Genomic DNA, 57671 nt, shown 5'->3' with positions numbered 1-57671 from the left:
GTCGGCTATACCGAGGATGGCGCGGTTAAGCCGCTTCTCGCCACGTCCGTCAGCATGTCCGATGACGAGCTGACATACACTTTCACGCTGCGCGACGACGTCACCTTCCACAATGGCGACAAGATGACCGCCGACGACGTGGTCTGGTCCATGAACCGCTACATGGACGCCGACAGCAAGTGGCGCTGCCTGCCGGATTTCGACGGCAGCCGCGTGGTCAAGCTGACCGGCGTCGAGAAGGTCGATGATGCGACCGTGACGATGACGATTGCCGAGCCCTCGGCGGTCTTCCTCGGCCTGATGGCCCGCCCGGAATGCGGCTTCACCGGCATCATCTCGCCGAAATCCGTAGGCGAGGACGGCAGCTTCGTCGCCCCGATCGGCACGGGCCCGTTCAAGTGGGACGAGTGGAAGAAGGGCGAATATGTCCATCTCGTCAAGAATGACGCCTATGTTTCCCCGCCAAACGACGGCGCGCCGGACGGCACGGTCGGGGCCAAGGATCCGCTCGCCGATGGCGTCAAGTTCATGGTGGTTCCGGATGCCTCGACGGTGAAGGCCGGCATCCAGTCCGGCGCGCTCGATCTCGCCGAAGTCTCGCCCGACCTGATGCCGGAATTCGAGGATCGCGATGACAGCAAGCTGATCGTCGCCGTCAACAACGGCAAGAACCTGTTCTACATGCAGACCCGCGACCCGGTGCTCGCCAATCCGGGCGTTCGCCGCGCCATGGCCATGGCGCTCGATCTGCCGCAGCTTGTCGCCGCCGCCTCCAACGGAACCGGCACCCCCAACTGCTCGATGATCGCGACCAACTCGATCTATTACAGCGAGACCCAGCAAGAGTGCCTGCCCTACGATATCGAGGCGGCGAAGAAGGAGTTGAAGGACGCCGGCTACAACGGTGAACCGATCTCGATCATCGCCAACCGTCGCGGCAATGTGCCGAGCTATCCGGCGGCGATCATCGCCCAGGCGATGATGCAGCAGGCCGGCCTCAACGTGCAGATCGAGGTGCTCGACTATGCCACCCAGGTGGAACGCCGCCGCTCGGGCAATTACCAGGTGATCTCGCAGTCGGTCTCGCCGCGTCTCGATCCGGCGCTGATGATGAGCTTCTATGTCGGCGACAAGGACGACAACACATCGCTGATGTGGGAAAATCCGGAGGCCATCGAACTGCTCGACGCCGCCTATCGCGAAACCGATCAGGAAAAGCGCCAGCAGATCTTCGACGATTTCCACACGCTGATGCTCGAGGATATGCCGGGCCTGTTCATGTACGACATGGTCGACATCTGGGCCGCGACCGCGAGCCTCGAGGGCTCCCCCGTATGGCAGGGCAATCCCCGCGTATGGGAAGTCTCGGTCGACTGACCGGCTCGTCGCCGCGCTGCTTCTGCGGCGCGGCGTTTCTCCTCAAACACCCTTATCCCGCGGCCCGTCGACATGGGCCGCGCGACCTTTCATGACCCCATACCCGCTGCCCCGGCAGCAAACAGGACCTCCCCATGACGCAGCAGGCGATCGAACAACTCGCGAATGAAATCGAGGCATTGAAGCCGGAATTCATCGAACTCTCCGACCGGATATGGGAGCTTGCCGAACTGAAATTCGAGGAATTCGAATCGGCGAAGCTCCAGGCGGCGCTTCTGGAGAAATACGGGTTTTCCGTCACGCGCGGCGTTGCCGGCATTGAGACCGCCTTTTGCGGGGAATATGACCACGGAAAGCCGGTGATCGCGATCCTCGGCGAATTCGACGCGCTGGCCGGCATGAACCAGGTCGCCGGCATTGCCGAGGAGAAGTCCGACAAGCCGGGCGCGAGCGGCCATGGCTGCGGTCATAACCTGCTCGGCGCGGGTTCGCTGCTTGCAGCCGTGGGCCTTGCCCGTCATCTTGACAAGAACGGCATTGCGGCCACTGTGCGCTATTATGGCTGCCCGGCGGAGGAAGGCGGCGGCGCCAAGACGATCATGGCCGAGGCCGGCGTGTTCGACGATGTCGACCTCGCGCTCACCTGGCATCCCGCGCCCTTCAACGGCGTGCGCTCCACCAACAATCTCGCCGTGATCGAATACGATATCCGCTTCAAGGGCACGGCCGCGCATGCCTCCAACGCCGCCCATCTCGGCCGTTCCGCGCTCGACGCGCTGGAGCTGACCAATATCGGCATCAACTTCCTGCGCGAGCACATGCCGTCCGATTGCCGGGTCCATTACGCCATCACCGAGACCGGCGGCGTCGCGGCCAATGTCGTGCAGGCCCGCGCGGCCGGCCGCTACATGATCAGGGCTCCGGAAATCGTCGGTGCGCGGTCGCTTGCCGAACGGGTGAAAAAGATCGCCGAAGGCGCTGCCATGATGACGGAGACCAGCGTTGAGCTGGAACTCGGCAAGGCAACCAACAGCCTGCTGCCCAACATCACGCTCGAAACGGCGATGCATGAGCAGATGACGGCGCTCGGCCCCGTGCCTTTCGACGAGGCCGACGAGGCTTTCGCGAAGGACATTCAGGCGACCTTCTCGCAGGAGGCGATCGATAGCAGTATCCGGCTCTATCAGGTCAGGGATGACGCGCTTTCCAACAGCCGCGTCGACGGGTCTCAGCCTCTCCACCGGGGCTTGAGGGCGTTCGAAGGCAAGTCGCATTTCCGCGCGGGCTCGACCGATGTCGGCGACGTCAGCTGGGTTATTCCCACGGCACAGTGCTGGACGCCGGCCTGGGCGATCGGCACCAATCCCCACACCTGGCAGGTGGTTGCCCAGGGCAAGAGCCCGGCCGCCCACAAGGCCTTCGTCCACGCCGCCAAAACCATCGCCGCCACCGGCCTCAAAGCCGCCGCCGATCCGGAACTCATCGACAAAACATGGGCCGAATGGAGCGAAAAGACCGGGCGGAAGCGGCCTGGCGAAAGGCGTTAGCGGCGTAATACGCCCTGTCGCCGCGTGACGCCAAGGTCGAACGACCCAGGAACGTCGCGCCCATAACTCGCGATTTCTGCGTGGTGGGCTCCCAGGGCGAAATGGCCCGCGTCAATAAGATGGATTTCCGCGTCCGGGCGATCGCGGGTGAAGGTCTCGGCGGCCGGCGGTATGAAGGCCAGATCGTGCTTGGTCCAGACAGCCAGAAACGGCGGGCTGCTGGTTTCTGAAACACGGCTGAAAGGCGAGATAGAGAGCCAAATTGCAGAAAATTTCCAGAGCCAGGAAGCGAAGCTGCGATTTTCGATACAGGTTTTACACCTTGCTCGGGATAATATCACGCCTGCCGAACCGCCGGTTCATATCCCTTCAAGACCTTGATGCCGTCCGAGCCTCCGGAAGGTGTGACTTCAAGAATTGATTGAAGGTTCAAAGGAGAGCTTTGCGCCTCCATTTCGGTCGTCAATGGCAACGATCTTTGTATAGCCGGGCGCGGAGGCGAATTCCTTTAGCGCATCGGCTCGAAAATCGGAATCGATTTTCGAAAAGAACGATGCGTAGATTCAATAAGTTAGAGCGTCCTTTGTGCGTCCTAAAGGACGCACGGCGCTCTAGGGTTTCGGTTCTTCTGGCCGTTGGGATATCGTCATGCACGCATTTGCAGTCCGCACATCTATTGGTCAATGCCGCGCCCAGAAATGTCTCCAAACCTGACGATAGGCTTTATCGTTCTGCCGGACCTGCTGTCATCCAACGCCTCTGCAAGCTGATCCATCTCGTAGAACCGGCACAACTTGTCGAAGGGGAAGCGGCCATCCATGTAAAGGTCGATCAGCCGGGAGATAAAGGCCTGGGCGTCGTGGCTTTCGCCTTCGATGATGCCTTTCACGCTGCGGCCGGCCAGCAGGAAGGTCGGGTTTACCGGCACTTCCAGCGCAGGATCGACCCCGGCGAGCCAGCCGCAGACGCCACGGGGCGCGGTCGCCGCCAGCGCCTGTTGCATGACGGTCGGGACGCCGCTTGTGTCGAGCGAACGCAATACGCCGCCGTCGGTCACGCTGCGGATGAAGGCGACGGGGTCGCCGTTCTTGCTGTTGAAGACATGCGTGGCCCCAAGTGCGCGCGCCATCTCAAGACGATCGTCTGAAATGTCCACGGCGATGATGATGGGCGCGCCGGCCACATGGGCAGCCATCACGGCGCTCAGCCCGACGGCGCCTGCGCCGAAGACGGCGAAATCGGTGTTCGCGTTGACATCGAGCGCATTGAGCACCGCCCCGGCGCCGGTCTGGATGCCGCAGGCGAGCGGACCGAGAAGCGCCAGCGGTGCGTCCTTGCGGACCTTGACCACATTGCGGTCGTAGCAAAGCGCATAGGTGGCAAGGGAGGACTGGCCGAAGAAACTCCCGTGCACGACTTTACGCTCCGCATCATGGAGGGTGGCGCTTCCGTCGGGACGGTCTCCGAGAAAACAGCGTTCCACGGCGTGGTGGCAATAGGTGTGATCGTGGTCGTCGCAGGCGCGGCAATCGCCGCAATAATCGTAGGTCATCACCACATGATCGCCAGGTACGACCTTCGTTACGCCAGCCCCGACGGCTTCGACGACGCCTGCTCCCTCATGTCCGGGAACCATCGGCAGGCGTGCCGGCAAAAGCTGGCCGATCGCCGACAAATCGGTATGGCAGATCCCGGTCGCGACGACGCGCACGAGAATTTCGTTGTCGCGCGGGCTGTCGAGATCGAGGGTTTCATAGACGAGTGTTCCGGGCTCACGGGCGACGGCGGCCTGAATTCTCATGGGAGGTCTCCTGTCCTGGGATCATGGGTGAGCGGAACGAGGTCGCGTCCGAGCTTGCGCCGGGCCAGACCCCAGAGACCCTTGGGCGCGAAGAGCACGATCACGATCGACATGGCCCCGAGCGTAATCAGATAGAGCGTGCCGTAATCCTGCAGCAGTTCGCGCAGCAGAAAGAACACGAGCGTCCCGATGATCGGTCCCTCAAGGCTGCCGAGGCCGCCGATGACGACGATGAACAGGACATAGATGGTCCAGTCGAGCATCGAGAAGGAGGCGACCGGCGAGATACGCCCTTTTTGCAGTGTCACGAGCACGCCGACCAGCCCGACGATCGGGGCGGCGAGGATGAAGCAGGCGGCCCGCACCAGCCGGGTGTTGACCCCGGCCACGGCGGCGCCTTCCTCGCTGTCGCGCAGGGCGGCAAGGCCAAGACCGATGCGCGAGCGCATCAGCATCCAGATCAGGGCGAATGTCAGTACGGTCACCACGAGGACCAGGATATAGATCGTCGAGAGCCGTTCGGGCGCCCGGGCGCCAAGGGTGCGCAGCAGGCTTGCCGGCAGGCTCGCGCCCGATCCGCCGCCGAAGCCGGGTAGACGGCTGGCGACAAGCATCAGCGTCTCGGCGACCACCCAGCTTCCGACCGCCAGATATGCGGTGCGCAACCGGTACAGCATGGCGTAGACAACAATGCCGAAAACCAGAGTGACTGTCATGGCCGCGGGCAGCGCCACCGCCATATGCCAACCCGCAAGCATCGCAAATCCGTAAAACGCATAGGCGCCGATGCCGACGAAGGCATGCTGGCCGATCACCATCACATTGCCGTAACCGGCAACGAGATTCCAAAGCATGGCGAGAGAGAGCATGGTCAAGGCCTGTGTTAGCAGCACCAGCCTTGCCGGGGAGAAGGCGAAAGGCGCGATGCAGAGGCATAACAGGCCGATGATCAGCGCCAGCCGTCCGAGAAGAACCAAACCGGATGTCATGATGTCACCTCACGCTTTCGGAAACAGGCCCTGGGGACGGGCAAGAAAGAGAATGAGAAAGACGACGTGCCCGGCGAGCATCTGGTAGGCGCTGTCGATCATGCCGCCAAAGGTCTGCGCGAGCGCAATGATGATGCCGCCCACCAGAACGCCCCAGAAACTGCCAAGCCCCGCAAGCACGACCACCTCGAAGGCAATCAGCAGGCGGCTGGAGCCGGAGGAGGGGTCGAAATTGGTCCAGATCGACATCAGCCCGCCCGAGAAGGCCTCGGTGATGCCGACGAGCGCCATGGCTGTGGCCATGAGCCCTGCGACCTTGAGCCCGACAAGGTGCGCGGCTTCGGGCGCGTCCGCGATGGCGCGGATCTTCACGCCCAGCGATGTGCGATACAGGAGTTGCTCCAGCGCCCAGATCAGCAGGCAGGCCGTTGCGAAGATGATCAGCGGCAGAACCCCGATGTTGATATTGCCGAAGAGATGGATCGAGGCCAGTTCGATGCCGCCGGCGGTTACCTTGCGGGTATCGGCGCCGTAGATGGTGAGCAGACCATTCTGCAGGATGACCGAAAGACCGAATGTGATCAGGATGATCTGCAGCTCGTTCTGGCTCGCCGCGCGTTGCAGCAATCCGAATTGCAGCAGCCAGCCAATGCCGGCGCCGATCGGAATCAGCGCCGCAAGCGCGATAGGTGCGGGCAGGCCCAGGCTCTCTGTCAGCGTCAGCATCAGAAAAGACATGGCGACGATGAGATCGCCATGGGCGACGTTGATGAATTTCAACACGCCCACGGAAATCGCCAGGCCGAGGGCGAAGATGGCATAGAGACCGCCGAGAAGGCTGGCCTGAACAATCTGGTCGAGAAGGCCGGTCATGTCATTCTCCGAAATAGCTGGCGGCAATCTGGTCGCGCGGGACTTCGCCGGTGCGGCCAGCCAGCGAGACGCGACCTTCGAGCATGCATACGAAGTGATCCGCCATAGCGAGCGCGCGGGTGATATCCTGCTCGACAAGGATCATGCTGACCCCGTGGTCGCGAATCCGCGGCAGGACCTCGTAAATGTCCGCGATGATCCGGGGCGACAGTCCGAGACTGATTTCGTCGCAGAGCAGGAGACGGGGGTTCATCATCAGCGCGCGGCCGATCGCGACCATCTGCTGCTGACCGCCGGACAGTTGACGCGCGCGTTGCTTGCGGCGCTCGGACAGAACCGGGAAAATCTCGTAGACCTGCGGCAGGCCGATCCCTCCCGGCCGTCCCGTATATCCGCCGATCCTGAGGTTCTCCTCGATCGTCAGGTTGGGGAAAAGCTGCCGACCCTCCGGCACCAGGGCGATGCCCGAGGCAATCCGATCGGGGGTCGAGCGTCCGGAAATGTCCTCGCCGGCAAAGCGCATCACGCCAGTCGCGCGCGGCACCTGGCCTATGATGGCGCGCAGCGTCGAACTCTTGCCCGCCCCGTTCGCGCCGATGAGCGACAGGATCTCGCCTTCCCGGCAAATGATGTCGACACCGTGCACCGAATGAAACGCACCGTAAAAGACGTTGAGGCCGCGAATTTCCAGCAGCGTGCTCACTATTCTACCCCCAGATAGAGATTGCGCACCTTCGGATCGGCCATGACCTGCTCAGGCGTGCCACTGGTGATCAGGCTGCCCTCGGCCAGAACGACGAGCCGTGTCGCCACCCGGATCAGGGCGTGAACGATATGTTCGATCCAGACGATGGTGACGCCTTCGGCTTTGATCGTTTCCAGGATGTCCAGAAGCGCGCCGCATTCGCTGTTGGTCAGCCCGCCGGCGATTTCATCGAGCAGCAGAAGCTGCGGGGAAGTGCCGAGCGCCTTGGCCAGTTCAAGCCGTTTGAGGTCAAGCAATGGGAGCTCGCCCGCCGGGGTTCGTGCCCGATGCGATAGCTTGCAAAGATCGAGTATCCGGTTGACCTCCGGCCGGGCGACGGCGATGCCGCGGCCCTTGGCCTGGGTCGCGCTGACCAGCACGTTTTCGAAGACGGACAGATGGACAAACGGATGCGGGATCTGAAATGTGCGTCCGATTCCGCCGCGGACCCGCGTCCACGGGTTGGCCCTGGTAATGTCCTTCCCGTCCAGGCGTATGCTTCCCTCGGTCGGGCGAAGGTTGCCGGAAATCAGGTTGAACAATGTGCTTTTCCCGGCCCCGTTGGGGCCGAGAATACCGAGAGCCTCCCCGCGCGCCACCGACAGGTCGATCCCGTCGATGACCTTGAGCGCGCCGAAGTGCTTTTTGAGTTGTAAAACCTCAAGCATGGTCAAGCCGGCGGCTCAGTCGTAAGGGATCGGGAAGGGGGCACGCGAGACCGGCACGCTTGGATGGAAGCTGTTTTCGACCACCGCCATGTCATAGGGGAACGGATAGTCTTCGCTCGCCTTCACCCACTGCACGGAAACCAGCCCGAGTTTCGCCGAGTTCGGAACGGGACCGGTCGAAAAATCGATGGTGCCGCAGATCGTTTCCAGCCGGGTCGCCCCCAGGGCGGCGCTGACGCTGTCCGGGTCATCGAGATCATCGGTGCGCCGCAGCGTATCGATGAGCACCTCGAGCATGGCGTAGCGTGAGCCGACGCCTGCCGTCCATTGGCGCCCGGTCTCCGCCTCGTAGGCGCGGGCGATCTGAAAGGCCGAGGCGCCGTCAAGGGAGGAGACATAGGGGAATTCCGGTGTCCACCAGATCGGCACTGAAACCCCGACGGCCTTGTCGCCCAAAGGCTGGACGGAGGCCGGATACTCGGAGGATTTGCCCGCGATCATGGCTTTCGGCTGAAAACCCTGCTGGGCGCACTGGGTCCAGAACAGAGTGAAGTCCGGCGGCGGCATGATGCCCTGGACGATGTTCACGCCGCTGTCGCGGAATTTCGCGATCTGGGTCGAGAAGCTTGAGGCCGGCAGGTCGAAGCGACCCGGGTCGACGATGGTGTATCCGGCGGCGCCGAAGCCATCGGTAAAGGCCTGGGACAGAACCACGCCGTCGGCATCATTCGGCCAGAGGCCGCCGACCGTGCCGCCGGGCGCGATCTTGTCCATGAAGGCGAGCATGGCGCCGGCATAGGTCGTGACATCGAAAAAGGCGCAATAGGTGTAGTCAAAGCCCTGCTTTGGATCGCCATTGCGGCCGAAGAACCATGGCTCGATCGGCACATCGGAGGCCAGGCACGGCACCCCGTTCAGCTCGCACTGGTCTGAGGCGGGGTTGGTGTTTTCCGGGCCGCCGTAACACAGGACCACATCGACGCCTTCGGACAGTATGAGGTCCTGCGTCACCTCCGCCGCGCGGTTGGGGTTCGACTGGGTGTCGCGTTCGACTATTTCAAGCGGATAGCGCACGCCGGCGTTTTCGATGACGCCGCCGGTCGCTTCCAGAATACGCGCGACGACGAACTCGGTCGGTTCCGCGAAGGCGGCCATGGGGCCGGTCTTGGGGGAGACGATCCCGATCTTGAGCGTGCGCCCGGCGGCAAACGCCGGACGGATGGAACGGCCGATGAGGGTTCCGGCAATCGCGTATGCGCCGCCGAGCAGCAGCGCTTCGCGCCGCGTGGGTTTAAATGACATTGCTATCCTCCCGAAACGACCCTCGCACGATCACATAAAACGAAAGGGTCTCTACGATAGAATTCGCAAAAATCAATTTAATAGTCAAACTAAAATCTTATAATTATCGAAATTAGGTAAAATCGACATTATATGAATTCAATTTTATTGCTATTCAGCGCTAGCTCACCTCCTTAGCGTCGGCAGCGCGTTCGGCCATGAAGCCTTCGATCATCCGCGCGGTCGAGGAGAGGGCAGCATAGAGTTGCGGTCGTATTTCCTCGGTGAGCGTCCGCTCCTCGATGATGGCCGAGAGCGATGCGTTGATGCCGAGTTCGGTGCTTCGCAGCGGGGCCGCGATCCCGACAAGGCCGGTATCGATCTCCCCATGGGTTTCGCTGATCCCGATTTTCCGGATGCTTGTGAACTCGGTGTAAAGTGCCTCGGCGTCTTCTTTCGCACCGCTGGCGCCTTGCGCTATGAGCGACATGATCTGCCGTTTTGGCAGCGTTGAGAGCACGGCTTTCGATGTGGCGCCGCGCAACAGGGGCATGGGGCGGCCGAGTTCATAGCTTGTGACGAAGGTGGCAACGCTTGAGCGCTCTTCGGCGACGCACATGACCGTTCTGCCGTAAAGCCGGGCAAGAATGGTTGTGCAGGGGCAGGGTATCTGGCTCAGCAGCGGGCGAAGAAATTTCGAGCCGGACAGGACCAGGGGATCGGTCAGTTTCAGGCGGCGATAATATTCCACGAAGAGCGGCCCGAGCCGGTAGCGCGATTCCACGGTGCTCTCCAGCAGATCTGCGGCGACCATTTCCCGGATCAGCCGGTAGAGCGTGCTGGCAGAGGTGTCGAGAGCTGCCGAAATCTCGGCGACGGTCCAAGTCGGATGCGTCTCATCAAACAACGCAAGGATCCGTGTGTAGCGCGTAATTCCCGTCGTCGTCATGGCTCTCTCTCATGCTTTCTTCTGGACATCATTTTTATCTTTTATCGGTAAAAACCGAAAATCAACAGCGGTTTGGTTCCGGATAACAGGATTTCATAGGCCTTTCCTCAGTCTGTTTCTGGAAGGCATTTTTTGCGCCGGGCAAACTTGATGCATGATGGTCATCTGGGATTCATGGGATATGAAAATTACCTAAAAGAGATAATTATTAAATTTAACACTTGTTAATTTGCCATATATAGATAATTATCTCGAAAATCTTAGTGGGAGGACATAATGTCGCACAATGCTGTTCAGGCGGGGGCATATCTGCATCACGTCGCCTTCGAGAGTTCCGATCCGGAGCGGCTCGCCAATTTCTACGCCGCCAATATGGACATGGAGGTCGAAAGGGTTTCCGATACCGAATATCGGTGCCTGGGCCCGATGCGCCGGTTTGTGGCGGTGAAGGGCGAGGACAGAAAACTGGCTTATGCCGGGCTGGCCTACCGGAATGCGGATGTGCTTGCAGCACAGCGCGCGCAGGCGGTTTCCAATGGCGTCGAGATCCTTGAAAGCGTCTCGCCCTATTTCGAGGATGGCGCTTTTGCCGTTCGCGACAATGACGGGCACCTGATCTGCTTCGGAGTCGCCAGGCAGCGCACCACCGCCTATCTGCCCGAGCGCGAAGGGCTTCACGGCCCCACCCAGCACCTGACCTTTGCCACGCAGGACCTTGCCGGCTTCAAGGAATTCTATGTCGACAAGCTTGGCTTCTTCCTCTCGGATCGGGTGCTGCACGAGAGCGGTCAGCCAGCGACGGTGTTCACCACGACCAATCACGAGCACCACACCATCGCCTGTTTCCTGTCCGATCGCACCGGCGTCGATCACCATTCCTACGAAGCGGGCAGCTTTGAAAACATCAAGAAGTTCTGCGACCGGTTCGCCGCCAACAACGTTCTTCTGACCTGGGGGCCGGGACGTCACGGGCCGGGCAACAATTTGTTCGTGTTCTACACAGACCCGGACGGCAACTGGATCGAAATCTCCGGCGAACTGGAGACGATCTACGATCGCGCGGTCATCGACTGGCCGCAGGATCCACGCACGCTCAACAAATGGGGACGCGCCATTCTGCGCTCGTGACAGGAGGACACCCATGAAATTCATCAGCTTCATCCGCCTTGGCAAGACCGGCATGGGCGCTCTGGTCGATGGCGGAATCGTTGATCTGACCGGGCGGATCCGCCCGGAGATCGACAGCCTCAAGGCTTTGATCGCCGCCGATCTGCTCACCGAGGCCGCCGATTATGCTAAGGCGCGCGCGCCGGAACTGACGCCCGGCGATGTCACCTTGCTGCCGGTGATCCCGGATGCGGGCAAGATACTCTGCGTGGGGCTCAACTACGAGACTCACCGCGCCGAGACCAAGCGTCCCGACGCGAAATATCCGACGATGTTCACCCGCTACGCCGACAGCCAGATCGCGCATGGCGCGCCGATGATCCGCCCGGCCGTCTCCGACCGACTGGATTACGAGGGAGAGATGGCCGTCATCATCGGGCGCGGCGGGCGCAACATCGCGGAGGAGAACGCGCTGTCGCATGTGGCGGGCTTTGCCTGTTACAATGACGGCACAATCCGCGACTGGCAGCGCCACACCCACCAGTTCAGCCCCGGCAAGACCTTTCCGGGCACCGGTGCTTTCGGGCCCTTCATGGTCAGCGCCGACGCGGTTGGCGACTACAGGCAACTGCCGATCCGCACGCGCCTCAATGGCGATGTGGTGCAGGATGCAACGCTGGCCGACCTGATCTTCCCGGTCCCGCGATTGATCGCCTATATCTCGACCTATACGCCGCTTTCGGCGGGCGATGTTATTGTCACCGGAACGCCCGGCGGCGTTGGCGATCGCCGCGATCCGCCGGTTTACCTCAAGCCCGGCGATGTGGTCGAGGTCGAGATCGGCCTGCTTGGCACGCTCGTCAATCCGGTCATGGACGAGAGTGGGCTCTGACATGCGGGCCACATCTCTGGATGCAGATATCCTTGTCGTCGGGGCGGGGCCGACCGGTCTTTTGCTGACCAATCTTCTCGGTTCGATGGGGATAGGCACCATCCTCATCGAGCGCAACGAAACCACGGTTGGGGAGCCGCGGGCGGTGTCCATTGATGATGAATCAATGCGCGCGCTGCAGGCAGCCGGATTGTCTTCGGAAATTTCCGCGATCACGGCCAAGGGATACGGATCGCTCTACAAGGGCCCATCGGGGCGCGTCTTTGCCGAAGTCAAACCCTTCGTCAAGGAATACGGTTTCGACAAGCGCAATGCATTCGAGCAGCCCGAATTCGAGGCCACGCTCCGCCGCGCGCTCGCACGCCATGCCATGGTCGACGCCCGTTTCGGGTTAGCCCTGACGGACTTTGAACAGACCGGGGATCACGTTGTTGCGCAGGTGCTGGAAAACGGCAAGGCGCATCAAGTGCGTGCCCGCTACATGGTGGCCGCCGATGGCGGACGCTCGATGGTGCGCAAGGCCCTCGGCATCGAGATGGAGGGGTCTACGTTCGAGGAGCCCTGGCTGATCGTGGATCTTGAAACCACAAGGAACCGCTGCTTCCACACCGAGGTTTTTTGCGATCCGAAGCGCTCCGCGATCACCTTGCCCGGTCCGGGCGGCATTCGCCGCTACGAGTTCAAGCTCAATCCCGGTGAAACCGTCGAGGAAGCCGAGCGCGAGGCTTTCGCGCGACGCCTTCTCGCAGAGGTAGGGCCGGATGGCGATGAGCCGATCCGGCGGCAGAAGGTCTACACCTTTCATGCCCGCATCGCCTCGCGCTGGCGCGAAGGGCGCGTGTTCCTGGCCGGCGATGCCGCGCATCTGACGCCGCCTTTCGCGGGGCAGGGCATGAACAGCGGCCTGCGCGATGCGCATAATCTGGCCTGGAAACTGGCCGAGGCGCTTGCCATGGCCGATCCCGAGGACTTGCTCGACAGCTACCAGACGGAACGCAAGCCGCATGCCTGGTCGATGATCGAACTGGCGCTCAGGATGGGTAAGGTGATGATGCCTGATTCAGCCTTGCGCGGAATGGCGATCCGAACGGGTTTCCGGCTCCTGGGGCTATACGGGCCGGCGCGCGATTACGTCGCGCAGATGAAATACAAGCCAAAGCCGAAATTCCACGCGGGCATGATCCAGCCGTCTGCGGCACGCGCAGGCGCGGCTGCCGTCGGGCGCATGATACCCCAGCCGCTGGTGACCCGGCCCGGCCGGGAGGAATGCCTGCTCGACGATTGCTTGCCGGATCGTCCGGTGGTGCTGGTCTTCGACGAGATGCCCGATCGTTTTGTCAGCGCCGAACTCAATGCGCGGTTCGCGGCGGCAGGCGCTGCCGTTGTCGGCCTGACGCCCGAGTGGATTAACCCGGTCGCCGCGTCGTTTCCGATACTGCACGACCGGAGCCGGTTCTTCTCGAACCAGCCGTTCCGGGGCTGTCTCGCGCACGGGCTGTTGCTGCGCCGGGACCGGTATGTGGCAGCGATCGAACCTGTCGCAACGCTCGAGAAATTACTGCCCATGATCGAACGCCTCGCGGCGCCGGTCACCGTGGCAAAACACGGAACTTTCGCGTCGGAAGAGGAGCCCGCGCGAAAGCGATCTTGAAACCATGAGGGAGGAGACCCGTATGAAACGTTTGACAGCAGGGCTTTTGACCAGCCTGACACTCTGCCTTTGGCTCGGCGCAGGCATGGCGGCACACTCAAGGGAGTTGAAGTTTTCGACGCCCACGCCCGAACCGCATATCATGACCAAATCAGCGCACCATCTCGCCGATGCTTTTGCGCAGGCGGGGATGGGCGATACGATCGCGGTCTTCCCCGTCAACAAGCTTGGCGATGTTCCGACCGTTCTATCATTGCTGCAAAGCGGCGCGGTTGAACTCGCCGTCGTGCCGGTGGGCGATCTCGCCAATCGCGATCCGTCGTTCCTGGCGTGGTTTCTGCCCTATCAGTTCGATACGCTGGCGGAGGCGGGCGCGGCCGCCGACAGCGGACCGGCGCGGGAGATGCTCGCCCGGCTCGATTCTCAAGGCATCAAGGGGCTCGGCTATGTTTTCCCCGGTCAGCGCCATCTGCTTTCGAAACAGCCAATCACGTCAGCCGAAGAGATCTCCGGCCTGAAGGTTCGTGCCTTTCCCAATGATATCTTCAACAGCTGGTGGCGCGAGCTGGGGGCAGCGCCCACGGCCCTGCCTCTGCCGGAAATCATGCCCTCGCTCGTGACGGGCGTGATCGACGCGGTCGACGTGGATATCGACATCGTCTCCGGCCTGCAGATGCAAAAACAGGCGCCCTACCTGATCTTGACCAACCACATGGCCTTTCCCGCCGCGATACTGGCCTCGGCGCGCTGGTGGAACAGCTTGACGCCCGAGGAACAGTCCGGCTTCGAGGAGATGGTGGCCGAGACGCAGGATTGGGCGATCATGACCCAGACGGAAGGCGAGGCGGCATTGCTCGATCAACTCGCCGCCGATGGCGCGCAGATCGGCACGATCGATGATCCGGCGCTTCCCGCGGCGGGCGAGACGGTCCGAAACGCTTTTCTTGACCGTGATCCGCTGATCCGCCGCTTCTATGAAGCCAACCAGAACTGAGCGCTTTGCCGCTGGCACACGCCGTGCCGGCGGCAGATCCCTGTGCGGGAGATATCCATGAAACATGTCAGAATGCTCGACCGGTCCCTGTTTCGCCTGGAGCTTTGCATCGCCGTGCTTGCGATGACGGGGCTTGTGGCGATCCTGATCGCGCAGGTGATCTGCCGTTACCTGCTGCAATCGCCGCTGTTCTTTGCCGAGGAACTGGCGCTCGTGCTCATGATTGTCGCGACCTTCGCCGGTTTCAGCCTGATGGTGGCGGAAGGGCGGCTGATCACGATCGACCTTTTCGGTGGACGGGTCGGCGCTCGCGTCCATGCCGTCATCGGCTGGGCGATGCGGCTGACGGTGCTTGCCCTGGCGGCGGCACTGACAGCCTTTTCCATCCGCTATCTGATGGTGCCCTGGGTCTGGGCGGAACACTCCGCCACGCTTGGCCTGCCGCGCGCGCTTCTCTATGCGATCGTGACCGCGGAACTGTGTTTTCTGGTGTTCCATCAGCTTGTGCAGCTTGTTGATACCTGGCCTTTCCGCAGCGGCCGGCAACATGTTGAGGGCGCGACATGATCACACTGGCCGCCTTCTTTCTCTTCCTGTGTCTCGGCCTGCCGATCGTCTTTCTTTTGCTGATGGCGGCGATTGTGTTCGCATGGACCAATGACGCCTCGGTCCTGTTCGACAGTTTTCTCGTGCAATCGGTGAAAGGCATCGAAGCCAACGGGTTTCTGGCCATCCCGCTCTATATGCTGGTGGGCGAGATCATGAACCGGGGCGGCATTACCGAGCGGCTGATCCGCACATCGATGCGGATCGTCGGCCGGATGCGCGGCGGATTGGCCTTCGTCAACGTGCTGACAAACGCATTCGCCGCCGCCATTCTCGGTTCGGCGACCGCGCAGATCGCGATCATGTCGCGCTCCATCGTGCCGGAAATGGAGCGGCAGGGCTACAATCGTCAGTTTGCCACCGGCCTGACTGTCGCCACCGGGCTTCTGGGGCCGATCATTCCGCCCTCGATGCTGATGATCATCTATGGCGTTCTGGCCTATCAGTCGGTGGCGGCGCTGTTCATTGCCGGGCTCATTCCCGGCCTGTTGCTCATGGCAGCCTTCTTTGTGACGGTCTGGCTGTCGAAGTCGCATCTGCCGGAGGTGGACGAGAGCCGGCTTCCGGGCGGAACCTGGCGCGACATCGCGGCGGATGCGCTGCCGGGGCTCATTCCGCTGACGATCATCTGGGGCGTCGTCTCTGGCGCCATGACGCCGACGGAAGCCGGAGCGCTGGCGGCGGTGGTCGCGCTCGTGCTGTCGACGGTGGTCTATCGCCGGCTCGGGCTTCGCGATTTCGTACCGATCATGCACAATGTCGTGCTGTCCTCCGCTTCGATCATCATGTTGATCGGCTTTGCCACGCTTCTCGGCTGGACGCTGGCCTATGAGGCCGTGCCGGATATGCTCGCGCGCGGGATCGCCTCCGTCGCGATTGGACAGGTAAGCTTTCTCGTTCTTGTCTGTGCCGCAGTGTTCGTCCTGGGGATGTTTCTCGACGGGATCGGCGTGCTGATCGTGACCGTCCCGGTGCTGTTGCCGATCGCCGGCCAATTCGGCGTCGATCCGGTGCATTTCGGCGTGGTGCTGGCGATCGCCACGCTGACCGGGTTGGTATCGCCGCCCGTTGGGCCGGGGCTCTATCTCGCCATGGATGCCACGGGGTTGAAGATGATGCAGGTGTTTCGCGGCGCGTTGCCGTTTCTCGCGGCCTTCCTGGTGGTTCTGGCGATCATCATCCTGCTGCCTGCCCTTTCTGTCTGGTTGCCCTCGGTCGCCGGATTGTAATTAACCTGATGTATTTCAGGAGCGTATGGAGGAAACCATGAAAGCGCAGACATCATCGCCGGCCTATGAGGGCTTCACGGGGCAATATATCAACGGGCAGTGGTGCGCCGGTTCGGCGATGCGCGAGCTCGAGGATATCAACCCCTACGACGACAGCTTGCTGACCCGGATCGCCATGGCGGGGCGGGACGATCTCGACAGGGCCTATGAGGCCGCGCGCGCGGCGCAGAAAGCCTGGGCGCTCGCCCTTCCGAAGGAACGGGCGGCGATCTTCCAGAACGCGGTCGGCATTCTCGACAGCCGGCGCGCCGAAATCATCGGCTGGGTTATCCGCGAATCCGGTTCCACGCGGATGAAAGCCACGGCCGAGTTCGAGGCGGTTCGCGCCGGCATGGCCGAAGCCGCCAGCATGCCCTACCTGATGCATGGCATGATCATGCCGGTCGATCACCCGGGAAAGGAGGCGCGCGTCTACCGCAAGCCTGTGGGGGTGATCGGGGTCATCAGCCCGTGGAATTTTCCGCTGCATCTCTCCAACCGTTCGGTCGCGCCGGCCATTGCGCTCGGCAATGCGGTGGTGCTCAAGCCCGCGAGCGACACGCCGGTGACCGGCGGTCTTCTTCTGGCGAAGATCTACGAGGAAGCAGGCCTGCCCGCCGGCGTTCTCAATGTGGTGATCGGCGCAGGGTCGGAGATTGGCGATGCCTTCTGCGCCCATCCGATCCCGCGGATCATCAGCTTTACCGGCTCGACCGAGGTCGGCCAGCGAATCGCGCGGGTCGCCGCCGGTTCAAGCCGGTTGAAAAAGCTTGGTCTGGAGCTTGGCGGCAATGCGCCGCTCGTCATTCTCGATGACGCCGACATTGCCACGGCCGTCAATGCCGCGCTTGTCGGACGTTTCCTGCATTGCGGGCAGATCTGCATGAGCACCAATCGCATCATTGTCGATAAAGCGCTCTATGACGATTTCCTGGATGCCTATTGCGCAGCGGTGTCGGGCATCAAATGTGGTGACCCGAATGCCGAGGATACGATGATCGGACCTCTGTGCAATGATGCGCAGGTCCAGTCCGTCACCGGACTGATCGAGTCCGGTCGCCAGCAGGGTTTCGATCTGCGCGTCTCCGGCGCGGTGGAGGGGCGGATCGTGCCGCCGCACGTCTTTGCCGACGTCGCCCATCACTCGCGCCTGGCGCAGACGGAGATATTCGGGCCCGTCGCCCCGGTGATCCGCGCCGCCGACGAAGGCGAAGCGCTCGCTTTCGCCAACGATACCGAATACGGGCTCTCAAGCGCGGTGATCACCGGAGACGAGCAGCGCGGAATGCGTTTCGCTCAGAGCGTGGAAGCGGGAATGACCCACATTAACGACATCACGATCCATGATTTTCCACACGTGATGTTCGGCGGCGAAAAAAACTCCGGCCTTGGCCGCTTCAACGGTCACTGGATCATCGAGGAGTTCACCACGGACCATCTTGTGACCGTGCAACGATGAAAGACGCTTGTTTACCGAAAAAGGCAATGAAACAGGACAAGCCGTTTACGTTGATGGGTGGAAAAGGGCAGTGCTCCGGTCGAACGGAACAGGAGCTATCACCGCGAACCCACATGAATATCTGGCGGCTGGTCCCAGACTTTCGGGCAATAGCCTCGTTATTCGGGCAGGGCTTCGGCATCGCGCTGGTTCACAACAAGAACGTGCCGATGTTCCTGCGTGCTGAGCCGTTCCGATAACGCCTCGCCAGTCCCGATCCCTTCAAGACCTGATGCTTTCTCCTCTCCTCTGCGGCCTTGTTTTGCGGCAAGATCAATGGGGCTCAGAAGTGTCGTATCAAGGCCGGGCTATGCAGCCCTGATTGAAAAAACGGGATCAAATCTCGAAGACAATTCCCCCAACTCCCGTCAGATCTCGGCGCCAATCAATGTCCCGGTTTCGAAACGAATCGACATGGGGAGGTGTGGCCTATAATTTAGGCATAGAATTCCACTGCATAAAAATTGACATGTCTCCAATAATTCTCTAGTTGGAAAAAAGTTTTCCTTATCGAGATATTGAAGGACCTCCCGCATGCCGCTTTCCAAGTCTTTTCTCCGGGCAAGCGCCGTTGCCGCGCTTCTCGCCCTTCCCGCCGTTTCGGCTCATGCCGAGGAAACCTTCGTCGTTTCCAACTGGGGCTATTCCAACGATTTCTACGAGCCCTTCATCTTCGAGCCCTTCGAAAAGGCGCATGATGTCAAGATCGTCGTGGAAACCGGCGGTGCGCCGGAGCGTCTCAACAAGGCCCGCATTCGCGGCGGCGTCGACGTCATCCTGCTGACCGACAAGTTCTCCCAGATCGGCATCAATCAGGGCGCATTCGAGACGATCGACTCCTCCAAGCTCTCCAATTTCGATGAGCTCTACGATGCCGCCAAGAACCCGCAGGGCGATTATGGTCCGGCCTACACCTTCGGCCGCTATGGCATCGTCTATGACAAGACCCGCACCGACACGCCGATCACCTCGTGGTGCGATCTGTGGCGTGACGATTTTGCCGGCGCCGTCGCCATGCCGGCCTTCAACACGACCGGCGGTCCGCTGACGGTGATGATGGCCGGCAAATGCGCCGGCTCGGATGCCTTCGAAGACCCCGATACCGCCTTTGCGAAGATGGCCGAGCTGAAGCCGAACATCGTCAAGACATTTTCCTCGGGCTCGGAGCTCACCAATCTGCTTTCGACCGGCGAGGCCTTCATCGGTCTGGCGCAGGACTATGCCTTTCCGGCCATCCAGGCCGCCAATCCGAATATCGGCTGGGCCGAGCTTTCCGAAGGCGATTTCCGGATGATGAACACCTACAACATCCCGAAGAACGCCAAGAACAAGGAGCTGGCGCTCGCCTTCATCGATTTCTCGATTTCGATGCAGGCACAGAAGGATGCGGCGATCGAACTGGTCAGCGGTTCCGGCCCGGTCAACAAGACCGTGGAACTGACGCCTGAACAGGCATCCCAACTCGTCTATGGCGAAAAGGCCGTACTCAGCATGCAACCGACGCCCTACGACAAACTTCTCGACGTCAATGACGACTGGGAACGCCGCTGGAACGAAGTCTTCGGGCGCTGACGGAATCCAAATTGTCGTCCCGCGTCTCCATCGTTCAGCGCATCGGCGCGCTTGGCCCGTGGTTGCTGGTTCTGCCGGCAACCGCGGTGCTGCTTTTCATCCTGGTCATTCCGGTGGCGGGCACGCTTGCCGAAAGCTTCTCCAATCCGGCCGGGCTTTTCGCCAACTACCGCGATTTCTTCGCCGACAGCTATAACCGAACGGTGATGATCCGTTCGTTCCGCATCGCCTTCCTGTCGACGCTGACGGCGCTTATTCTCGGTTTCGGCGGCGCCTATATGATCGCCAATGCGTCGCAAGGGGTGAAGCGCGTCCTGCTGATCCTGTCGGTCTTCCCGCTGCTGACGAGTGTGGTTGTGCGTTCCTTTTCCTTCATGGCGATCCTCGGTCGCAACGGCGTGGTCAATACCGCGCTGATGAAGCTCGGCATCATCAGCGAACCCTTGGAAATGCTCTTTACGCAAGGCGCCGTTATTGCGGGCCTTGCCTATCTGTTCACGCCGCTGATGATCCTGTCGCTGGTCGGCGTGCTGGAGAACATCGAGGATGACCTCTATCTCGCGGCCGGTTCGCTCGGCGCCTCGCCGATATCTGTCTTCTTCCAGGTGACGCTGCCGCTGGCCGTGCCCGGCATGATCGTCGGCTCGATCCTGGTGTTCACCGGTTCGCTCGCCACCTTCGTCACCCCGACATTGCTCGGCGGTGAACCGCAGATGACGCTCGCGACACTGCTCTACCAGAAGGCGATGATCTCGTTCGACTGGGGCGTTGCCAACACCATCGCCGCCATCATGATGGCAACCGCGATCTTCTGCGTTGTCGTGCTCGGCACGATCGCCAGCCGCATCTCGGCACGGAGGGCCGTCCATTGACCGGTCGTCGTATTCATCCGCTCTCGAAGCTTTTCGGTTGGCTGGTCATCCTGTTTCTGGCGGGGCCGATCGTGATCGTTATCGGCACTTCCGTGTCTGACACGCCCTATCTTGCCTTCCCGCCGCAGGGCTTCACGCTCAAATGGTATGCCAATGTGTTCAATCACAGCGGCTTTCTCGACACCTTCATCATATCGATGCAGGTGGCCATTGGCGGCACACTGATCGCGCTCGTGACCGGGTTGGCGGCAGCCTATGCCCTGACCCGCTACAAGATGAAGATCCCCGGCTGGTACGGTTCGGTGTTCTTCCTGCCGTTCTTCATTCCGGAAATCGTCTTCGGCTTTTCGCTCCTGAAGACGCTGATCGTCCAGTTCCAGCTGCCGATCCTGCCATCGCTCATCCTTGGTCACGCGATCTTGTGCCTGCCCTATATGGTGCGGGTGATCGGGGCGAGCCTTGCAGGCTTCGACTTTTCCATCCAGGAAGCCGCCATCAGCCTCGGCATGCATCCGGTCAAGGCGTTCTGGACCATTGTCCTGCCCAATATCCGCTCCGGCGTGATTGCCGGCATGGTGCTCGCCTTCATCACCTCGCTGAACGACATGGCCGTGGCGCTGTTCCTGACCGGACCCGGCATCTCCACCCTGCCGATCGAGGTCTTCACCTATGTCCAGCAGTTTTTCGACCCGACCGTCAGCGCCGTATCCGTGCTGCTGATGGGCGTCACCATTCTCGTCATGATGCTGATCGAACGCAGCCTCGGTCTGTCGAAGACCGTTCAATAGGAGTTTCCATGGCTGAGAACGCCGTCATCCTGAACAATGTCACCGCCCATTACGGAACGACGCAGGTTCTGCACGGGCTGAACCTTTCCGTCGGCGAGGGAGAACTGGTCTCGCTTCTTGGCTCCAGCGGCTGCGGCAAGACCACCACGCTGCGGCTGCTCGCCGGCTTCCTGCAGCCGACGGGCGGGCACATCTCGGTTGCCGGGCGCGATGTCACCGGCCTGCCGCCGCACAAGCGCGATGCCGGCATTGTGTTCCAGAACTACGCGCTGTTCCCGCATCTGACCGTCGCCGAAAATGTCGGTTTCGGGCTGAAGCAGCGCAAGATGGCGCCCGCCGAACGCGAGAAACGCGTGGCCGGCATGCTGGAACGCGTCGGGCTTTCAGGCTTTGCCGACCGCCTGCCCGCCGCCCTTTCCGGCGGGCAGCGCCAGCGCGTCGCCGTGGCCCGCGCGCTTGCCATCGATCCGCCGCTCCTGATGTTCGACGAGCCGCTTTCCAATCTCGATGCCAAGCTGCGGGTCGACATGCGGGTGGAAATCCGTGAGCTGCAGAAGGCCAACCGCCGCACCGCCATCTATGTGACGCACGACCAGGAAGAAGCCTTTTCCATTTCCGACCGCGTGGCGATCATGAATGCCGGCAATATCGTTCAACTCGACACGCCGGAAGTGCTCTATACCCGACCGGTCAACGCCTTCGTCGCCCGCTTCGTCGGCTTCGACAATCTGATTGCGATGCATGTCATCGCCCGCAACGGTCAGACGGTGACGGCGGAGCTTGCGGGCGGCGAAAGGATCGACCTCGACGAGCGCAAGACCGGCCCGCTGCCGGAGCGTTTTGTCATCGGCGCCCGCCCGGAAGGCCTGACCCTGACGGATGCGGGTCGTGACAATGCGATTGCGGGCAAGTCCCATATGCGTTCCTATCTCGGCCGCGCCTATCAGTACAAGATCGAGACCGCCGCAGGCATTCTGATCGCCAATGGTTCGCTTTCGACCCCGATTGAGGCGGAGCGGAATGTCGGCCTTGCCTTCGACTTCGCCCATTGCTGCATTCTGGAAGACGAGGGGGAGGCGCCATGAGCCGGACCATCGTTGCAGCCGCGGCCCAGATGGGGCCGATCGCCCGCTCGGACACCCGCAAGGCCGTTGTCGAGCGCCTGATCGCGCTTCTCGCCGAGGCAGCATCCAGGGTCGCGGAACTTGTCGTGTTTCCGGAACTGACGCTGACGACCTTCTTTCCGCGCTGGCACATGACCGACCCGGATGAGATCGACGCGTTTTATGAGAAGGAGATGCCCGGTCCGGAGACGCTGCCGCTGTTCGAGGCGGCCAAAAGGCTGAAGATCGGCTTCTATCTCGGCTATGCGGAACTCGCCGTCGAAAACGGCGTGAAGCACCGCTACAACACCGCCATTCTTGTCGACCGCGACGGTGGCATTGTCGGCAAATACCGCAAGATCCACCTGCCGGGCTGGGACAGGCCGCAGCCGGACATGGTCTCGCAGCATCTGGAAAAATACTATTTCGAGCCCGGCAATCTCGGCTTCAACGTCTTCGAGACCATGGGAACGCGCATCGGCATGGCGATCTGCAACGACCGCCGCTGGCCGGAGACCTATCGGGTCATGGCGCTGAAGGGCTCGGAAATGATCCTCGTCGGCTACAACACGCCCGACGACCATACCGGCGATTTCGATTTCGACAGCCTGACGCAGTTCCACAACCAGCTGTCGATCCAGGCCGGCGCCTACCAGAATTCCAACTGGGTGATCGCGACGGCGAAGGCGGGACACGAGGAAGGCTCGAATTTGATCGGCCAGTCGATGATCGTCGCCCCGTCCGGTCAGATCGTCGCCATGGCAACCTCAACCGCCGACGAGGTGATCGTGGCGAAATGCGATCTCGACATGGCGGCCCTTTACCGCAAGACGATTTTCGACTTCGCCCGCCACCGCGAACCGGAAGCCTACCGGCTGATCGTCGAGACCAGGGGACCGGTATCGGACTGAACGCATGAAGACTGTAGCAACCGGGAGGAGACAGAAATGCCAGACGCTGAAGGCGTGACGGCCGAGCACGAAGCCGGTTCGGTTGCCCGTATCCTGTCGGACATGCGCCGGGAGAACGGCTGGACGCTTGCCGAAATGTCGAAGCGCACCGGCGTCTCGATCTCGGCGCTCTCCAAGATCGAGAACGGCCAGAGCCAGCCGGCCTTTTCGGTGCTGACCCGGCTTTCGAGCGGACTCGGCGTCGATTTTGCCGACCTCCTGGAGGGGCGGGGCGGTCGCCCAAGCTTCGCCCGCGCCGCCCGGACCATCAATCGCCGGGGGGAGGGCAAGCGGCTCGAAAACGACATGGGCGTCTACCGGCTGCTCGCCACCGAACTCGCCGCCAAGGCCCTGACGCCGATGGTGATCGACATTCCGCCGGCAGCCGAAAACACCGAGCCGGCCCGCAGCGTCCACAGCGGCGAGGAGTTCGTCTATGTGCTCTCCGGCGATGTGATCTTCGAGATGGTCCCCTACGCCCCGGTCATCCTGGCCGAAGGCGACACCGTCTATTTCGACGCGGCATCGGAGCACGGGTTCTACGCCACTGGCCCCGGCAACGCCCGCATTCTTTCCATCTGCTATTCCGGTTCCGGCGAGGCGCCGGACCACCTCACGGTGTCATCATGATCGATGCAAAATCCGAAGTCCGGCTGCGTCAGCGGCTGACCCTTGTCGCGCTTGGAAAGGCGCCGGCCGACCGTATCCTGCGCGTCGGCTGGCTGCTCGACACGGCAACCCGCACATGGGCCGACAAGCAGGAGATCGTCATCGCCGGCGACCGCATCGCCTATGCCGGACCCGCCGGGTCGTGGCCAGGGACATGCGATGTCATCGACGAGCGCCTCGACCTGATGGCCATTCCCGGCCTCGGAGAAGTCCACAAGCATATCGAAAGTTCGCACCTGACGCCGGAATGGGAGGCCGCGCTGGTAATGCCGCGCGGCAATACCTGGACCTGCGAGGCAAGCCATGAATTCTCCAATGTGCGCGGTTCGAAGACGCTCGATTTCTGGATGACGGCGCGCCAACACGGCTCGCCGCTGAAGATCTTCCCGCTTCCCGGTTCCGCCGTGCCGCCGACGGCCTATGAGCATGGCGGCGGCTATCTCGGTCATGACGAGCAGCGCGATTTTCTGGCCGGCAGCCTGATGGTCGCGGGTCTCGACGAGGTGATGGACTGGCCGGCGGTCTGGAACCCGGAAAACGGGTCCCACGAACGGCTCTGGGGCATGATCGAGGCCACCTTCGCCGCACGCGGCGTTGTCGAGGGCCATGCCGCAGGCATCCGGGACCTGCCAACGATCAATGCCTTTGCCGCCGCGGGTCTGGCATCCGACCACGAGGCTTGGACGGCGGAGGAGTTCTGGGACAAGCTCACCCACGGGCTGTTTGCCGAGCTCCGGCCGCATTCCATGCCCGATGTGATCAAGGGTCTCCTGGAGCGCGGTCTTGCCGACTGGTCGCAGATTGCCTTTGCCACCGATGACCGTTCCGCCTCCGAGACGCTGGAGAAGGGCGCGACCGACTACAATGTCCGGCTCGCCATCCAGTCCGGCCTGGCGCCCGAAATCGCCATTCAGTGCGTGACAATCAATCCCGCCCGGCACATGCGGCTGACGCCCTGGGTCGGCATGATCGCACCGGGCCGTTTTGCCGATGCCGTGCTTCTGTCGGATCTTGAGAACTTCGAGATCGCCGAGGTCTGGGCCGATGGAAAACAGGTCTCCCGCGGCAAGGACTACATTGTTCCCGTCCCCGCCATCGACTGGCCGGACTGGGCCTGCAACACGGTTGATACCGGCGGCACCTTCCAGGCCGCTGACTTCGCGATCCATGCCGAGGCCGGTCGCGAAACGATGACGGCGGCGGTGTTGCGCCCGTTCCATTGGGAAGACGACTTCCTGACCTATGAACTTCCGGTGGAGGGCGGCCTCGTTCAGCGCGACACGGCGCAAAACATCACCAAATTCGCCATCGTCGACCGGTTTTCCGGCAAAAAGTCCGTCTCGAAAATGTTCTGGGCCGGCACGGGACCGAAGACGCCGGACTGCGCGCTGGCAAGCTCGCTTGCCCATGACAAGCATAATATCTGGTGCGTCGGCTCTTCCGATCGGGCGATGGCGACGGCTGTCAACGCGCTGATCGAAACCGGCGGCGGCTGGGCGCTGGTGCGCGACAACACGGTGGTCGCCACCGTGCGCTACGAGATCGCCGGGCTGATGTCGCAACGCTCCGCCGAAGATCTCGATGCCGACATGCAGAAGCTCTACGCGGAAGGCGAAAAAATCGAATGGATGTTCGAGCCGTCCTCCTCGCCGCGCTGGTGGGCCGGCTTTCCCGAACGACTTGCCTTCGCGACGCTGACCTGCGCGCCCTGGCGCTGGGTTCTGGTCGCGCCGTCTAATTACGCGCCGGAGGGGCTCGTCAATGTCGCGACGGGCGAAACGCACAGGATCGTCTGGTAAGGCCATGAGCATCACCGCGGAAACCGCCGCCCGCCCGGCATTCGAAGGCGTGGAGCGGCTCGAAACGCCCTTAGTCGTTGTCGACGCGGCGCGCCTGAAAGCCAACATCGCGCGCATGCAGGCGATTGCCACAGACGGCGGCGTAGCGCTTCATCCGCACATCAAGACGCATAAATCGCTGGCCATTGCCGGCCTGCAGCGCGATGCCGGCGCCAGCGGCGTGACGGCCTCGCATCCCGGTGAAGCGGCCGTGTTCATCCGCGCCGGCTTTTCGCCGGTCACACTCGCCTATCCGTTGGTGCGCCCGGAACCGGTGGCCCGCCTTCTCACACTCGCCGGTGAGCACGGCGTCCGGGTCCGCTTCATCGCTGACAGCATGACGGGCCTTGAAGCCTTGGAGGCCGGCGCCGCAAAGGCCGGGCAGACGGCTGATGTGTTCATCAAGGTGGATGTCGGCTTGCATCGCTGCGGCGTTGATCCTCTGGCCGAAACCGGTATCGCGCTGGCGCAGAGGCTCGAAGCGTCCCTGCTGACGTTCTGCGGGCTGCTGTCCCATGCCGGACAGGCCTATGGCGCCGGAAATGTGGACGGCATTCGCGCGGTGGCCGCGACGGAGCGCCGTATTCTTCTCGACGTCAGGGAGAGGCTCCTGCGCCACGGCATCGAAGTGCCGCTGACTTCGGTCGGCAGCACGCCGTCCCTCATTGCCAATGACGGTTTCGACGGCATCGATGAAATCCGTCCGGGCAATTATGTCTTCTTTGATATGACCGCCGTCCGCCTCGGCATTGTCGGCCGCGAGAGCCTGTCTCTCGCCGTATCCGCGACAATCATCTCCAGGAACCGTGATTTCTACATCGTCGACGCGGGTTCGAAGACGCTGAGCTCCGACCTCGGCGCGCACAGCACGGGTTCGGGCGCGGGGTTCGGCGAGGCGTGGAGTGCGGAGCTCGACAGGCCGCTTTCCGTCGAAAAACTGTCGGAGGAGCATGGCATGGTCGCACGCAAGGGCAGCGATCTTGAAATCGGTCAGCGCCTGCTGATCTATCCCAACCACGCTTGCGTTGTCGTCAACCTCGCTCCCCGCCTGACCCTGCTTGACGGGGGAAGAGCGTCACCGCTCGCAATCGATGCTACCCGAAGAGCCGACGCCTCCGCAAACGCTCCCTGACCGAAAGTGAAGGCGCCAACCAGAGCCAAGCTGCATCCTTGACCCGACGCCGGAGAGGCACGCCATGCCGCTCAGTTCCGTCCCGCCGCCTTACTGCACAAACAATTCGCTTCCATCGCCTCGAAGCGTTCGAAGCATGGAAAACAGCCGCCTGAAACGCCTGAAAATTCTAGAGCCGCTGGCCTTTCTTGGCCTGGCAAACTTAATGTGACTATGCCGCCGGAACACATGCCGCGATTGGCCGCGGCATGAGGTTGCCGGTGAGCCCGCCACGCCGGCCGCGGTTTGCGTCTCTACTCCATACAAAATGTCGACATTTGGCTTATGGCATCCTATGCTTCAGTAATGACGGGTTGTTGATGTCCTCGCTTTGACGAGCCGTTCGCATGTTTTGGGCTTCGCGGAAGCGTGCAAAAACCGGCTGGCGAAGCACCATGAGAGTCTGCGGCATGGGGGAATGGGATGACAGAAGCGAAAATGCGCGGGTCGGGGACCCAAAGGGTTTACGAGACGCTGCGCAAGGAAATTCTGGCGATCGAACTTGCGCCGGGAAGTCCCTTGGACGAGGTTAGGTTGTCGGTGCGGTTCGGCATGTCGCGCACGCCGGTGCGCGAAGCACTGCTCAGGCTTGCAAGCGACGCGCTTGTGACAACGCTGCCCAATCGCAACACCATCGTTTCCGCCATCAATTTCGCCGAAATGCCGTATTATTTCGAAGCATTGACGCTGATGTATCGCATCAGCGCGAGAGGCGCCGCCGCGCGCGCGCCGCATGATCCGGCGTTGATGGCTGAGATCCGCAACCGCCAGGACGAATTCGTCGCTGCCGTGGCGGCCCAGGACGCCTCCGCCATGATCGAGGCCAATCGCGAGTTTCACGTCGCCATCGCCGAGCTTGCGGGCAATACCTATTACACCGGTTTCTTCTCGCGACTGCTCGACGAAGGACGACGTATCCTGCGTCTCTACTATTCCACTTTCGAGGATCGGCTTCCGCGTCAATATGTTAATGAGCACGAGGATATCATTGCGGCGATTGAGGCGGGCGATGCCGAAAAGGCTGACCGTTTGGCGGTCGATCATGCCGAACAGATCGTGCGGCAGATACAGGAATATCTCGCGCGGGAGACCGAGCAGGCGCGCGCGCTGTCACTGGACTGAGAGGCGGCCCCAGGCAATGGCCCGCCAAACGACATCAACACAACAGGGACCTGATGCTGCGAGATCGGAGAATACGTCCGGCGGACGCAGGTTCAGGTCGGCCGGTTGTCGCGGCGACAAGCGACCATCGGTTCCCACGGCGTGAGGAACACATGAAAGACCCATTTGATGCGGACGTTGTCGTCATTGGTGGCGGTATTATCGGCTGCATGGCCGCGCGTTATCTTCTGGCTTCCGGGCGAGAGGTCACGATCCTGGAGCGCAGCGCGATCGCGGCGGGAGCCAGCGCGGGCAATGCCGGCATTCTCGCCTTCCCCGAGATCGTGCCGATTCCCGCGCCCGGAATCACCTGGAAAGCGCCCGGCTGGCTGCTCGATCCGCTGGGGCCGCTCGCCATTCGCCCGGCCTATGCGGCAAGGCTCGCGCCCTGGCTCTGGCATTTCTGGCGGGCGAGCTCCAGGGCCAGTTTCGAGCGCGGGCTCAAGGTTCAGGCGGCGATGATGCGGCTGGCGGTCGTCGAATACGAAGCTGTCCGCAAGGATGCACGGCTGGCGTCCTTTATCGTCAATACCGGCACGCTCGACCTCTATGATAGCGAGAAGAGTTTTGCCGCCGCGGCGCCCGACTGGGCGCGGAAGCGCGAGGCCGGCTTCGCGTTCCACCGCGTCGGCCGCGCCGAGATCGAGATGCTTCAGCCCGGTCTCGCGCCTCAGTTCGAACACGCGATCTACAGCGAGGACGGGCTGCAGGTCTCCGATCCGGCCGGCTTTACCCGCGCGCTCGCCGAAAGCCTACGGGCGGACGGCGCCACGATCACGATCGGAGAAGCCGCCGCCATCGAGCCGACCGAGGCGGGGGCGCGCATCCGCCTTGCCGATGGCGGCGCCCTTGAAGCGCGCACCGTCGTGGTTGCCTGCGGGGCATGGTCGAAGCGGATTGCGAAAAGCCTTGGCGAGCAGGTGCCGCTCGATACCGAGCGTGGCTACAACACCACCTTGCCGGCGACGGCCTTCCCGCTGAAGCGCCAGCTTTATTTCAACGATCACTCCTTTGTCGTCACGCCGCTGTCGTCCGGTATCCGCGTCGGCGGTGCGGTGGAGTTCGGCGGTCTCGACCTGCCGGCGAATTTCAAACGCGCCGAGGCATTGCTGACGCTTGCTAAACGATTCCTGCCCGGCCTTGAGACCGAGAGCGGCGAGCGGTGGATGGGGTTCCGCCCCTCCATGCCGGACTGCCTGCCGGTGATCGACCGTTCGAAGGCCGCGCCGAACGTGCTCTACGCCTTCGGCCACGGCCATCTGGGATTGACCCAGTCGGCGGCGACGGGTCGGCTGATTGCCGAACTGGCCGGGCAGCAAAAGCCATCCGTGAACCTTGAGAACCTGCGCTTCGACCGGTTTTCCGGCCGGTAGGGCGCTCGGTCGTTCCGGCGGGCGACGTCCGTCGGCTACAGCTATGGTTTTTCCTGATTGTAAATGCCCGCCTATCGTGCTGTCGACAAACTGACGACAAATATGGTAGGCGAGTTTGAAGGATGAAAAATCTCGGTCTTTGATCGAGTGAAGACGGAGACCGCTGCGATGACCAACCGCCCCGAACCGATCAGCAAAGACGAACGCAAGGGCCGGATTGAACGCCTGCGCGCGGCCATGCAGACCGCCGGCGCCGAGGCGGTGCTGCTGGGCTCGACCACCAGCCTTGCCTATTTCACCGGCCTTGTCTGGCATCAAAGCGAACGCCTGGTCGGCGCGCTGGTCACCGCTGACAGCCTGACCTATATCGCGCCCGCTTTCGAGGTCTCGAAGATCGAGACGCTGGAGCGGCTCGACGGCGATATCGCCGCCTGGGACGAGCATGAAGACCCCGCGGCGCTGACGGCAAAGCTGCTCGGTCAGGGCAAAACGCTGGCGCTCGACGATGCGCTGCCGTTCGCCATCTATTCGGCGCTTGCTCGGCAGATCGCGCCGGAGCGACTTACCGATGGCGGGCCGATGATCTCGGGGCTCAGGGCGGTTAAATCGCCGGCCGAAATCGCTCTTATGCAATATGCGATGGACGCGACGCTGGAAGTGCACAAGCGCGTCCACGCCATGATCGAACCGGGCATCCGCGCTTCCGATGTGGTACGCTTCATCGACGAGACCCACCGGGCGCTGTGTGGATCGGGCAGCACCTTCGCGATCTGCTCCTTTGGCGCGGCCACGTCGCTGCCGCATGGCGTCGATGACGACCAGACCTATGCCGAGGGCGATATCATTCTGGTCGACACCGGCACCATTGTTGGCGGCTACCAGTCGGACATGACGCGCACCTATGTGAAGGCGGAGCCGTCGGCCGAATTCGCCCGGATCTGGGGAATTGAGCGCGAGGCGCAGCAGGCCGTGTTCGACGCCGCGAAGCCGGGCGTTTCGGCTGAAACCCTCGATCACGCGGCGCGCCGCGTGATCGCAGCCCATGGCCTCGGCCCGGATTATCGCCTGCCCGGCCTGCCGCACAGGGCGGGGCACGGGCTCGGCATGGATATCCACGAAGCACCGTTCATCGTGCGCGGCAATGCCACGCCGCTTCAGCCCGGCATGTGCTTTTCCAACGAGCCGATGATCGTCGTGCCCGAAAAATTCGGCGTCCGGCTGGAGGATATCATCCATATGGGCGAGAACGGGCCGATCTGGTTCACAACGCCCGGCAATGGCCCGACCGAGCCCTTCGCCTGAGCGCCGGGGTTCACATCGACTTCATCCATGGGGCCGATTGTTTTCGGCGCGCTTTCCGCACGGCGCGCATGCAAAACCACGCCTGAAGGGAGACGGCATGAGCGACGACTTCGAAACGATCACGATTGATGACGCAAAGGCGCTGGGCGAGGGCATGCTGCTGGCCGCCGGCTATTCCGAAGACCATGCCCGCACGATCACCGATTGCGTCGTGCGCGCGCAGGTGGACGAGTGCCATTCGCACGGGCTCTACCGCTTGATCAGCTGCCTGGAGCTGATCGAGCGCGGCAAGGTCGATCCGGCTGCCACGCCGGTTGTCGAAGACCGCGCGCCGGCAATCGTCCGCGCCGATGCCCGCCGGGGCGTTTCGCTTGTCGCCTTCGGGGCCGGACTTCCGGTTCTCGCCGAAAAGGCGCGGCATTGCGGGATCGCGGCGCTCGCGGTCAACAATTGCTTTCATTTCTCCGCACTCTGGCCGGAGGTGGAAAGGATCGCCGATGAAGGCCTTGTCGCCATCGCCGTCACGGTCAGCCATGCCTGGGTCGCGCCCGCCGGCGGCAGCAGGCCGGTGTTCGGCACCAATCCGTTTTCATTCGGCTGGCCGCGGCCCGGCAAACACCCCTTTGTATTCGACTTCGCCACCTCGGCGATTGCGCGCGGCGATATCGAACTGCACCGGCGCACGCAAACGCCACTGCCGGAAGGAACCGCGATCGATGCCGACGGCAAGCCCACGACCGACCCGGAGGAAGCCGTGGACGGCGCGATGCTTACCTTTGGCGGGCATAAGGGATCGGCGCTTTCGGCGATGATCGAGCTGCTCGCCGGCCCGCTGATCGGGGATCTCACCAGCGCCGAATCCATGGCGTTTGACGATGACGCCAAGGTCACGCCGTTCCACGGCGAACTGATCATCGCGCTCGATCCGGCCTCCTTCATGGGGCATGCGGCGCTCGACAATCTGAAGCGCGGCGAGACGCTGTTTGACGCCATCGAAGGGCAGGGCGCGCGCCTTCCCTCCGCGAGGCGCTATCGCGCGCGGGCCCGCAACGCCAAGGCCGGCGCGATGCCGGTGCGCACGAACGTGCTCGATGAACTGCGGACACGCGCCGCGGCATCGACACCGAAATCGAACTGACAACCAGACTGAGGATGCACCAATGAAGATCACCGGCGAATTGCTGATCGGCAATCAGACCCGCATGGGCGAAAACGGCACGCTGACGTGCGTGGAAGCGGCCACCGGCAAGGCGCTTTCCGGCGCGTTCGGCGGCGCGAGCGCGGCCGATCTGGACGAGGCGGTTCGGCTCGCCTGGCAGGCTTTCTTCGCCTATCGCGAGACGGCGCTGGCAGACCGCGCCGCGTTTCTGGAAAAGGCAGCCGCTAACATCCTCGCCATCGGCGATCCGCTGATCGAGCGCGCCATGGCCGAAAGCGGCCTGCCGCGCGCACGGCTCGAGGGCGAGCGCATGCGCACGGTCAACCAGCTGCGTCTCTTCGCCGGCGTCGTGCGCGAAGGTGCGTTTCAGGATTTGCGTTTCGACCCCGCCGATGCGGCGCGCACGCCGCCGAAACCCGATCTCCGGCTGCGCAAGGTCGGCCTCGGCCCGGTCGCCGTCTTCGGGGCATCGAATTTCCCGCTGGCGTTTTCGGTGGCGGGCGGCGATACCGCCTCGGCGCTGGCGGCCGGTTGCCCGGTCGTGGTCAAGGCCCATCCGGCCCATCCCGGCACCTCGGAGCTGGTCGCCCGCGCCGTGCAGCAGGCCGTGATCGACTGCGGCATGCCGGCTGGCACGTTCTCGATGCTGCATGATACCGGTTATGAGATTGGCAGCGCCCTGGTCGCCCATCCGCTGATCCGGGCCGTCGGCTTCACCGGCTCGCGCCGGGGCGGTCTCGCGCTTGTAGACATTGCCGCCAAACGCGACATGCCGATCCCTGTCTATGCCGAGATGAGCGCGATCAACCCGGTCCTGTTGTTCCCCGAGGCGCTGAAGGCGCGCGGCGGCAAGATCGGCGCGGCGTTTGCGGCGTCGCTGACGCTCGGCGCTGGCCAGTTCTGCACCAATCCGGGCCTGATCCTCGCCGTCGAAGGCGAGGGTCTGGAAGCCTTCAAGGCGAGCGCCGTTGAGGCGCTGAAGGCAATACCGGCGCAGACGATGCTGACTTCCGGCATCTGCAAGGCCTACCGCGAAGGTGTGGCAAAACTGGTTGGCCACAGCGATGTGACGAAGTTGGCGGAAGGTCAGGAAGGCGATGATTATCACGGCCAGGCAGCCCTTTTCGAAACGACGGCCACCTCGTTCCTCAAGGACAAAAGCCTGCATGATGAAGTCTTCGGCGGTGCTGGCCTGATCGTCAAATGCCGCGATATGGCGGAGCTTGAAACCGTGGTGGACGGCATCGAGGGCCAGTTGACGGTGGCGCTTCACATCGACGAAGCAGACTATCCGGCGGCGGCAAAACTGTTGCCGAAGCTTGAAATGCTGGCGGGACGCCTGCTCGTCAACGGGTTTGGCACCGGCGTCGAGGTGTCTCCGGCCATGGTCCATGGCGGTCCCTATCCGGCAACCTCGGATGTGCGCTCGACCTCGGTCGGCACGCTCGCGATCGACCGCTTCCTGCGCCCGGTGTCCTATCAGGACATGCCGGCGGACCTGCTGCCGGACGCCCTGCGCGGGTAACGGCTGCGCATTGCTACCCGTCGCGCCCGGTTGCCAAGACTGTCGGTACCGGGCGCGATCTCGATTGAACCTGCGCCCGGCTCTCCCCATCTGATGGGATATCGAGGGAGACAGCGGATTGAGTGAAGATCGGAATTCAGCGCCTTTTCGGATCGAGGCCGGCTTGCGTTCGCAACACCGTAATCTCGCCGCGCGGGGATATTGGCGGGCATTTTCGCGCAAGCTGCGCTATCCGCTCGGCCCGGAGCCGAAGGCGGTCGCTTTCATTGAACGCGCAATCGATCCCGACCATGCGATCAGCGCGGTCTCGCAAAACGGCGATTTCCTTGGCGTGGCCGGTTTCAAGTCGCCGGAAGGGGCGTTTATCGGCGGCGGTTTCAGGGACTTGGCGGCAACGTTTGGATGGTTCGGCGCGACATTTCGCGGTCTGTTGATCGGCATTCTGGAGCGTGATTGCGAGCCGGGCACACTGCTTATGGATGGAATTTTCGTCGAGCCCCATGCGCGCGGGAGGGGAATCGGGAAAGCCCTGTTGAAGGCCATCGAGTCACGTGCCGCGGCCATGGGCCTTCACCATGTTCGCCTCGACGTTATCGACACCAATCCGCGCGCCCGCGCCCTCTACGAACGGGAGGGCTTCGTCGAGAAATCCGTTCAAACGCTCGGGCCGCTAAGCCCTGTTTTCGGCTTCTCAACGGCGACCCAGATGACAAAGCCCGTCGGCACCTAGATCATCGGGCGCCTAGTATGAAGCGCCCGATGATCTAGTTTCTTTCCTTTGCCGCGTCGGCAATTTGGGCCGTATTGCCGCCGGCGCTCGGCCGCGACCCGAGCGATCACGCCTTGTAGCCGTAGATCTCTTTCGCGCGTTCGGGCGTGAGGTATTCGTTCTTCAGGTCACGCTCGATATCGGCGCGGCTGCGCAATTTCGGGTCGCCATAGCCGCCGCCATTGCCGGTGACCACGCGGATGATATCGCCTTCGTTGACCGTGAGGTTGGTGGTAAACGCGTGGCGGTCGCGGGAGCCGTCGCGGCGCATCACCTCGACATAATTGACCGAGCCGTCGAGCCCGCCGGACGCGCCCCAGGGCGGCATGCGCGAGCGGGTGTAGCCGACCGAGAGGAAATTGTTGTCGGCGCGGACGCGGTAATGCACCTCGATGCCCTTGCCGCCGCGCCACTGGCCTTCGCCGCCTGGTTCTGAGTTCAGCGCCACCTGCTCGATGCCGAGCCCGTAGCGGGCTTCGGCGACTTCGGCCGGGCAATTGAACGTCTCGCCATGGAAACCGGAGAACTGGCCGGAAACGCCATCGGAGCCTTCCCATGCGCCCCAGCCGCCGACCTGCGGCTCGACGATGGTGTAGTGGCGACCGGTATCGGGATGCGGGCCGCCGATATTGGTGCCGCAGATCGAGGCGAAGTTTCCGGCCGGGACCGAACCCGGAAAATGCTCGGCCATCGCCCTGAGCAGCATGTCGAACAGCCGGATCTCGACCTCGGCATAATAGCCGAGCGCGCCGGGGGCTTCGACGTGATAGATCGTGCCGGGTTTGGTCACCACCTTGAGCGGCCGGAAGAAGCCGCCATTGCCGGGCGCATCGGCATCGGTGAAGTCCTTGAAGGCGAGTTGCACGGCAATCTCGGTGCCCTCGCGCGAGCAGTTGAGCGAGCCGGACTGGGCCGGGTTGTCGGTGAGGTCGACGATAAATTCGTCTGCGGTCACCGTCAGCGTGACCTTATGGACCACGCCGCTGTCCTGCTCCTCGGAAAAGCTGTAGCTGCCCTGCGGAATGTTCGCGAGCGCCGCCCGGGCACGGCGTTCGCCGAGGTCCATATAGTCGGTGACGGCAGCGGCAAACGTGTCCGCGCCGTATTTTTCGGCCAGTTCCAGCACACGGCGCTCGCCGATGCGCAGACCGGCAATCGCGGCCCACAGATCGCCGTTCAGGTAATCAGGCAGGCGGGAATTGATCTTCATGATATCGAAAACCGCATGGTTTTCGACGCCTGCGGTGAACAGCTTCACCGCCGGAATGCGGATGCCTTCCTGGAAGATTTCCGTGGCTTCCGCCGACATCGAACCGGGCACATTGCCGCCGACATCGTTCCAGTGAGCGATATTGGCGACCCAGGCAACCATGCGGCCTTCGTGGAAGACGGGTGCCGCCAGCACCATGTCGTTGAGATGGGTGACGCCGCCGAAATAGGGGTCGTTTGAGGCGAACACATCGCCCTCGCGGATGTCTTCGAGCGGGAACTTGGCGAGAATCCCCGCGATCGCCTTGTCGAGAACGCCGATGAAGGCCGGAATGCCCGCGCCGGATGCGGCGATCTGGCCTTCAGGGTTGAGGATCGAGGTCGAGAGGTCGAGCACCTCGTAGATGATCGCGCTCATCGAGGTCTTCACCTGGGCGTAGAACATCTCGTCGGCGATCGCTTCCAGCGCGTTCTGGATAATGTCGAAGGTGACGGGATCAAAGGTCTTGTCGGTCATGGATCAGCCCCTCGTCTCGATATGCGTGTTGCCGAAATCGTCGATGAAGACGCGGTTGCCGGGATGAACGACGATGGTCGTGCCCGGGTCCTCAATCACCGCCGGTCCGGTAAAGCGCATGCCCGGCTCGAACTTCGTGCTGTCATAGATGGTGGCCTCGTGCCGGCCTTCGGTGGCGTAGTCGACCATGCGCCGGCCCTTTACCGCGTCCTCCAGCTTCGCGCCGGTTTTCGGCAGCGCCACCAGTTCAAGCTTGCCGACCTCGGCGGCGGCGACCAGATGCAGGCCGATGATCTCGACGCCTGCGGCAAGGCGATAGGTATATTCGCGCTCATAGATCTCGTGGAATTCCGAGACCATCTTCGTCAGGGTTTCATCGGTCACGGGGCCGGCGGGCACCGGCACCTCGACGGCAAACTCCTGGTTCTGGTAGCGGCAGCGCACCATCGGCTTGAGCGAAACCTTGTCGGGGCCGAAACCCTCGCGGGCGTACTCGGTGCGGGCGCTTTCCATGGTGTGCTCCAGCAAGGCGTTCAGACTTTCGCGATCCGTGCTGTCCATCAGCCGGGTGACGAAATAGTCGCGGCGCAGGTCCGACATCATCATGCCCCAGGCCGAGAACACTGGCGCGCCGCGCGGCACGACAACCTTCTTGACGCCCAGTTCCTGGCCGAGCGCCACGCCATGCATCGGGCCGCCGCCGCCGAACACCACCAGCGTGAAGTCGCGCGGGTCATAACCGCGGTTGACGGAGACCAGTTTCAGCGCGTTGACCATGTTGGAATTGGCGATGCGGATGATGCCGCGCGCGACGTCCTCGGGCGTATTGCCCATGCGTTCGGCCAGCTTTCCGAGCGCGTTTTCCAGCGCCGGCATATCGGCCTCCACTGACCCGCCGCAGAAATAGTCCCTGTTGATCCGCCCGAGCGCCAGATTGGCGTCCGTCGTCGTCGCGTCCTCGCCGCCGCGTCCATAGGCGGCGGGGCCGGGCGTGGAGCCGGCCGAGTGCGGGCCGACATGCAGCTTGCCGAAATCGTCGACCCAGGCGATCGACCCGCCGCCATTGCCGATTTCCACAAGGTCCACCACCGGCACCATGATCGGGTAACCGGCGGATTTACCGTCGCGCTCGATCCAGTAATCGGTCTTGATCGTCACCTGGTTGTTTTCGATCAGCGAACATTTGGCGGTGGTGCCGCCAATATCGAGCGCCAGAATGTTCGGTTCGCCGATGATGCGGCCAAGCTCGGCCGCGCCCCAGAAGCCCGACGCCGGGCCGCTTTCGACCATGGTGATCGGCACGGCCTTGATCGCGTCGAGCGAATCGACGCCGCAATTCGACTGCATGATGAAAAGCTGCCCGGCATAGCCCTTGCCGGTGAGGCCGCTTTCGAGCTTCTCCAGATAACGCTGGGCCTTGGGCTGAACATAGGCCGACAGGATCGCGGTGTTGGTGCGCTCATATTCGCGCCATTCGCGGGTGATCTGGTGCGATGCGACCACCGTCACCTCGGGCCAGCGCGCCTCGACCTCGGCCTTCAGCCTCGCCTCGTGTTCCGGATTGGCATAGGCATGCAGCAGGCTGATGGCGATGGCTTCTATGCCGTCGGCGCGGAACAGCGCCAGCGTCTCATCGAGCGAAGCGAGATCCAGCGGCGTGACCTCGTTGCCGTGATAATCCATGCGCTCCACGATCTCACGGCGCAGATAGCGCTCCACGAAGGGGGCCGGTTTCTTGTATCTGAGATTGAAGAAGTCCGGCCGGTTGCCGCGGCCGATCTCGATGGAATCGCGAAACCCCTTGGTGGTGATCAGCCCGACCTTGGCGCCCTTGCGTTCGGTCAGCGCGTTGATGACCACGGTGGTGCCGTGGGCGAAGAAATCGACCGAGCCGACATCGACCTTGGCCTTTTCCAGAACGTTGAGGACGCCCTTTTCGAAATCCGGCGGCGTGGTGTCGGATTTTTCCGTGCGCACGGTCTGGACGCCGGTTTCAAGATCGGTCTCGAAATAGACGAGGTCGGTGAAGGTGCCGCCGACATCGGTCGAGACACGTGTGATTTTGTCAGTCATTGCAAATCTCTGTTGATGTATCGAAGGCTGTCACCGCACCCGTTTGCCGGAGGCGGCAAGCGAGACCGCGGCCACGATGATCACGCCGGTGGTGAGGTCCTTGAAGAAAGGATTCACGTTGAGAATGTTGAAGCCGTTGCCGATCAGCGCCATCAACAGCACGCCCGCGACCGAGCGCCAGATCGCGCCCGAACCGCCCATGATCGAGGTTCCGCCGAGGATGACGGCCGCGATTGCCTCGAACTCCATCCCGATGCCGGCCTGCGGGGATGCCATGGAGATGCGCGACACCGCGATCACGCCTGCGAGACCTGCGGCCATGCCCGAAAGTGAGAAGGTGACGATCTTGATCAGATTGGTGCGGATGCCCGACAGGATCGCAGCTTCCTCGTTGCCGCCGACGGCGAAGACGCGCCGTCCGAAGGTGGTCCGGTTCAACAGCACCATGAAGATCACCATGAAGATGATCAGCACGATCACGGCGATGTTGACCATGCCGATGCGGCCGCGGCCGATCCAGGAGAATTCGGCGATCCTGACCGGGATCAGCGCGCCGCCGGTGATCAGGATGGCGATGCCGCGATAGACGAGACTGGTGGCCAGCGTCACCAGGAAGGAGTGCACGCCGAAGCCGGTGATGATCGCGCCGTTGAGCGTGCCGAGCGCCAGCCCGATCAGCGGACCGGCGATAATGGCCGTATAGGGATCGACATGAACGGCGATCCAGCCGGCGGCGACAGAAGCCACGCCGAAGACCGCGCCGGTCGACAGGTCGAACCCGCCGCCGATGATGACGAGCGTGAGCGCGCAGGCGATGATCGCCAGCGGCGCCGACTGGTTGAGAATGTTGAGCAGGTTGCGGGCCGTCAGGAAACTGTCGGAGATCAGGCTGAGCCCGACCATCAGAATGACGATGATGGTGAGAACGCCGTATTCGCGGGCGAAATCGCCGGGCGTGATGGAAAAACGCCGGGCAGGTGTCTGAACGTCGCTCATGGTTGGGTGACCTCCTTGCCGCGGGAGACGGCGCCTTGTTCTTCAAAGATGCGGTGCAGTGCCTCGTCGACCGTGGTGTCGCGGCAGTCGGTCTCCGCGAAGATGCGGCCGTCGCTCATCAGATAGCCGCGATGGGAGAGGTTGATGACCTCCTCGAGTTCGGAGGAGATCAGAAGCACGGCCACGCCGTTTTCCGCCATTTCGACGATGAATTCATGGATGCTCTGCCGGGCGCCGATATCGACGCCCCGGCTGGGCTCGTCGAGGATCAGCAGGCGCGGCTTTTCCACCGCCCATTTCGACAGAAGCACCTTCTGCTGGTTACCACCGGAATAGTAGGCGACCTCGCCGTCTGTGGCGGAGGGGACGATGCCGAAATGATCGATCATGCTTTGCGCCCGGCTGCGTTCCAGCCCGTGGTTGATAAAGCCGTAGCGCGAGATGTTGCCGAGCGAGGCGAGCGAGATATTGGGCCTGGTGGTCTGGGTCAGGACCAAGCCCTGCTTGCGCCGGTCCTCGGGCACGAAGGCAATGCCCTGGGCGATGGCGCGCGGCACTTTAAGCCGGCGGTTCTGCGCGACGCCTTGAATGGAATAGCGGCCGGCGGCGATCGGGTCGGCCCCGAACAGCGCGCGCGCGACCTCCGAACGGCCGGAACCGACAAGGCCGATCAGCCCGACGATCTCGCCGGGATAGATTCTGAGCGAGATATCGGAGAGGCCGGTGTCGGTGGCGACATTCTCCATCTCGACGACGGGCGTGCCTTCCCCTGCCGGGCGCGGCGGCAAAGCGGGCCAGATGATCTCGGACGCCTCGCCCAGCATGGCGTCGATAAGGCTGTCCTTGGTCTCGCCGGCGATCGCATCGGTGCGGATGACCCTTCCGTCACGCATGACCGTGACACGGTCGCAATTGGCGAGGATATGATCGAGAAAATGACTGACATAGATGACCGTGACCTCGCGCGCTTTCAGCCGCGCGATCAACTGGTGCAGTCGTTCGGCCTCGTCCTCCGTCAGCGAGGAGGTCGGCTCGTCCATGATGATCACCCGCGCGTCGCGGGCAATCGCCCGCATGATTTCGACCTTCTGGCGCTCGGCGATGCGCATGTCGGCGATCCGGGTATGCGGGTTCAGGCCGAAATCGCAGGTCTCCTCCAGCGCGTGGAAGCGGGCGAGGTCGCCCTTGCGCAGAAAGCCCGCGGTATTGCTTTCCAGCCCGAGGAACACGTTTTCCAGCACGGTGAGCTCGGGCACGAGCTGGAGCTCCTGGTGGATCATGGCAATGCCGCGGCCAAGGGCGTCGCGCGGCGAAAACCGGGTGACCGCCTCGCCGAATACCTCGACCGTGCCTTCATCCGCCGAGTAATAACCGCCGACAATCTTGCCGACCGAAGACTTGCCCGCGCCGTTTTCACCGACGAGCGCGTGCACGGAGCCTTTTTCAATGTCGATATTGATGTCGTCCAGGATGCGCATGCCGCCAAAACTCTTGGCGACGCCCCGAAGCCGGATGGCGATGTCGGTCATGGCTTTCCTTTCGATCTTCAGCGCGCCGCTCTCGCAGGCGCGCCGTGTGAAGCCGGGATCCGGCGCGTCAGATGCGCGCCGGGAATATCGGGATCAGCCCTGCCATTCCGGCTCGAAATCCTGGTTTTCGTCCAGCCATTCCTTGGTGATGATCTTCGGCGTTTCGCGCAGCGAATACTCGTCGATCCAGGTCGGAACGGTTTCGCCATTGAGCGTTTCGACCATGGTGTCGAGCGCGGCCGCCCCCATGGATTTCGGGAACTGCGCCAGCGTGCCGCTCCAGCTGCCGGCCTTGATCGCGTCAACGGCGATCTGGTTCAGCCCGCCGCCCAGCGTGTAGATCTGCGTGATATCGAGGCCGGCATCCGCAATCGCGACCTCGGCACCCATCAGATGCTGGTCGGCATTGGAGAGCACGACGTCGATGTCGCGATTGGCCTGCAGAATGTCCTGCATGGCGATCATCGAATCCTGGGGCGAATAATTGCCCTCGCCGGTGGCGACGATCTCGATATTGTCGTGCTCGCCGAGGATTTCCTTATAGGTATCGTTTCGGACATTGTCGAAGGGGAAGACAAGCTGGCCGATGAGGACGACGACCTTGCACGGATCCTTGTCGGCGCAGTAATCGACCACCGCATTGGCCTGGGCGGTCGCGCCGACCACGGGGTTGGAGGCGACGGTAACGGTGAGGCCCGGCACCTGAGGATCCATCTCGGTTAGTTCGGGCCCGACGGGAAACAGCGTGGTGCCGACCTTGACGCCCGCCTTCACCGCATCTTCCAGCGCGGTCGCGATGCCGACCGTGTCGTTCGGCGTGATGATGATGGCATCGAACTTGCCGCCGGCGACGATGTCCTCGACCTGCGAGAACTGGGCGGTGGCCGAGAACTCGCCATCGAAGATCTGGGTGTTGACGTTGTCGTAGCCGGACGCGGCTTCCTTGATGCCGTCATAGATCGCCTGGTTGAAGCCGTTCTGCGACGAGGCGGCGAGGAAGGCGACGTTGAAATCCTCGGCCTGCGCGGCCAGAGGGGCTGCCATCGTCGAGAAGAAAATAGCTGCTTTGAGTGCAGTGTTCATAGTCTGTTTCTCCGGTTTGAGAGGTCTTCATCTTGTTATGCGGCTTTTGAACGGCCATTTTTCGAGGCTCTTCGGCCCCTTTATGTCAGGTCAGATCAGGCTTGGTCCGGTCGGGCGGCTCTCGCTGTGTCGGGGTGAAAGGTTGCCGTTTCGGTATCTTCGAGATTCAGAAGAAGAAACGCGGCGGTTACCGCTGGCTGCCAGGCCAGAGCGCGGGCGACTGTTTCTTGCGTGAAATGACCGCGTGGTCCCAGCAGGTTGACCGTTCCGATCACACGCCCGTCAGCGATCGCAGGCAGGTTCATGTTGGATTCAAAGCCGAGATCGCGGATCTTCTCCCAGTCGAAAAAGACCTCGGCGATCTGTTCGATGGTCGTTGTGCTGAAATGCCGGTTGCTGGCGATTACCGTTTCGTAATAGCGGTTTCTCTCAAGCGGCTTGAACCCGCCAAGCGCATAGGCTTCGACATTTTCCGAAAACACCCGGCGCGACCGCATGCGCGACAGATCATAAACCGACGCGGTGGTCAGCCCCTTGCCGATTTCCGCATTCAGCCCGTCGAGCAGGTAGGCAAAGACCCGTCGGGCCGCGTAGGGCTCTGCCGCAAGACGAAATAACGCCGTCATGTCACAGGACATCGGCGTTCGTCCTTCCGGCTGTGCGCAGCCTCACGCCCATCGCCCGCCGGTCTTGCCGCTGCAAGGGTAAGTAAGCAGAGGTTCGTGCATTTATCCTCATCATGCGCCAATCCAGATTGCAGTCTTGATGAACAGGTCTCTACATTATCGCCCAAAATTCATTCTGTCGACAAAAAAAATTTGAAACTTGTCATGGAATGTGTGCATGGAGTGTTGCATAGTACAAAAAAGTTCAGGAGAGCCGAATATCATGGTCAAGACATCGTCGGAAAACAACGCGCTCCAGAGCCAGCAGGTGAAGCGCGGCGGCGGCGTGGCGCATGTGTACGAAATCCTGCGCAACGAAATCATCGAACTGAAGCTTGCTCCGGGCAGTCCGGTCGACGAGACGGAACTGTCGGAGCGGTTCGCGATGTCGCGCACGCCGATCCGCGAAGCGCTCGTGCGGCTTGCGGCGGAAGGCCTGATCACCGCGCTGACCAACCGCACGACAATCGTCTCCAATATCGATTTCGTGCAGCTCGGCGCCTTCTTCGACGCCCTGACGCTGATGTACCGGGTGACTGCGCGTCTTGCGGCCATTCATTACAACCAGGCCGATCTCGCCGGAATTCGCGCGCATCAAAGTCGCTTCGCCGCAGCCGTGGAAGCCCGGGATGTGCTGGCCATGATTTCAGCCAACCGCGATTTTCATATCGCCATCGCTGAGGCCGGCCGTAACAAATACTACACCGACCTGTTCCGGCGTGTGCTGGATGACGGACGTCGTATCCTTCGCCTTTATTACCGGTCTTATGATGATGACCTGCCGCGCCAGTACGTGGCCGAACATGAACACATCGTCAGCGCGATGATCGCCCGGGACGTCGACGAATCCGACCGTCTCGCGGTGCAGCACGCCGACCAGATCGTGCGACAGATCCGCGCCTATATTGCAGCGGATTCGCGTAGCGTTTCCTCCATTTCGCTCTAGGCTTGTTCGTCTTCCCCGATGAAGCGGAGGATTGTGTCGCGTAATTTAGTATTTTATTTGTCGACACTATAAATTATCGGTGTTACTAGATTTGTAAGTGACCGGCCTGCGGTGTCGAACCACGACCAAAAAATCGCGCCCGCAGAGACCAATTCCTTGTGCCCATGAAAGGACCCCTGATGAGCGATACAATCTTCACCGGCTGCATTCCGGCCCTGATGACCCCGTGCAAGCCCGACCGCACGCCGGACTTTGAAGCGTTGGCGCGCAAGGGCCGGGAACTTGTCGATGCGGGCATGTCGGCCGTCGTCTATTGCGGGTCGATGGGCGACTGGCCGCTTCTGACGGATGAGCAGCGCATGCAGGGCGTCGAGGCGCTGGTCGAGGCCGGTGTTCCGGTGATCGTGGGCACCGGCGCGATCAACACGAAATCCGCGGTGGCGATCACCGCGCACGCCGCCCGCGTCGGCGCCGCCGGCCTGATGGTCATTCCGCGCGTTCTCTCGCGCGGCAGCTCGGTTTCGGCGCAAAAGGCGCATTTCTCGGCGATTCTCGAAGCGGCAAACGGCCTGCCTGCCGTGATCTACAACAGCCCCCATTACGGCTTCGAGACCCGCGCCGATCTGTTCTTCGCCTTGCGCGCCGATTACCCCAACCTGATCGGCTTCAAGGAATTCGGCGGCGCGGCCTCGCTCTCCTACGCCGCCGAGAACATCACCTCCGGCGACGACGAGCTGACCTTGATGGTCGGCGTCGATACCCAGGTCTTTCATGGCTTCGTCAAATGCGGCGCCACCGGCGCGATCACCGGCATCGGCAACGCGCTTCCGAAGGAGGTCCTGCATCTCGTTTCGCTCTGCAAAGCCGCAGCCAAGGGCGACAGCGAGGCCCGCGTCAAGGCGCTTCAGCTCGAAGAAGCGCTGTTGGTGCTGTCGAAATTCGACGAGGGCGTTGATCTCGTGCTGTTCTATAAATATCTGATGGTGCTGAACGGCGACGCGGAATATAGCCTGCATTTCAACGAAACCGACGCCCTGACGCCGTCGCAGCAGGCCTTCGTCGAAGAGCAGTACAAGCAGTTCAAAACCTGGTACGCCAACTGGGCGGCCTGAAAACCGGCAACCGGAAATCGAGCCTGAGCGGAGAGCATCGAATGCATGTGATTGACAGCCACACCGCAGGCGAGCCGACGCGGGTCATCCTCGACGGCTTTCCCGATCTCGGTTCGGGCCCGCTTTCCGAACGCGCGGCGCTCCTTGCGACGCGATATTACGACGATTACCGCGCCGTGGTGCTTGAGCCGCGCGGCCAGGTGGCCATGGTCGGCGCGCTGCTGGTGCCGCCGGTGGACCCGACCTGCGTCACAGGCGTCATCTATTTCGATGTCGGCGCGGTTCTCGGCATGTGCGGCCATGGCACGATCGGTCTTGCCGTCACGCTTTACCACATGGGCCGGATCGGCACGGGATTGCATCGCATCGAAACGCCGGCCGGCGTCGTCGCGGTCGATGTGCAGGATGAAAGCACCGTCACCGTCACCAATATCGAGAGCCGCCGGGCCAAGGCCGACGTCACGGTCGATGTGCCGGATTTCGGCCCGCTGACCGGCGACGTCGCTTATGGCGGCAACTGGTTTTTCCTCGTTGACCCGAGCCCCATTCCGGTGGTTCCGGACAATATCCGCGCGCTGACGGATCTCGCCGTCGCGACGCGAACCGCGCTCAACGCGCAGGAGATCGGCGGCGAAAATGGCGAGCCGGTCGACCATGTCATCTTCCATGGCCCCGCCAAAGACCGGGCGGCCCACAGCCGCAATTTCGTGCTCTGCCCGGATGACGCCTATGACCGCTCCCCCTGCGGAACCGGCTCGTCGGCGCGGCTGGCCTGCCTTGCTGCAGCCGGCCAGCTGGGCGAAGGATCGGTAATCGTGCAGGAAAGCATTATCGGCTCCACCTACCGGCTCTCCTATACGGCGGGAAGCCAAGGGGGCGTGATCCCGTCGATCACCGGTCAGGCCTATGTCATGTCGGTGGCCGAACTGGTATTCCAGCCCGACGATCCTTTCCGCAACGGTATTGTTATCTGAGCTGCGCAGGCTGATCGGGAATCACAGGCTAACGCCTTCAGCTTGCCGGTATCCAGAGAGCGTTCGAGCCGCTTGATGTAAGGGGCGATATTGAGGCCGTTTTCGATGAGCCATACCGGATTGTAATAAGTGAGGGCATAGCGTGCGCCGCTGTCGCAGATCAGCGCCACGAACGAGCTTTCACACTTTTCTTGCATCATTTTCGCGGCAATCCGGCGCAGGCCGAAGAAATTCGTGCCGGTCGAGTTGCCGGCCTGGCGGAAGATACGTTTGGGCGAAACGTGCATGGCCGCCAGCGAGGCCTTTTCGGGAACCCGGATCATGTGATCGATGACTGCCGGCCAGAAGGACTGTTCGACGTGGAGCCGACCGATGCCCGCGCTCATCATTACCCGTTGGGGGGGGCGCTCCTCGTTTTCGAACTGCGCAAGCATGCTTTAGGCGATTTTGTTATTGCCCTGCCAGCCGGTGGCGCATTCGGCAAAGTTGAACGGGTCAAGATAAGGACCGCCGGCTTTATCGGCGACCTATTTTGCGGCCGCGTAAACCTCGCCGGAGCGTTCGACCAGACGGCACGGGTCGCCGAATCGTTTGATCGTCTCGGTTTTCAGGCGCGATGCGGTGCGCCATCACGGCGATGAAGGTCAGGTGCAAGATCCGGGCGAAACAGGTTTCCGCTCGGATGCATGCTCTCATCCTTCAGATAGACGGAAAGCCCCTTAAGGCCAAGGAACACCGGTTTGATGAGGTGGGTGTCCACAAAAACACGGGCAATGCAGTCATCCGTTGCGAGAAATAGCGGGTCGACGGTTCATATCCCTTCAAGACCTCCAAGAGCCCGCTTCAATAGTTCAGATAGGTAACTTGTCTTGCGAGGCTCGTGATCATCACCCTGACGCTGGCGACGTTGGTCAATGATGAGACGCGATCGTCAGACAGCCCAGAACGGCGCACTGTCTGTTGGACGTCGCCGATCTCTTGCTTTCAGGTTTTAATTGCAACGTTGCGATTTTGAGTTTACTGCTGCGAGGTGAGCGGAAAATCGCACCTTGATATCTGCAAGGGCGTGGTTTCGCTCTCGCACGTCATAAGAAATCGGGGGACTTCTCCGGTTCCATCGCCCGCCACATCCGGAGGACGGGCGTTCAGAAAATCGCCGGCCTTGGCCGCATGGGAGCGAATGATGAGGGATGCCAGCCCGCTTGCGGGAGAACTCGGCCTGTTGCCGGACGATATCAAGCAGGAAGCCAAGCTGAAGCGCTTGCTTGACGATTTGAAGACGAAGGTGACCAGCCCCGTCGATGCCGCCCTGGCCTGGCATTTCAGCGAAACGCCGATGACACCGTCCGAGGCCCTTTCGGCCGAGTGGGCATCCTGGCCGCCATTCGGGCCGCGGTCGGTGTGGAGCAAAAAGCAGGGCCACACCTGGTTCGCTGGTGCTTTCACCGTTCCGGAAGAAGCGCATGGACGTATCCTGGTGCTGAGGATCGCGTCGCAGTGGGAGGAGCGCAAGGGCTCGACCGACCCGCAATGTCTTGCCTATCTCGATGGCCGGATCGCCCAGGCGATCGACGGCAACCACATGGAGCTCGAGATTGCCCGCAGCGCCGTGGCTGGCACGACGCATACCGTCCACGTCAATGCCTTCACCTTTTTCGACCGGCCGCTGGTCGGGCTTGCGACCAGCTTCCATCTGCGCGACGAACGGGTGGAGAAGCTCTATTACGATCTTCTCGTGCCCTATCAGGTCGCGACTTACCTGCCGCAGACCGATCCACGGCGCCACGTGGTGCTCGATCTCGTCGACCAGGCGCTGCGCGCGCTTGACCGACGGGATGGCGACACGCCGGAATTCCGGCAAAGCCTGCCGGCGGCCGAGGCGATCGCCGCCGAAATCTATGCCCTGCCGGATGGCGGCATCAAGCCGCTGATCACCGCCGTCGGCCACACTCATATCGACATCGCCTGGCTCTGGCGCGTGGCCCACACCCGTGACAAGGCCGGACGGTCTTTCGCGACAGCGCTGAAGTTGATGGACGAGTATCCCGGTTTCGCCTTCATGTACAACCAGGCCGTCCTGTTCAATTTCCTGAAGCAGGATTATCCGGAGCTCTGGGAACGGGTGAAGGAAAAGGTCAGGAGCGGCCAGTTCGAGATCGAGGGCGCGATGTGGGTCGAGCCCGACGCCAACATCGTCTCCGGCGAATCGCTGGTGCGCCAGATCATGCGGGGCCGGCAGTTCCACCGCGACGAGTTCGGCGTGGTGCCGAAGTCGCTGTGGTTGCCCGATACGTTCGGTTATTCGGCCAACCTTCCGCAGATCATGTGCGGCTCGGGGCTCGATTACTTCATCACCTCCAAGCTCTCCTGGAACGACACCAACCGCCATCCCTATGACACCTTCTTCTGGCGCGGGATCGATGGCTCGACCACAAAGGCGCAGCTGATCACCACCCAGGCGCTCGAAAGCAAGACCTTCTACACGATCTACAATCCGGAACTGACCGTCAGCGAGGTCTTCGGGTCCTGGCGGCGTTACGAGCCGAAAAGCGCCAGCCGCGAAGTGCTGATGTGCTACGGCTATGGCGACGGCGGGGGCGGCCCGACGCGCGACATGATCGAGCGCGGCAGCCGGCTGGAGCGCGGCATTCCCGGCGCGCCAGAACTCAGGCTGGAGGGCATCGGCCCGTTCCTCGACCGCCTCGGTGCGCGCATGGAAGCGCGCGCCGAAAAATTCCCGACCTGGAACGGCGAGCTCTATCTCGAATATCACCGCGGAACGCTGACCACGCTCGCGCGCAACAAGGCCAGCAACCGCAAGGCCGAGCGGCTGATGCGGGAACTGGAATTCCTCTCTTCCATGGCTTTCGTGCTGAAGGGACGGAGCTATCCCGGGGACGAACTCCGCGGCTACTGGGAAACCATCCTGATCAACCAGTTCCACGACATCCTGCCGGGCACCTCGATCGCCGAGGTCTATCAGGACACCGACGTTGAATACGGCGCGCTGTTTTCTGCCATCGCTTCGAAGGATGGCCTCTGGCATGCAGCCCTCGGCGCGGTGTGCGAGCGCGAAGAGGAAGAGCTGACGCTGGTGAACGCGACCGGGCAGGATCGCGCGGGCGAACTCGTCACGATCGGCTCGGCATCCGCGCTTGCGGGGCTCGGGCTCGAATCGGCCGGTACCGTGGCGCCCCTGCAGCGGCTGGAAAAGGCCGATGGAACGGCGGTCTTCGCCGCGCCGGCAACGGTCAGGCCGCTCGGCTGGTCGAAGGCGGCCTTGCGCGCGTCCGCCGCCGCGCCAGCCACCTCCGTCCTCTCGGTTTCCACGAGCCATCTCGAAAACGAGCATATCCGTGTCAGCCTCGACGATCGCGGCGAGATCACCTCGCTTTTCGACAAGACGCGCGACCGCGAACTCGTGAAAGCCGGCAGCACCGCCAACCGGCTGATCGCCTATGAGGACAAGCCAAAGAAGTATGACGCCTGGGATATCGACCACTATTTCGAGGAACAGTACTGGCCGCTTGCGGATGGCCCGGTCACGTTCGAGGTGGTCGAGCAGGGGCCTTACCGCGCCGCTCTCAGAATTTCGCGGACCTACCAGTCGTCGACGCTCGTGCAGATCGTATCGCTCGAAGCAGGTGCGTCGATGGTGCGCTTCGAGACTCTCGTCGATTGGCAGGAGCAGCACACCGTTCTGAAGGCCTGCTTCCCGCTCGATCTCAACTGCTCTGAAATTCGCTCGGAAATCCAGTTTGGCCATGTCAAACGGGCAACCCACCGCAACACCAGCGTCGACAAGGCCCGATTTGAAACCTCGATGCACCGCTGGATCGACATGAGCGAGACGAATTTCGGCGCCGCTTTCCTGAACGACTGCAAATATGGCTATGACGCGGTCGAGCAACTCGTGCGGCTGACGCTGCTGCGCGGCTCGATGGCGCCGGCCGAAATGCCGGATCGCGGCGAAAACCGCATGAGCTACGCGATCATGGTGCATGGCGGTCTGACGGATCTTTCCGAGGTCCAACGCGCCGCCGAGCGGTTCAACAATCCGATCGTCGTGGTGGGGGATGCATCCAGGCCATCGCAAGTGCCGGTTTCGCACGCGGCTTTCTCCTTTGCTACCTGCGACGCCGCAAATGTCACGCTGGAGACCGTTAAAAAGGCCGAGGAAAGCGAAGCGCTCATCCTCCGCATGTTCGAACATGCCAATATCCGCGCGGAAGGCCGGATCGTGTTCGGCATACCCGTGAAATCCGTCAGGATTACCAACCTGATGGAAGAACATGAAGGCCGGGAGCTTACGCTCAGCGACAATGGCGTCGACATCGACCTCCGGCCGTTCGAGATCCAGACGCTGAAAATCGAACCGGCCTAGGGCTTGCGGGAGGCGCTGCCAAAAAGACCGTGGCGGCGCCTCAAGGTAACGTTGCAATTCTGTGGGGACGGACCATACTCACCCGTGCTAGACGCGTTTGCGTGAGTATGCGGAATTCAGCAGTGTTATCATGAAGCAGGTTGACGACGATGAACGGCCGGTTCCCGGCAAACGGGCGACATTAAAGACGATTGCCGACCTGACGGGATACAGCCTGTCGACGGTATCGCTCTCGTTGCGGGGCGGAAAGCCGCTGAAGGAAGAGACGCGTCGCCGGGTTATGGAGGTTGCCGCCGAGGTCGGCTATGTCCCCGACAGGGCCGGCGTGCGCCTCAGAACCGGCAAGACCAACGTCATCTCCCTGATCCTGCACGACGGCGGTCATTCGGTCGAGTTCACCAGCCGGCTGCTGCAGGGGGTCGCCAAAAGCCTCAAGGGAACCCGTTATCATCTGACCGTCAGCCCTGAATTCGAGGATGTCGATTCGCTCGACGCGGTCCGCCACATCCTCGAAAACAACACCGCCGACGGCGTAATCCTGACCCACACGATCCCGCGTGACAAGCGCGTCAAGATGATGATGGATGCCGGCCTGCCCTTTGTCAGCCTCGGCAGAACCGAGTTCGAAACGCCGCATCCTTTCCATGACTTCGATTCCGAGGCCTTCATCGATCTCGCCGTGGCGCGCCTCGACACACTCGGGTGCCGGAGCCTCATCCTCGCGCAGGAAAGCAGCAACACGACCAACTACCGCAACCTCGTCAATGCCTTCCGCAAGGCCTGCCGGGCGAGGGGCATCGAGGGCGTGATCCGCGGCGAAAACCTCGTCGCCACCGGTGGCTTTGACGAGGTTCGCCGGTTGGGCCGTCAACTCGCCGCGGACGGCGACCGACCGGACGGGGTCATCTGCAGCGGGGAACTCTACGCAATCGCGCTGTGCAGCGGTCTGCAGGAACGCGGCGTCCTGATCGGGCGCGATATGAAGCTGGTCTGCAAGCAGACCTCCGACATCCTGCCGATCATCTTCCCGCATTCCGACGGCATCGAGGAGGATATGGTGGCGACCGGCGTCGAACTGACCCGGCTCCTGCTCGCCCGTCTCGATGACGCGCCGGTGGAAAACCTGCAGACTCTCGGCGCGCCGGTGCCCCGCTGGCGCTATGGCGTCACTGCTTCCTGATCCGGCCGTACGGACTTTCGGCGCGGGAGCGCGGCGGGGAAGTCGTGTCCGGCCAAAGTTGCATCATGATTGTCATAAGCTTATGAAATAATTACTTTTTATTGGATATCCGACATTTACGATAAAATCATTGCAACGTTGCGATTTTGCGCTTATTGTCCGTCATAGCCCGGTCGCCGGAACGAGGTATCAGCGATGCCGGGCGCTGATTCCGGGGTCGCCGGTTTCGGCAGGGAGTTGAACATGCAGGCCATCGCGATCGTGACGGCGGCCCGGACACCTGTGCCCGGGACCGTCCCCGCGTGGCATAGTGGAGGATTTCAGTGAGCAGTTTTGTGATCAACCGACGTCATTTCCTGGGCGCAAGCGCGGGCGTGGTCGGCCTATCCATGTTCGGGGGTGCGGCCCGCGCCGCCGAAACCGACATCCGCATGGTCTGGTGGGGGTCCGAGGAGCGGGCCAACCGCACCAATGCCGCAATCGAGGCCTTCGAACAGGCTTTCGCCAATGTCGCCGTCGAGGGCGAATATATGGGTTGGGGGGATTACTGGCCTCGCCTCGCAACGCAGATCGCCGGCGGAAACGCGCCCGACCTTATCCAGATGGATTATCGCTACGTCTTCGAATATGCCCGGCGCGGCGCGCTGCTGCCGCTCGACAGCTATCTCGGCAACGAACTCAAGATCGAGGACTTCGGCACGGCCAATCTGGAATCTTGCAGCGTCGACGGCAAGCTCTACGGCGCCAATGTCGGCGTGAACGCGATCGGTCTGATCCTTGATCCCGCCGCCTGGGAAAACGCCGGCGTCGAACCGCCGTCTTATGGCACCACCTGGGAAGACTACGTTGAAAAGTGCATCGCCTTTGCCAAGGGCAACGACCGGAAGCGTTTCTACGCCAGTGTCGACGGCAGCGGCAAGGAAGCGCTGTTCGAAGGCTGGCTGCGTGGTCGCGGCAAGTCTCTCTATACGCAGGACGGTCAACTCGGCTATGACGCGAAGGACGCGGCCGAATGGTTCGCCATGTGGGTGGAGATGCGCAAGGGCGGTGGCTGCGTGCCGCCGGATATCCAGGCGCTCGACAAGGAGTCGGTCGAAAATTCCCCGCTCATCCTCGGCTATTCCGCGACCGACAGCATCACCTCGAACAAGTTCGTGGCGTTCCAGAAACTGAGCAAGGTGCCGCTTGGCCTTGCCGCCCAGCCGGTGGTCAAGGACGGCAAGCCTTCGAGCTATCTGAAGCCGTCGCAGATGTTCTCGGTCTACGCCAAATCGAAGGCCCCCGACGCTGCGGTCGAACTCGCGAACTTTCTTGTGCGCGATCCGCGCGGAGCGCTGATCCTCGGCATGGAACGCGGGGTTCCGGCATCGCCTGCCATCCGCGATGCGCTGATGCCCGATCTCGACGCGGCAAGCCGCAAGGTCGTCGATTTCATCTCGAAGCTGACGCCCTATGTCGGCCCGCTGCCGCCGGCGCCGCCGCAGGGTGCGGGTGAAGTCTATAACGTCTTCATGCGCGTCAGCCAGGAGGTCGCATTCGAGGCTGCAAGTCCCGAAAAGGGCGGCGAAAGCCTGGTGAAGGAAGCCAATTCCGTGCTTCAGCGAGGATAACGGCTCAAAATGAATACTACCAGGCAAGTCACTGCCTCGGTCGTTGCCGGCGGGCCGCCAAGGCCCGCCGGCGGGCGGCAGGGGGCCTTTTTCCGCAATCTGCCAGGCTATCTGTTCCTGTCGCCCTGGCTCATCGGCTTTCTCTGTCTCACCCTTGGGCCGGCGCTGGTCTCACTCTATCTTTCGTTTACGGATTACGACCTGCTGCAATCGCCGCATTTCGTCGGCGCCGCCAATTACGTTCGCATGATGACCGAGGATCCGAAATTCTCCGCGGCCATGCGGGTCACCTTCCTGTTCGTCGCGCTCTCCGTTCCGCTGAAGCTCATTTTCGCGCTCGCGGTGGCCATGGCGCTCAACCGGGGACTGAAGGGACTGACAGTCTACCGGGCGGTCTTCTATCTGCCGTCTTTGCTCGGCTCGTCGGTCGCGATCGCGGTGCTGTGGCGCCAGCTTTTCGCCGCTGATGGCCTGATCAACAGCATCCTCGGGCTGTTCGGCATCGAAGGCCCAAGCTGGATTTCCAATCCGAACTACTCGCTCTACACGCTGGTGGTACTGTCGGTGTGGCAGTTCGGTTCGCCAATGATCATCTTCCTTGCCGGCCTTCGGCAGATCCCGACGGACATGTACGAGGCGGCGAGCCTCGACGGCGCCTCCGCCGTGCGCCAGTTCTTCAGGATCACCCTGCCGCTCTTGTCGCCGGTGATCTTCTTCAATCTCGTGATCCAGACGATCGAGGCCTTCAAGGCCTTCACCCCCGCCTTCATCGTTTCGGGCGGCACGGGCGGGCCGATCAACTCGACGCTGTTCTACACGCTCTACCTCTACCAGGAGGCCTTCGGTTACTTCCGCATGGGCTATGCCTCGGCGCTCGCCTGGGTTCTGGTGGTCATCATCGCGGCATTCACGGCGCTGTCGTTCCTCTCAACGCGCTATTGGGTTCACTACGATGACTGATACGACACAACCGCTTCCCGGCACATCGAGCCAGCATCCCTACCTGCGCTCGGCGCTGATGCATGCCGCCCTGATGGCGGTATCCTTCGTGATGCTCTATCCGGTGCTTTGGATGTTGGCGGGCTCGCTTCGTCCGGCATCCGACCTGTTCGGCCGCAATGTCAGCCTGATCCCCTCGCAGGTGACGCTCGAGGCCTATACCAACGGCTGGTTCGGCCTGAAGGTCAGTTTCGGGCGCTTCTTCGTCAACTCTCTGGTGATCTCGGTGCTGGCGACGATCGGCAATGTTCTGGCCGCCTCGCTTGCCGCCTTCGCCTTTGCACGCATGAAATTCTGGGGTCGCGGCGTCTGGTTCGCGCTGATGCTCGGAACGCTGATGCTGCCCTATCACGTCACGCTGATCCCGCAATATGTGGTGTTTCTGAAACTCGGCTGGGTCAACACCTGGCTGCCGCTGATCCTGCCGAAGTATTTCGCCATCGATGCCTTCTTCGTGTTCCTGATGGTTCAGTTCTTCCGCGGCATTCCGCGTGAGCTCGACGAGGCGGCGATGATGGACGGTTGCAGCGCATGGCGGATCTACAGCCGGATCATGCTGCCGCTGTCGATGCCGGTGCTGGCGACCGCGGCGATCTTCTCCTTCATCTGGACCTGGGAGGACTTTTTCGGACCGCTGATCTACATCAGCGAGATGAAGAACTACACGGTGCAGCTCGGCCTGCGCTCGTTCATCGACTCGAGCGGCACATCGAGCTGGAACGAGCTTTTTGCGATGTCGATCCTGTCGCTGGTTCCGCTGTTCCTGATCTTCCTGTTCTTCCAGCGCCTGCTCATCGAAGGCATCGCCACAACGGGAATGAAACGCTGACGCCGGGCCGGCCGCCGCGCAGTCGGGCGCCGGCCGGTTTTCCAGCGCACAACAAAGCCAAATTAGGTGAGACACGATATGTCTACGAGTATTGAACTCAGAAAAGTGGTGAAGCGCTTCGGCGCGGTCGAGGTCATCAAGGGGATCGACCTCGACATCGCGCCTGGCGAATTCACGGTGTTCGTCGGCCCGTCGGGCTGTGGAAAATCGACCCTTTTGCGGATGATCGCGGGTCTCGAGAACATCACCAGCGGCGATCTTCTGGTCGCAGGCGACAGGATGAACGATGTCCACGCCTCAAAGCGCGGGATCGCGATGGTGTTCCAGTCCTACGCGCTCTATCCGCACATGACCGTCTACAAGAACCTGGCCTTCGGTCTGGAGACGGCAGGCTACAAGCGGGCCGAAATCGACAGGCGGGTGCGCGCGGCAGCCGAGACGCTGCAGATCACCGACTATCTGGAGCGACGGCCGAAGGCGCTTTCCGGCGGCCAGCGCCAGCGCGTCGCGATCGGCCGCTCCATCGTGCGCGACCCGAACATCTTTCTGTTCGACGAACCGCTTTCCAATCTGGACGCGGAGCTGCGTGTGCAGATGCGCGTCGAGATCGCCAAGCTGCACGAACGTCTCGGCAACACGATGATCTACGTGACCCATGACCAGGTCGAGGCCATGACCATGGCTGACCGGATCGTGGTGCTGAAGGCCGGCGAGGTAATGCAGGTCGGTTCGCCGCTCGATCTCTACAATCGCCCGGCCAACCAGTTCGTCGCGGGCTTCATCGGTTCGCCGAAGATGAACTTCCTGACGGGAAAGACCCTGTCGCCCACCCTATTTTCGGTCTCCGGCTGCGACATCACGCTGCCCGGCATGGTGCCCGTGGCAAACCCAGGGACGCCGGTGACGTTCGGGGTCCGCCCGGAACATATCGTCGTTGGCGGTGAGGATGGCATTTCGCTGGGCGAAGTCAGCGTTCAGCTCGTCGAACACCTCGGCGGTACGACCGTGATCTACGCCACGACCGCAGGCGGCGAGAACCTGACGATCATGGCCGACGGCCAGCACATGATCACCAACGGGACGGTTATTCCGATCCGGGTCAACCCCGCGCTCTGCCACGCCTTCGATGGCTCGGGCAAGTCACTCAGGGCGTAGGCGCATGTGGGGCAGAGGTTCGACCTGCCCCACGAAGCGCTGTTTCCCTCCCCCTCCCGCAAAGGCGCCACCGATGGTTTTCGCGGCGGCCCCTTTGCGGCTCTTGAAACATTGGAGAAGACCATGAAATACGCAATCGTCGGCACGGGGTCGCGCCACGGCATGTTTCGTGACGCCGTCACCCGCGATTTCGCAGACGGCAATGAGCTGGTCGGCCTTTGCGACATCAACGACAAGCGGCTCGCCCTTTCCGCAGGACGGGTGCCGCCACGCGAGGGCAATGGCATCGCCACCTATCTTGCCCACGAGTTCGCCACGATGCTCGACGAGCAGAAGCCCGACACCGTGATCTGCACCGTACCCGACTATCTCCACCACGACTATGCCGTGGCGGCCATGCGGGCGGGCTGCGATGTCATGACTGAAAAACCGATGACGATCGACCTTGCCAAGCTGAAGGCGATCCTCGACGCGCAGGCCGAAACTGGCCGCAAGGTGGCGGTGACCTTCAACTACCGCTACACGCCGGCCCGCACGCAGCTCAAGGACATCCTGATGTCCGGCGCGATCGGCGAGGTTACGGCGGTCAATTTCTCCTGGTTCCTTGATCGCGAGCACGGCGCGGACTATTTCCGCCGCTGGCACCGCTACAAGAACCAGTCGGGCGGCCTGCTTGTACATAAGTCAACGCATCATTTCGATCTCGTCAACTGGTGGCTTGGCGGCACGCCGACATCGGTGACGGCCAGGGGAAGGCGTGCCTTCTACACGCCGGAAACCGCTGCCGCCAGAGGGCTTTCCGGCCATGGGCCGCGCTGCCTCGACTGTCCCGTCGGCGACCGTTGCGATCTTCGTCTCGATCTCGCGCACCACGCAAAGCTCAAGGAACTGTTCCTCGATGCCGAGGACGCGGATGGCTATCTGCGTGACCGCTGCCTGTTCGACGAGGACATCACCATTGAGGATACGATGCAGGTTCAGGCGAGCTACGATACCGGCGCGACCCTGAACTACACGCTCTCGGCCTACAGCCCCTGGGAGGGCCTGGAGATCAAGTTCTACGGCACCAAGGGTGAACTGACCCACCGCCATGTCGAGGTTCACGGCATCTTTGCCGGCAAGCGCGACAAGGCCGAAGGCTCGGAGTCGATGACGACGACGCTCTACATCGCCGGCGAGAAACCGCGCCAGCTCGAGGTCTGGAGTGGCGCCGGCGACCATGGCGGGGCCGACCCGGTGATGCTTGCGCATCTGTTCGACGCCGATATCGGCGAAGACAAATACGGCCGTTCCTCGAGCCATATCGACGGCGCCTGGTCGATTCTTACCGGCATCGCCGCCAATGCCTCGATCGCGAAAGGCGGTGAGACCGTCCATATCGACCGGATGCTGGCCGATCACGGCATCGACAACCTTCCGCGAAAGCGCTGGGTGACGGGGCCTGCCACGCGATAGGCCAGCCGTCGGAAGGCGGCGTCCGATGCGATTTGTCCGACCGGGAGAGAGGTCTGGGCGCAGAGGCCACAGGGACTTGTGATAGGGTTCGCAACAAGAGGAGTTCAAAATCCTGCGCTAAGTGCGAATGAAATGTGAACTTTATGCAGCAAGCGCGCGACCGTTCGGAAATCGCAAGGGTCTGAACTCTCCTGGCATGTGCTGTTCATAGTCCCAGGAGGATATTTCGGTGAGATTTATGTGCTCCCAACTGAGTGGCGAGACGTCCCTCAACTGACCTGCTTCCCTGAATGATCCTCGTTTTTTTGGTTAGTCTGTTCCCCAACGAAGGAGACAGGCAATGAAACGATCCAGGTTTTCCGATGAGCAAATCATCGGCATTTTGAAGGAGCATCAGGCGGGCATGTCGGCGGCTGATCTGTGCCGCAAATACGGCGTCAGCGATGCGACTTTCCAT

General features: G+C 62.2%; 49 protein-coding genes and 1 pseudogene (1 of these 50 running past the window's edge). 36 read left to right on the top strand and 14 right to left on the bottom strand.

The features are described 5' to 3' along the window. Nucleotides 1–1377, top strand: the 3' portion of a protein-coding gene (locus FF124_RS18825; RefSeq protein ID WP_138750026.1) for an ABC transporter substrate-binding protein. It extends 165 nt beyond the left edge of the window; the window shows 1377 of its 1542 coding nt (coding positions 166–1542); the start codon falls outside the window, past its left edge; its stop codon occupies nucleotides 1375–1377. Nucleotides 1378–1511: 134 nt separating this feature from the next. After that, entirely contained in the window at nucleotides 1512–2924 is a 1413-nt protein-coding gene (locus FF124_RS18820; RefSeq protein ID WP_138750025.1) for a M20 family metallopeptidase, read from the top strand. A gap of 673 nt (nucleotides 2925–3597) precedes the next feature. Here FF124_RS18820 and FF124_RS18815 read toward each other — a convergent pair. From FF124_RS18815 to FF124_RS18785, 7 genes are all read right to left on the bottom strand, one after another. Then, entirely contained in the window at nucleotides 3598–4725 is a 1128-nt protein-coding gene (locus tag FF124_RS18815) for an NAD(P)-dependent alcohol dehydrogenase (RefSeq protein ID WP_138750024.1), read from the bottom strand. Beyond that, a complete protein-coding gene (locus tag FF124_RS18810; RefSeq protein WP_138750023.1) occupies nucleotides 4722–5714 on the bottom strand; it encodes a branched-chain amino acid ABC transporter permease in 993 nt (330 codons plus the stop codon). Before FF124_RS18810 ends, FF124_RS18815 begins: the two co-directional genes overlap by 4 nt. 9 nt (nucleotides 5715–5723) lie before the next feature. Continuing rightward, the gene (locus tag FF124_RS18805; protein WP_138750022.1) at nucleotides 5724–6587 is read right to left on the bottom strand and encodes a branched-chain amino acid ABC transporter permease; all 864 of its coding nucleotides are present in this window, start codon (nucleotides 6585–6587) and stop codon (nucleotides 5724–5726) included. 1 nt (nucleotide 6588) lies between these two features. Beyond that, nucleotides 6589–7290, bottom strand: a complete 702-nt coding sequence (locus tag FF124_RS18800) for an ABC transporter ATP-binding protein (RefSeq protein WP_210237508.1) — start codon at nucleotides 7288–7290, stop codon at nucleotides 6589–6591. Continuing rightward, nucleotides 7290–8000, bottom strand: a complete 711-nt coding sequence (locus FF124_RS18795; protein WP_138750021.1) for an ABC transporter ATP-binding protein — start codon at nucleotides 7998–8000, stop codon at nucleotides 7290–7292. The genes FF124_RS18800 and FF124_RS18795 overlap by 1 nt, the downstream gene beginning before the upstream one ends. A 15-nt stretch (nucleotides 8001–8015) precedes the next feature. Beyond that, entirely contained in the window at nucleotides 8016–9302 is a 1287-nt protein-coding gene (locus FF124_RS18790) for an ABC transporter substrate-binding protein (protein WP_138750020.1), read from the bottom strand. 160 nt (nucleotides 9303–9462) lie between these two features. Next, nucleotides 9463–10230: an IclR family transcriptional regulator gene (locus FF124_RS18785; RefSeq protein ID WP_138750019.1), complete on the bottom strand. Its 768-nt coding sequence runs from the start codon at nucleotides 10228–10230 to the stop codon at nucleotides 9463–9465. A gap of 276 nt (nucleotides 10231–10506) precedes the next feature. On the opposite strand from FF124_RS18785, the gene FF124_RS18780 reads away from it, so the two are divergent. The 23 genes and pseudogenes from FF124_RS18780 (at nucleotide 10507) to FF124_RS18670 (ending at nucleotide 34459) form a co-directional block, all read left to right on the top strand. After that, nucleotides 10507–11358: a VOC family protein gene (locus tag FF124_RS18780; RefSeq protein ID WP_138750018.1), complete on the top strand. Its 852-nt coding sequence runs from the start codon at nucleotides 10507–10509 to the stop codon at nucleotides 11356–11358. Between the two features lie 13 nt (nucleotides 11359–11371). Then, entirely contained in the window at nucleotides 11372–12229 is an 858-nt protein-coding gene (locus FF124_RS18775; protein ID WP_138750017.1) for a fumarylacetoacetate hydrolase family protein, read from the top strand. Further along, nucleotides 12117–13880 (top strand): bifunctional 3-(3-hydroxy-phenyl)propionate/3-hydroxycinnamic acid hydroxylase, encoded by a 1764-nt coding sequence (locus FF124_RS18770; RefSeq protein WP_210237507.1) that lies wholly within the window; start codon nucleotides 12117–12119, stop codon nucleotides 13878–13880. The genes FF124_RS18775 and FF124_RS18770 overlap by 113 nt, the downstream gene beginning before the upstream one ends. A gap of 22 nt (nucleotides 13881–13902) precedes the next feature. Next, nucleotides 13903–14874, top strand: a complete 972-nt coding sequence (locus FF124_RS18765; RefSeq protein WP_187327009.1) for a TRAP transporter substrate-binding protein — start codon at nucleotides 13903–13905, stop codon at nucleotides 14872–14874. A gap of 57 nt (nucleotides 14875–14931) precedes the next feature. Next, the gene (locus tag FF124_RS18760; RefSeq protein ID WP_138750015.1) at nucleotides 14932–15441 is read left to right on the top strand and encodes a TRAP transporter small permease; all 510 of its coding nucleotides are present in this window, start codon (nucleotides 14932–14934) and stop codon (nucleotides 15439–15441) included. Then, entirely contained in the window at nucleotides 15438–16709 is a 1272-nt protein-coding gene (locus tag FF124_RS18755; RefSeq protein WP_138750014.1) for a TRAP transporter large permease, read from the top strand. Before FF124_RS18760 ends, FF124_RS18755 begins: the two co-directional genes overlap by 4 nt. A gap of 37 nt (nucleotides 16710–16746) precedes the next feature. Further along, nucleotides 16747–18207 (top strand): aldehyde dehydrogenase family protein, encoded by a 1461-nt coding sequence (locus FF124_RS18750; RefSeq protein ID WP_210237506.1) that lies wholly within the window; start codon nucleotides 16747–16749, stop codon nucleotides 18205–18207. Nucleotides 18208–18233: 26 nt separating this feature from the next. Continuing rightward, nucleotides 18234–18446 (top strand): hypothetical protein, encoded by a 213-nt coding sequence (locus FF124_RS18745; protein WP_138750012.1) that lies wholly within the window; start codon nucleotides 18234–18236, stop codon nucleotides 18444–18446. 334 nt (nucleotides 18447–18780) lie between these two features. Next, entirely contained in the window at nucleotides 18781–19818 is a 1038-nt protein-coding gene (locus FF124_RS18740; RefSeq protein WP_138750011.1) for an ABC transporter substrate-binding protein, read from the top strand. An 11-nt stretch (nucleotides 19819–19829) separates the two neighbouring features. Beyond that, complete coding sequence (locus FF124_RS18735; protein ID WP_246072554.1) at nucleotides 19830–20690, top strand: ABC transporter permease; 861 nt, start codon at nucleotides 19830–19832, stop codon at nucleotides 20688–20690. Further along, nucleotides 20687–21478, top strand: a complete 792-nt coding sequence (locus FF124_RS18730; protein WP_138750010.1) for an ABC transporter permease — start codon at nucleotides 20687–20689, stop codon at nucleotides 21476–21478. The genes FF124_RS18735 and FF124_RS18730 overlap by 4 nt, the downstream gene beginning before the upstream one ends. Before the next feature lie 8 nt (nucleotides 21479–21486). Further along, the gene (locus FF124_RS18725; RefSeq protein WP_138750009.1) at nucleotides 21487–22563 is read left to right on the top strand and encodes an ABC transporter ATP-binding protein; all 1077 of its coding nucleotides are present in this window, start codon (nucleotides 21487–21489) and stop codon (nucleotides 22561–22563) included. Next, on the top strand, nucleotides 22560–23492 hold the full coding sequence (locus FF124_RS18720; protein WP_138750008.1) for an N-carbamoyl-D-amino-acid hydrolase: 933 nt from the start codon (nucleotides 22560–22562) through the stop codon (nucleotides 23490–23492). Before FF124_RS18725 ends, FF124_RS18720 begins: the two co-directional genes overlap by 4 nt. 36 nt (nucleotides 23493–23528) lie before the next feature. Continuing rightward, nucleotides 23529–24161: a helix-turn-helix domain-containing protein gene (locus FF124_RS18715; RefSeq protein ID WP_138750007.1), complete on the top strand. Its 633-nt coding sequence runs from the start codon at nucleotides 23529–23531 to the stop codon at nucleotides 24159–24161. Then, nucleotides 24158–25999: an adenine deaminase gene (locus tag FF124_RS18710; RefSeq protein WP_138750006.1), complete on the top strand. Its 1842-nt coding sequence runs from the start codon at nucleotides 24158–24160 to the stop codon at nucleotides 25997–25999. Before FF124_RS18715 ends, FF124_RS18710 begins: the two co-directional genes overlap by 4 nt. A gap of 4 nt (nucleotides 26000–26003) precedes the next feature. Beyond that, complete coding sequence (locus FF124_RS18705) at nucleotides 26004–27170, top strand: alanine racemase (RefSeq protein WP_187327008.1); 1167 nt, start codon at nucleotides 26004–26006, stop codon at nucleotides 27168–27170. A gap of 65 nt (nucleotides 27171–27235) precedes the next feature. Beyond that, nucleotides 27236–27325, top strand: a pseudogene (locus tag FF124_RS21080) (IS6 family transposase); the annotation flags it as partial. Nucleotides 27326–27632: 307 nt separating this feature from the next. Next, entirely contained in the window at nucleotides 27633–28331 is a 699-nt protein-coding gene (locus FF124_RS18695) for a GntR family transcriptional regulator (RefSeq protein WP_138750004.1), read from the top strand. Nucleotides 28332–28483: 152 nt separating this feature from the next. Beyond that, nucleotides 28484–29743, top strand: coding sequence for an NAD(P)/FAD-dependent oxidoreductase (locus tag FF124_RS18690; protein WP_138750003.1), 1260 nt, complete (start codon nucleotides 28484–28486; stop codon nucleotides 29741–29743). A 168-nt stretch (nucleotides 29744–29911) separates the two neighbouring features. Then, the gene (locus FF124_RS18685) at nucleotides 29912–31045 is read left to right on the top strand and encodes a M24 family metallopeptidase (RefSeq protein ID WP_138750002.1); all 1134 of its coding nucleotides are present in this window, start codon (nucleotides 29912–29914) and stop codon (nucleotides 31043–31045) included. Nucleotides 31046–31142: 97 nt separating this feature from the next. Next, entirely contained in the window at nucleotides 31143–32183 is a 1041-nt protein-coding gene (locus tag FF124_RS18680; protein WP_138750001.1) for an Ldh family oxidoreductase, read from the top strand. A gap of 22 nt (nucleotides 32184–32205) precedes the next feature. After that, nucleotides 32206–33729 (top strand): aldehyde dehydrogenase (NADP(+)), encoded by a 1524-nt coding sequence (locus FF124_RS18675; RefSeq protein ID WP_138750000.1) that lies wholly within the window; start codon nucleotides 32206–32208, stop codon nucleotides 33727–33729. Nucleotides 33730–33892: 163 nt separating this feature from the next. Further along, entirely contained in the window at nucleotides 33893–34459 is a 567-nt protein-coding gene (locus FF124_RS18670) for a GNAT family N-acetyltransferase (RefSeq protein ID WP_246072551.1), read from the top strand. A gap of 106 nt (nucleotides 34460–34565) precedes the next feature. On the opposite strand, the gene FF124_RS18665 is transcribed toward FF124_RS18670, so the two are convergent. The 6 genes from FF124_RS18665 to FF124_RS18640 all read right to left on the bottom strand — a co-directional run bounded on the left by FF124_RS18665 (nucleotide 34566) and on the right by FF124_RS18640 (nucleotide 42531). Continuing rightward, nucleotides 34566–36224, bottom strand: coding sequence for a hydantoinase B/oxoprolinase family protein (locus FF124_RS18665; protein WP_138749998.1), 1659 nt, complete (start codon nucleotides 36222–36224; stop codon nucleotides 34566–34568). 3 nt (nucleotides 36225–36227) lie between these two features. Next, complete coding sequence (locus FF124_RS18660; protein WP_138749997.1) at nucleotides 36228–38297, bottom strand: hydantoinase/oxoprolinase family protein; 2070 nt, start codon at nucleotides 38295–38297, stop codon at nucleotides 36228–36230. Nucleotides 38298–38327: 30 nt separating this feature from the next. Further along, nucleotides 38328–39293, bottom strand: coding sequence for an ABC transporter permease (locus FF124_RS18655; protein ID WP_138749996.1), 966 nt, complete (start codon nucleotides 39291–39293; stop codon nucleotides 38328–38330). Then, nucleotides 39290–40822 (bottom strand): sugar ABC transporter ATP-binding protein, encoded by a 1533-nt coding sequence (locus FF124_RS18650; protein WP_138749995.1) that lies wholly within the window; start codon nucleotides 40820–40822, stop codon nucleotides 39290–39292. Before FF124_RS18650 ends, FF124_RS18655 begins: the two co-directional genes overlap by 4 nt. 93 nt (nucleotides 40823–40915) lie before the next feature. Further along, nucleotides 40916–41905, bottom strand: a complete 990-nt coding sequence (locus FF124_RS18645; protein ID WP_138749994.1) for a sugar ABC transporter substrate-binding protein — start codon at nucleotides 41903–41905, stop codon at nucleotides 40916–40918. 95 nt (nucleotides 41906–42000) lie between these two features. Continuing rightward, the gene (locus tag FF124_RS18640; RefSeq protein WP_246072549.1) at nucleotides 42001–42531 is read right to left on the bottom strand and encodes a GAF domain-containing protein; all 531 of its coding nucleotides are present in this window, start codon (nucleotides 42529–42531) and stop codon (nucleotides 42001–42003) included. Between the two features lie 262 nt (nucleotides 42532–42793). Here FF124_RS18640 and FF124_RS18635 point away from each other — a divergent pair, with 262 nt between their 5' ends. From FF124_RS18635 to FF124_RS18625, 3 genes are all read left to right on the top strand, one after another. Beyond that, on the top strand, nucleotides 42794–43516 hold the full coding sequence (locus FF124_RS18635) for a GntR family transcriptional regulator (protein WP_138749992.1): 723 nt from the start codon (nucleotides 42794–42796) through the stop codon (nucleotides 43514–43516). Between the two features lie 179 nt (nucleotides 43517–43695). Continuing rightward, nucleotides 43696–44628: a dihydrodipicolinate synthase family protein gene (locus tag FF124_RS18630; protein ID WP_138749991.1), complete on the top strand. Its 933-nt coding sequence runs from the start codon at nucleotides 43696–43698 to the stop codon at nucleotides 44626–44628. 41 nt (nucleotides 44629–44669) lie between these two features. After that, nucleotides 44670–45602 (top strand): 4-hydroxyproline epimerase, encoded by a 933-nt coding sequence (locus FF124_RS18625; RefSeq protein ID WP_138749990.1) that lies wholly within the window; start codon nucleotides 44670–44672, stop codon nucleotides 45600–45602. Here the strand turns inward: FF124_RS18625 and FF124_RS18620 are convergent. Beyond that, entirely contained in the window at nucleotides 45533–46036 is a 504-nt protein-coding gene (locus FF124_RS18620; protein ID WP_138749989.1) for a hypothetical protein, read from the bottom strand. The genes FF124_RS18625 and FF124_RS18620 overlap by 70 nt on opposite strands. A 749-nt stretch (nucleotides 46037–46785) precedes the next feature. Between FF124_RS18620 and FF124_RS18615 the strand changes: the two genes are divergently transcribed. From FF124_RS18615 to FF124_RS18580, 8 genes are all read left to right on the top strand, one after another. Next, complete coding sequence (locus FF124_RS18615; RefSeq protein ID WP_187327007.1) at nucleotides 46786–49986, top strand: alpha-mannosidase; 3201 nt, start codon at nucleotides 46786–46788, stop codon at nucleotides 49984–49986. A 130-nt stretch (nucleotides 49987–50116) separates the two neighbouring features. Beyond that, complete coding sequence (locus FF124_RS18610; RefSeq protein WP_138749987.1) at nucleotides 50117–51166, top strand: LacI family transcriptional regulator; 1050 nt, start codon at nucleotides 50117–50119, stop codon at nucleotides 51164–51166. Between the two features lie 389 nt (nucleotides 51167–51555). Next, entirely contained in the window at nucleotides 51556–52776 is a 1221-nt protein-coding gene (locus tag FF124_RS18605) for an ABC transporter substrate-binding protein (RefSeq protein ID WP_138750134.1), read from the top strand. A 9-nt stretch (nucleotides 52777–52785) separates the two neighbouring features. Continuing rightward, complete coding sequence (locus FF124_RS18600; RefSeq protein WP_138749986.1) at nucleotides 52786–53736, top strand: carbohydrate ABC transporter permease; 951 nt, start codon at nucleotides 52786–52788, stop codon at nucleotides 53734–53736. Next, complete coding sequence (locus FF124_RS18595) at nucleotides 53729–54604, top strand: carbohydrate ABC transporter permease (protein ID WP_138749985.1); 876 nt, start codon at nucleotides 53729–53731, stop codon at nucleotides 54602–54604. Before FF124_RS18600 ends, FF124_RS18595 begins: the two co-directional genes overlap by 8 nt. A gap of 78 nt (nucleotides 54605–54682) precedes the next feature. Next, on the top strand, nucleotides 54683–55759 hold the full coding sequence (locus tag FF124_RS18590; protein ID WP_138749984.1) for an ABC transporter ATP-binding protein: 1077 nt from the start codon (nucleotides 54683–54685) through the stop codon (nucleotides 55757–55759). 123 nt (nucleotides 55760–55882) lie between these two features. After that, entirely contained in the window at nucleotides 55883–57214 is a 1332-nt protein-coding gene (locus tag FF124_RS18585; protein WP_138749983.1) for a Gfo/Idh/MocA family protein, read from the top strand. Nucleotides 57215–57554: 340 nt separating this feature from the next. Beyond that, the coding region (locus FF124_RS18580; RefSeq protein ID WP_138749982.1) for a transposase at nucleotides 57555–57671 on the top strand (117 nt) is incomplete at its 3' end.

Origin of the sequence: Martelella lutilitoris (assembly GCF_005924265.1) — a bacterium.
GTDB classification, from domain to species: Bacteria; Pseudomonadota; Alphaproteobacteria; order Rhizobiales; family Rhizobiaceae; genus Martelella; species Martelella lutilitoris.
Note: the sequence above shows the minus strand (reverse complement) of the source record. Positions and strands in the feature narration are given on the sequence as shown.

Bases quoted from the DNA above. Each gene is read 5' to 3' on its own strand.
- FF124_RS18820 (WP_138750025.1), top strand. From the start codon at position 1,512: ATGACGCAGCAGGCGATCGAACAACTCGCGAATGAAATCGAGGCATTG.
- FF124_RS18815 (WP_138750024.1), bottom strand. From the start codon at position 4,725: ATGAGAATTCAGGCCGCCGTCGCCCGTGAGCCCGGAACACTCGTCTAT.
- FF124_RS18810 (WP_138750023.1), bottom strand. From the start codon at position 5,714: ATGACATCCGGTTTGGTTCTTCTCGGACGGCTGGCGCTGATCATCGGC.
- FF124_RS18805 (WP_138750022.1), bottom strand. From the start codon at position 6,587: ATGACCGGCCTTCTCGACCAGATTGTTCAGGCCAGCCTTCTCGGCGGT.
- FF124_RS18795 (WP_138750021.1), bottom strand. From the start codon at position 8,000: ATGCTTGAGGTTTTACAACTCAAAAAGCACTTCGGCGCGCTCAAGGTC.
- FF124_RS18790 (WP_138750020.1), bottom strand. From the start codon at position 9,302: ATGTCATTTAAACCCACGCGGCGCGAAGCGCTGCTGCTCGGCGGCGCA.
- FF124_RS18785 (WP_138750019.1), bottom strand. From the start codon at position 10,230: ATGACGACGACGGGAATTACGCGCTACACACGGATCCTTGCGTTGTTT.
- FF124_RS18780 (WP_138750018.1), top strand. From the start codon at position 10,507: ATGTCGCACAATGCTGTTCAGGCGGGGGCATATCTGCATCACGTCGCC.
- FF124_RS18775 (WP_138750017.1), top strand. From the start codon at position 11,372: ATGAAATTCATCAGCTTCATCCGCCTTGGCAAGACCGGCATGGGCGCT.
- FF124_RS18765 (WP_187327009.1), top strand. From the start codon at position 13,903: ATGAAACGTTTGACAGCAGGGCTTTTGACCAGCCTGACACTCTGCCTT.
- FF124_RS18760 (WP_138750015.1), top strand. From the start codon at position 14,932: ATGAAACATGTCAGAATGCTCGACCGGTCCCTGTTTCGCCTGGAGCTT.
- FF124_RS18755 (WP_138750014.1), top strand. From the start codon at position 15,438: ATGATCACACTGGCCGCCTTCTTTCTCTTCCTGTGTCTCGGCCTGCCG.
- FF124_RS18750 (WP_210237506.1), top strand. From the start codon at position 16,747: ATGAAAGCGCAGACATCATCGCCGGCCTATGAGGGCTTCACGGGGCAA.
- FF124_RS18745 (WP_138750012.1), top strand. From the start codon at position 18,234: ATGAAACAGGACAAGCCGTTTACGTTGATGGGTGGAAAAGGGCAGTGC.
- FF124_RS18740 (WP_138750011.1), top strand. From the start codon at position 18,781: ATGCCGCTTTCCAAGTCTTTTCTCCGGGCAAGCGCCGTTGCCGCGCTT.
- FF124_RS18725 (WP_138750009.1), top strand. From the start codon at position 21,487: ATGGCTGAGAACGCCGTCATCCTGAACAATGTCACCGCCCATTACGGA.
- FF124_RS18720 (WP_138750008.1), top strand. From the start codon at position 22,560: ATGAGCCGGACCATCGTTGCAGCCGCGGCCCAGATGGGGCCGATCGCC.
- FF124_RS18715 (WP_138750007.1), top strand. From the start codon at position 23,529: ATGCCAGACGCTGAAGGCGTGACGGCCGAGCACGAAGCCGGTTCGGTT.
- FF124_RS18710 (WP_138750006.1), top strand. From the start codon at position 24,158: ATGATCGATGCAAAATCCGAAGTCCGGCTGCGTCAGCGGCTGACCCTT.
- FF124_RS18705 (WP_187327008.1), top strand. From the start codon at position 26,004: ATGAGCATCACCGCGGAAACCGCCGCCCGCCCGGCATTCGAAGGCGTG.
- FF124_RS18695 (WP_138750004.1), top strand. From the start codon at position 27,633: ATGACAGAAGCGAAAATGCGCGGGTCGGGGACCCAAAGGGTTTACGAG.
- FF124_RS18690 (WP_138750003.1), top strand. From the start codon at position 28,484: ATGAAAGACCCATTTGATGCGGACGTTGTCGTCATTGGTGGCGGTATT.
- FF124_RS18685 (WP_138750002.1), top strand. From the start codon at position 29,912: ATGACCAACCGCCCCGAACCGATCAGCAAAGACGAACGCAAGGGCCGG.
- FF124_RS18680 (WP_138750001.1), top strand. From the start codon at position 31,143: ATGAGCGACGACTTCGAAACGATCACGATTGATGACGCAAAGGCGCTG.
- FF124_RS18675 (WP_138750000.1), top strand. From the start codon at position 32,206: ATGAAGATCACCGGCGAATTGCTGATCGGCAATCAGACCCGCATGGGC.
- FF124_RS18665 (WP_138749998.1), bottom strand. From the start codon at position 36,224: ATGACCGACAAGACCTTTGATCCCGTCACCTTCGACATTATCCAGAAC.
- FF124_RS18660 (WP_138749997.1), bottom strand. From the start codon at position 38,297: ATGACTGACAAAATCACACGTGTCTCGACCGATGTCGGCGGCACCTTC.
- FF124_RS18655 (WP_138749996.1), bottom strand. From the start codon at position 39,293: ATGAGCGACGTTCAGACACCTGCCCGGCGTTTTTCCATCACGCCCGGC.
- FF124_RS18650 (WP_138749995.1), bottom strand. From the start codon at position 40,822: ATGACCGACATCGCCATCCGGCTTCGGGGCGTCGCCAAGAGTTTTGGC.
- FF124_RS18645 (WP_138749994.1), bottom strand. From the start codon at position 41,905: ATGAACACTGCACTCAAAGCAGCTATTTTCTTCTCGACGATGGCAGCC.
- FF124_RS18640 (WP_246072549.1), bottom strand. From the start codon at position 42,531: ATGACGGCGTTATTTCGTCTTGCGGCAGAGCCCTACGCGGCCCGACGG.
- FF124_RS18635 (WP_138749992.1), top strand. From the start codon at position 42,794: ATGGTCAAGACATCGTCGGAAAACAACGCGCTCCAGAGCCAGCAGGTG.
- FF124_RS18630 (WP_138749991.1), top strand. From the start codon at position 43,696: ATGAGCGATACAATCTTCACCGGCTGCATTCCGGCCCTGATGACCCCG.
- FF124_RS18625 (WP_138749990.1), top strand. From the start codon at position 44,670: ATGCATGTGATTGACAGCCACACCGCAGGCGAGCCGACGCGGGTCATC.
- FF124_RS18620 (WP_138749989.1), bottom strand. From the start codon at position 46,036: ATGCTTGCGCAGTTCGAAAACGAGGAGCGCCCCCCCCAACGGGTAATG.
- FF124_RS18615 (WP_187327007.1), top strand. From the start codon at position 46,786: ATGAGGGATGCCAGCCCGCTTGCGGGAGAACTCGGCCTGTTGCCGGAC.
- FF124_RS18610 (WP_138749987.1), top strand. From the start codon at position 50,117: ATGAAGCAGGTTGACGACGATGAACGGCCGGTTCCCGGCAAACGGGCG.
- FF124_RS18605 (WP_138750134.1), top strand. From the start codon at position 51,556: ATGTTCGGGGGTGCGGCCCGCGCCGCCGAAACCGACATCCGCATGGTC.
- FF124_RS18600 (WP_138749986.1), top strand. From the start codon at position 52,786: ATGAATACTACCAGGCAAGTCACTGCCTCGGTCGTTGCCGGCGGGCCG.
- FF124_RS18595 (WP_138749985.1), top strand. From the start codon at position 53,729: ATGACTGATACGACACAACCGCTTCCCGGCACATCGAGCCAGCATCCC.
- FF124_RS18590 (WP_138749984.1), top strand. From the start codon at position 54,683: ATGTCTACGAGTATTGAACTCAGAAAAGTGGTGAAGCGCTTCGGCGCG.
- FF124_RS18585 (WP_138749983.1), top strand. From the start codon at position 55,883: ATGAAATACGCAATCGTCGGCACGGGGTCGCGCCACGGCATGTTTCGT.